Below are 57,240 nucleotides of genomic sequence, written 5' to 3'. Positions count from 1 at the left end.
GGCTTGCCCTCGGCGACGGCGGTGATGTTCTCGTTTTCCATGGTTACTCATCCTCTCCGATGAAGGCGTCTGCGGAAGCGTGGGCGGCGAGCTCGGTGTCCCTCTCGGCACGCTGGTAGAACGCAATCGCGAGGGCAACGCCGACGATGGCGGCGCCGATGATGGGCACGTTCAGGAAGGCCGAGAGGAAGAAGCCGGCGAGCAGGTACTGGAAGTACTTGGCGGTTGGCATGTAGCGGAGCAGCATGGCGATACCGACGGCCGGGAGCATCTTGCCGGCGAGGGTGAGGCCGGAGAGGAACCACTGGGGCATGACCTCGAGGAGCCAGTTGACGGCGGGCTGGCCGAGCGTCACGGAGACAAAGACGGGCAGGGCGGCGCACAGGCCGAAGAGCGCGGGGCAGACCCACAGGATGGCGTTCATCTGATTGAACTTACCCTCGTTGCAGAACTTCTGGGACTTCTCGACGACAAAGCCGTTGAGGATCTTGGCGACGACGTCGAGCTGGATGCCGAGCATGCCGACCGGCAGGCCGATGGCGAGGCCCGTGTCGGAGCCCAGGGTCACGCCGTAGGCGGTGGCGATGATGGCCATCGTGCCGTAGTCGGGAATGGAGGAGCCGCCGAAGCCCGCGACGCCGAGCTGCATGAGCTGAATGGTGCCGCCGATGACAAGGCCGGTCTTCCAGTCGCCCATGACGACTCCGGTGATGAGGCCCCAGAAAACGGCGTAATTGACGAAGATCATCGGGATGCCGTAGTAGTCCACGTGCTTGATGAAGGCCAGCAGGGTCAAAAGGACGACCTGCAGGATAGTGAAGTTGACCATATTTCCCCCTTAGATGAGGTCTGCGACGGAGACGGGCTTGTCGGCGGGCACGAACTGGGCCGTCACCTTGACGCCACGGGCGATGAGCGCCTTGTAGCTCTGGACGTTCTCGGCGGAGGCGTAGGCGCGCTGGGTGAGCTGGATGCCGTCCTCCTTGACGAGCGAGCCGCCGACGACCAGCGACGGGAGCTCGACGCCCGACTCGACCAGGCGAAGCATCGTCTCGGGCTCCTTGGCGATGACGAAGACCTTCTCGCGGTCGTACTTGCCCGCGGCGAAGTTCTTGAGCGCGGTCTGCTCGGAGATGATCGAAACGGCCATGCCCGCGGGGCGCGCCATCCTCATGGTGGACTTCAGGACCTCGTCGCCGGCGACCTTGTCGTCGATGACCATGACTCGGGTCGCGCCCGACACCGGGGCCCACTGCGTCACGATGATGCCGTGAAGCAGGCGATTGTCGATTCGTGCCATAACAACACTCATATTTGCTCCTATCAAATGAAGTTTTGCGTTCGGTACTGCCTCGGCGCTATCCGGATTCGCGCCGGGCAAGGGGTTATCGGATTATTGAGGACGCGCGGTCAGCTTGCGGCGGCGCGGGGAAGGTCACTCGTCGAGCAGGAGGTCCGAGGAGCCGAGGCGCTCTTCTCGCGCCGGGGCGGCGCTCGCGCTTATGTAGTCGAAGACATATGCGATCTCGCTTACGGGAACCTCTACGCGATAGCGCGTCGAGATGCTCGAGAAGCTCTGCCTGAAGGACTCGATGAAATCGGCGCGTTCCTCCTCGAAGCGGTCCTGGCCAACGTAGGTCTCAATGGGGTTTCTGGTAACAAGGCGCTCGACGAGACAGCAGAGGTGAACGTAGGGCCCAATGATGGCGTTGCTGCCGATCTTCTCGCATGTCCTACGCTGAAGCTCGTGCACGGCGCTCTCGATCTCATGGAATAGCCGCTCCGGGTCGAGGATGGTGATGGAGCGGATGACGTTCTGCAGCGTCATGTTCGAGAGCAGCTTCTCGTGGAAAGAAGAGAGCTCGGAAGCGTCAAGCCACCTGCCGAACACGGCATCAACCTTAGAGGCGGACGCCGTCGACATGATGTCCTCGAGGGCGACGAAGGGGACGGAGGCGACCCCGGGGTCTCCCGTGCCGATGACGGCGCAGACGCGGTGCTCGGAGAAAACGGCGTCGTTCGACCCGTTCGCGACGAGCTGCTTGAAGGGCCTCGTGAGCAGGCGCGCGCCTATGGTGCGCGGGAGGCTCTGCGAGACGAGCTGGCGTATCCTCTCCGCGGCGTCGACCCCGGACTCGGAGCAGAAGACGATGGCGTCCTCACGGTTGACGCGCTCGATCACCTTGCAGTGCGTCACGCACGCGGCGGTCGCATCGCCAAGAACCTCGGCGATGGACTTGCCGCCGAGCAGCCCGACCCCGATCTCGAGCGCAAGACCGGTAGAGACGTTGTTCACCACGCCGATAGTGGAGTCGGTAACGTTCTCGAGGGCCTTATAGGCCTCCTCCAAGGAGCCCATGTCGACGAGGAACACGACCCCGGTGCAGTAGGAATGGCGGTCGACGAGGCGCTGGAGCGGACCGACGATGTCCTTCAGCTGCTGGTCGTAGGGCATGTCGACAGCCTCGTACACATGCATGCCGAGCATACGGTTCGCCGCGTCGGCGATGCTCGTCGCCGTTGAGTAGCCGTGGGACAAGATGACGCAGAGCGTCCGAAGGGCCTTCGCATCGCGAGACTCCGATGCGACGCACAGCGTCAGAAGCGTCTTCGTGAAGTGATCGAGCGAGATTCCCAGCGCCCCTTCCACGTCTGCGGCGACCTGATCGGAGACACTCGAGGCAAACGGCAATTCGGAGGTCACGGCACCGAGGAGATGGGAGATTTGCTCCGCACAGGCAGACTTTCGCTTAGCCAGGCCGATACCCGGCCACAACTGCAGGCAAATCTCCTGGGCCAGTAGAAAAGCGACCTTCCTCGAAAGCTCGATGCCATAAGAAGAGCCTGCGTCGGCAAGGACCGCGCCCACGACGCGCTCGAAGGCGCGCGACCTCGAGGAGGCGACGCCGTGGTCGAAGATCAAGTGATCCTCAACGCCGCGCACAGCGGAGACAGCTTGCGAGACAAGCTCGGAGACAGAGAGCTCCCCGGCGCAGAATCGCTCATCGAGGGAGCACAGGGCATCGAGCGCCTGCTCGACCGGCCCTGTGCTCTCGGCGGCATCCAGAGACGCGTCGATCAGAACGCCATCGTCGGGCTGTTGATCGATCTGCGCGGAGGAGAGGAGCCCGCTGGGAAGAAGATACGGGCGAACGACGACGTAGTCGCCCTCGCGATTGAGGAACGCTTTGGCACAGCAGTTCGTCACGCAGGCGCGCAAGCCGGCGATGTTATCGGAAAAGTCCGCGTTCACGAGGCAACGGTATGCGCCGCGGCTGATCTTCACATCAGAACCGATTCGGCACCCCTCGCTGCGCAGGAAGCTCAAGATGAGATCCTCGCGCTCCTCGGGGGTCCGCTCCTTGAGTGAGGGGACGCGGGCACAGATGGGCATTTTGCTGTAGGCCGAGGAAACCTTCAGGTCATCGGCGGAAAGCGTCGTCGAAAGAACGAGGCGAGCGCGCGGCGCATCCTGGGAGGCATCGAGCCCGAGGGCCGTCGCAAGGCAGTGCTCCATCGCAGAGGGAGAGAGTGCCTCGATGCCGTTGACAAAGACCACACCCCCGCGCGCTTTCGCGATCGACTCGTTAAGAAGCCCGTTGAACGAGGCGGCGTCCGGGACCCCGGCGCAGTCGATGCGCACATAGGAGGAGTCGCGGGACAGCAAGCCCTGGTTCTTGCCGTACTCGTACACAAGGCGAGAAAGGAAAGACTTACCGACACCCACGCCGCCGCTCAAGAGGATGGGCAGGCCAAACGGAGGGTACTGAACCGCAGCCTTGCACTGCTCGACAACGGAGCTGAGGCTCATGTCGAAGCCCACGGCACGCGCGAAGTCGCGGTGATCGGCGATTCCCGTCGCCTGGATGAGGTCGGCGAGCGAGGCGTACTCGCTTGCAGAGAGCTTTACCTGAAAACGCTTCTGGAACGCGCGGCGATGAAAATAACGGACAGGCCTGCCCGCCACCTTAACCACAAGACCGGCGCGAACAAGGTCGTTGAGGTACTGGCTCGCCAGGCTCCTGGAGATGATGAGCGTCTCGGCGATGTCGGAGGTGGACAGACGGGCAAGGTCGTCGAGCGAGACGGCAGAGGTGAGGGCCTCGAGATGCTCGAGAATCCTGTCCCTCATGTCGACGGGTTTCTTTGCCAAGCTGTCCTGTGTGGTCTTGTCCATGACTTCTTACCTCCTCGTACAAGGAGTATAAGGGGAGAACAGAGAACGGAAGGGGGCGCGTGGGGGAATCAACAGCTCCGAGGAAAAGTCCACCACTTGAGGGGCAGAAAACAACGGCCATTGAACATTCAGGGCCGACGCTCAACACTTCGGCTCGACACTTCGCTTTGGAAAGGGCCCGGCGCGCCGGGGTCCCAACATAAAGAAGGGCCCCGGCGCGCAGGGCCTAAAGCTTAACCATGCGCGCGGCGATGCGGGCGCAGTCGCAGGCGGCCTTCTTCTCGAAGGTGTTGTAGTCGACGACCCGGCCCTCGGCGCAGGGCTTGTCGCTGATGGCGCGCACGACGACGAGGGGCACGCCGTTGAGATAAGCGGCCTGCGCGATGGTGCAGCCCTCCATCTCGCAGCACAGGTCGCCGAAGGTCGCGAGGATTCGCTCCTTCTGTTCCGCGGGCGAGACGAACTGGTCGCCGGAGACGACGCGGCCCTTGAGGACCTTAATGTCGGGGGCGACGGCGGCCGCGGCGGCGCACGCCGCCAGCAAGGGCCGGAACGGATCGCGCAAGATCAAGGCGTCGCCCGGGAGGTCGGGCGTTACCGTCAGCCGGCGCCGCGTCTGCCGCATCATGAGGGAGAACGGCCTGGCCGGCGCATACGGCAGGAAGAGGTTCAAGGTGCACCCCGGGGCGGTCAACGAGGCCGACGTGTCGAACGTCGTCGCGCGCGGCTTCGGCGGCAGGGCGCCGTGCACCCATATATGCAGCGACTTGGCCTGCGTGCGCGTCGGGGCGTCGTGGAACTACGTCTGCCTGCTCGTCGACCTCTGCAACGGGGAGATCGTCGGCCACTCCGAAGGACCGAGGAGGGACGCGCGAGCTCCGAGTCAAGCTCTTGGATTACGTGCACTGGTACAACAACTTCAGGATCCACTCGACGCTGGGCTACATGTCGCCGGTCGAGTTCAGGGAGGCGGGGCCGTCCCTCCCGGAATCGTCCAAATAAGTGTTGCCAATCCATAGCCAATCCAGCCATCATCTTCGCGAAGGCGGACGTCAGGAAAAGCTCGGCTTGAGCTCGGTCGGACGCGGTCTGTGGGGCATCATTCAGGCTCAGGGGGTCTCCTTGTCTTCTTCGGTCGCAACCTGAATGATAGGGACGGCCCCTTCTCTCTTTCCCCTTCGTTTTCGACGCGTCACCCTCTCGGCGGGCTTAAGGCCCGCGCTCGCGGGTGCAGGGGCTACGCCCAAACCCCAAAAACGTAACGCCGTGCTCGAAGCGTTTCCGGACGTCAGCGTAATCTCAAATCCCGTTCGTCAACTCATGGGCAAGCCACCTGAGACTACTCATTTCTCCTACTGGCAATGAAGACCTGCGACCTGCAGTTTTGCAAACTGCTTGAAAGCCACATGCGTTGATTCACTTCCTATTGCAGCTGGCGGCTTGCACGCGAAAAGGCATTTAAGTTTCAAAACGGGCGTTTTCGGCGCTATCGAGCCTCCAAAGGCATCCCGCCGCGCCCTTTGGGACAAAAACAAAAACTCAAAGCCCTGAGTTCGAAAATAGTTTTTGGAGTTGTCCCGACTTTTGTCCCCGAAGCCGACGAAACGCGACAGGGTATCACCTGGCGGCACTCGATTCGAGACGGCACCGAAAACTGGATGCAACCGGAATGACGGGACGGCAGAACCGAAGCCATCGAGTGGGGATAGAAAAAGGCCCGGGTGCCGTGGCATCCGGGCCTTTGCTAGCAACTTGATGTTGCGGGCAGCTTAGAACTTGTGGCCGCACTTCTTGCAGACGCGCAGCTTGTTCTTGCCGTCCTTCTCGTGACCGACGCGGGTAACCTTACCGCACTCGGGGCAGACGAGATTGACGTTGGAGGCGTCGATGGGAGCCTCCTGCGAAACGATGCCGCCCTGCTGGTTGGCAGCGTTGGGCTTGACGGCCTTCTTGACGACCGAAACGCCCTCGACAACGACCTTGTTCTCGGCGGGGAGAGCACGCAGGACAACGCCCTGCTTGCCGCGATCCTTACCAGAGAGAACCTGGACCTTATCGCCCTTCTTGATATACATATATCTCCCCTAACTACAGGGTCTCGGGAGCGAGCGAGACGATCTTCATGTACTTCTTGTCACGAAGCTCGCGAGCGACGGGCCCGAAGATACGGGTGCCGACGGGCGAACCATCGTTGTTGATGACAACACAGGCGTTCTCATCAAAGCGAATGTAGGAGCCATCCTTGCGGCGGATCTCCTTAACGGTGCGAACGACGACGCAACGGACAACGTCCTTCTTCTTGACGTTGGCGCCAGGGGTAGCCTCCTGGACAGCACCGATGAACACATCGCCGATGCCTGCATAACGACGCTTGGAACCGCCAAGCACCTTGATGCAGCGAATCTTGCGAGCGCCGGAGTTGTCGGCGACGTTCAGCATGGTTTGCATCTGAATCATGGTAGATGTTCCTCCGAACTAAGAACCGAAGAGAGGTGCGCAGCCTGTATACGGCCCGTGGTATGCAAGCCAGGCATACGCACATCTTCGGAAACGTACAAGTCGTAAGAGCGACTGCTTATTTAGCGCGCTCGACGACCTCGATGAGGCGCCAACGCTTCATCTTGGACATAGGACGGGTCTCCATAACGCGGACGGTGTCGCCCACGCCAGCCGTGCACTCCTCGTCGTGAGCGTGCAGCTTCTTGGAGCTGGTCATCATCTTGCCGTACTTGGGGTGACGCTTGCGCTCGGTGATGGTGACAACAATGGTCTTGGCACCGGAGACGGAGGTAACGACACCCGTACGGACCTTACGCGAGTTACGCGAATCAGTCATGTTCTCTCCTTAGGTCCTACTCGGCGACAGCGGACTTCTCCGCTGCGATCTCGCGGGCGCGCTGCTCCGTGAGGACGCGAGCGATGTCCTTCTTCACGGTGTTGACGCGAGCGGTGTTGTCCAGCTGGCTGGTGGCCATCTGGAAACGAAGGTTAAAGAGCTCGGCGCGCATTTCCTTCAGCTTCTCAACGAGCTGAGCGTCCGAGAGCTCACGAATCTCTGCGGGCTTCATTAGTTCTCCTCCTTGGCGGCGGCGGCGTCCTCAGCAGCCCACTTGGCCTCGAGAGCGGCCTCCTCAGCCATCTCCTTCTCGATGCGCTGCTCAGCGTTCTTGGCAGCAACAATCTTGGTCTTGATGGGAAGCTTGTGCTGTGCAAGACGCAGAGCCTCGCGAGCGACCTCCTCGGGCACGCCCTTGACCTCGAACATGATGCGGCCGGGCTTGACGACGGCCACCCACTCCTCGGGATTTCCCTTACCAGAACCCATGCGAGTCTCGGCAGGCTTCTTGGTGATGGGCTTATCGGGGAAGATCGTGATGTAGACACGACCGCCACGCTTCATGTAGCGGGTCATGGCAATACGAGCGGCCTCGATCTGACGGTTGGTGATCCAATGGGCCTCGAGAGCCTGGATACCAAACTCGCCGAAATGCAGCTCGGTATTACCCTTGGCCTGGCCCTTCATGGAGCCACGCTGCACCTTGCGGTGAAGAATACGCTTAGGGGCAAGCACTACTGACCCCTCCTCTCGGAGTTACGACGACGAGGACGGGAAGAGCCCTCGAGTGCAGGGTTGGGAACAGGCTGGCCCGGGAGCTTCTCGCCCAGGTAGATCCAGACCTTCACGCCGCAAGCGCCCATGGTGGTGCTGGCGACAGCCGTGCCGTAGTCGATCTTGGCACGGAGGGTGTGCAGAGGCACGCGACCCTCGCGGTACCACTCACGACGGCCCATCTCGGCACCGCCGAGACGACCGGAGCACTGGATACGGATGCCCTTAGCGCCGGCCTTGCGGGCAGACTGGACAGCCTTGCGCATAGCGCGACGGAAGGCAACGCGGCCCTCGAGCTGCTCGGCGATAGACTGAGCAACGAGGTTGGCGTCGAGCTCGGGGCGCTTGATCTCGACAACGTCGACGGAGAGCTGGCCCTTGGAGACGCCAGCGACCTTCTCGAGCTCGGTGCGGAGGGTATCGATCTCGGCACCCTTCTTACCGATGACAACGCCGGGGCGAGCGGTGAGGATGATGACCTTCACCTTGTCGCCAGCGCGCTCGATCTCGACGCGGGAGACAGCTGCGCGGGAAAGACGCTTCTCGAGGTACTTGCGGATCTCGAGATCGTTACCGAGGGTCTTAGCGTAATCCTTCTCTGCGAACCAGCGGGAGCGCCAGTTCTCGGTGATGCCAAGACGGAAGCCGGTGGGGTAGACTTTCTGACCCATACAGCTTTACGCCTCCTTTCGAGGAGCAACGACGACGGTGATGTGGGAAGTACGCTTCAGAATGCGAGAAGCGGAACCCTTGGCGCGGGGACGGATGCGCTTAAGCGTCGGACCCTCGTCAACATAGGCAGCGGCGACAACCAGGTTGTCGGCACGCAGACCGTTGTTGTTCTCGGCGTTCGCAACGGCGGAACGGAGAACCTTCTCGACATCCACGGCGACGGCGCGGTCGCAGAAGTGGAGGATGTCGAAGGCCTGAGCGACAGGCTTGCGGCGGATCAGATCGACCACCAGGCGGGCCTTGCTGGGGGAAACACGCACGTACTTAGCGACGGCGCGAACCTCGGTGGCCTCAGTTTCAATAGACTTAGTTGCCATTTACGGTTAACCCCCTATTTGGCCTTGTGGCCACGGAACGTACGAGTCGGCGCGAACTCGCCGAGCTTGTGACCAACCATGGACTCGGTAACATACACGGGCACATGCTTGCGGCCGTCGTGGACGGCGATGGTGTGACCAACCATCTCGGGGAAGATGGTGGACGCGCGGGACCAGGTCTTCACGACGTCCTTCTTGCCAGCCTCGTTCATCGCGGTGATACGCGAGAGAAGGCGAGTCTCCACGAACGGGCCCTTTTTGAGACTTCTGCTCATAAGTGCTTTCTCCTAAAACTCGGTATCCGAAATTACTTCTTACGGCGACGAATGATGTGCTGGTTCGAGACCTTCTTCTTCTTGCGCGTACGAAGGCCCTTCGTCGGCTTACCCCAGGGGGTAACAGAGGGACGACCAGAGGTGTGGTTCTTGCCCTCGCCACCGCCGTGCGGGTGGTCGACAGGGTTCATGACGGTACCGCGGACGGTCGGGCGCACGTTCATGTGACGCTTACGGCCGGCCTTGCCGATGACGATGTTGGCGTGATCGGCGTTGCCGACCTCACCGACGGTGGCGCGGCAGGTAACGAGGATGCGGCGCATCTCGGAGGAAGGCATACGGACGATAGCGTACTTGCCCTCCTTACCCATCAGCTGGCAGGAATTACCGGCGGAACGGGCGATAGCAGCGCCCTTGCCCGGCTGGAACTCGACGGCGTGGATGAGCGTACCGACGGGGATGTCGGCGAGGGGCAGAGCGTTGCCCGGCTTGATGTCGGCGTCAGAACCGGACATGATGGTCTGACCGACCTCGAGGCCCTTGGGGGCCAGGATGTAGCGCTTCTCACCGTCAGCGTAGTGCAGCAGAGCGATGCGAGCGGAACGGTTCGGATCGTACTCGATCGTGGCAACCTTGGCGGGCACGCCGTCCTTGTTGCGCTTGAAGTCGATCACGCGGTAACGACGCTTCACGCCGCCGCCCTGGTGGCGGGTGGTGATGCGGCCGTTGTTGTTACGACCGGCCTTCTTGGGCAGGGGCTCGAGAAGAGACTTCTCGGGCTTGGTGCAGGTGATCTCGGAGAAATCGGAGATCGTCTGCCAACGCCTACCAGCGGAGGTCGGCTTAAGGTGCTTTACAGCCATTACAATCCCTTTCAATAGGAATCCGTTAGCCATCGCAGACAGGGATTCGAGGTTCTGCCTCGGGTGCGATGACACCGGACGTATACACGGTTCCGGGCGTGTCCATTTTATACGCCCGAAACCTTGAGCTCTCGCCTCCCCTATTTGGGAGGCATGAGCTCACTCAACAGCAGCGAGTCTTAGGCCTGGTTGCCAAAGACCTCGATGGTGTCGCCCTCGGCCAGCGTGACGATGGCCTTCTTCCAAGAACGGGTCTTGCCGGCGACATAGCGCACGCGCTTGGTCTTGGGCTTGACCGTCAAGGTGTTCACGCGAACGACCTTGACGCTGAAGATCTCCTCGACAGCGTCCTTGATCTGATACTTGTTAGCATCCTTGGCGACCTCGAACGTGTACTTGTTCTGCTCCATGCCGGAGAAGGAACGCTCGGACACGATCGGACGGATGATGATCTCGTGGGCGGTCATTTATGCAAGCACCTCCCCGAAGTGAGCGGCGATGTCGGCGGGCATCAGCACAGCGTTGTTGTTGACGAGATCGTAGGTGTTGGCCTCGTCAGCGGTGATGATGAACGTCTTGGGAATATTGCGGAACGACAGGTAGGCGTTGACGTCCTCATCGCGAACGATGATGGTCAGACGCTTGCCCTCAAGGCCAAGAGCCTTGAGCATGGCAACGGCAGCCTTGGTGGAAGGCTTCTCGAAGCCGTAGTCGTCGACGAGCACGAGCTCGCCATCGGCCAGCTTGGCGGACAGCGCGGAGCGCATAGCCAGCTTGACCTCCTTGTTGTTCATACGCTTAGCGTAGGAACGGGGCTTGGGGGCGAAGACAACGCCACCGTGACGCCACTGGGCAGCACGGATGGAACCCTGGCGGGCACGGCCGGTGCCCTTCTGACGCCAAGGCTTCTTGCCGCCACCGGAAACCTCAGAGCGGCCCTTAGCGGACTGGGTGCCCTGACGCCAAGAGGCCATCTGGCACTTGACGATGTGGTGCATAACGTGGATGTTCGGCTCGATGCCGTACACCTCAGCGGCGAGCTCGGCCTCGGCGACCTTCTTGCCCTCGCTGTTCTTTACTTCAAACTTTGCCATTTAAGTGTTCTCCTTGGTATGACGCTGGGCTAAATGGGCTGGGCCCTTAGGCCATACGGATGGCGACGAGACCATTCTTGGCACCCGGGACAGCGCCCTTGACCAAGATGAGGTTCTGCTCGGCATCGATGCGGACAACGGAAAGGTTCTTGACGGTAACGCGCTCGTTACCCATGTGACCGGCCATCTTGACGCCCTTGAGGACGCGCGCAGGATAGGCGCACTGACCGATAGAACCGGGGTGACGCTGGAAGTGAGAACCATGCGTCATAGGACCGCGGCGCTGACCCCAGCGCTTGATGCGACCCTGGAAGCCCTTACCCTTGGAGGTACCGATGACGTCGACCTTCTCGACATCAGCGAAATCAGCGACGGTGACGACCTCGCCGACCTTGTGCTCCTCGCCGTTCTCGACGCGGACCTCACGAAGGAAGCGGACAGGCTCGACGCCAGCCTTGGCGAAGTGACCAGCCATGGGCTTGTTCACGTTCTTGGCCTTGATGTCGCCGAAACCGATCTGGACGGCGTCATAGCCGTCGGTTGCCTGAGTTTTAACCTGCGAGACAGCGCAGGGGCCAGCCTGGATGACCGTGACGGGAACGACGTTATCGTCCTCGTCCCAAACCTGGGTCATGCCAATCTTGCGGCCGAGAATCATGCTGATCAAGATATGATCCCAACTCTCGCGTGGTCTTGGGACAATGCGTACACCACCGAGCGTACGCCCCTAGAGGACCACTACTTACACGACGTGCTCCCCAGTCTTGTATTGCGCCCGGACTACCTGACAACCCTATTAAGCAGGCATTTTGTCCAGCCAGAATACTCCCCTGGTTTCACACAGCTGTTTAGTATACACGGCTGCGGGCGTATCCATCGAGATTCATATTTCACTCACATTGTTTACGCAGGTAAAGTGCGTGGATGGCTCCCGAGCACGGCGGAGGGCCGGAGAAATATATTAAGGTCCCTGCTCTACAGTCCTGCGCAAGACGGAGAGCACATTAAGTGCTCTCCTTTGCGTGCGGAACTCGCGATGACCTTAATATATTTCTCCGGCCCTCCGCCGTGCTCGGGAGACGACACGTTGATGTCTGCTTAACTCTGCTCGCTCAGGCTAATGACTTTGTTGGGGGTCCACTATTTGCTGGAGGGTGAACTTGCATTGCATTGGCTCGCCCTCTACTTGTGGCTCCGCCTCATCAAAATCGAAAATCATAATGGCGCAGTTGGGGAGTTTTGTTGGGAGCTCGAAGCCCTCTGGGGCTGCAGCCTTGATGAATTGGCGGCTGGCGCTGCCGTGGCTTACTGCTAGGAGGGTTTCGATGCCCTCGGCGCCCATGAGATTGGTGAGGGTGCCCACCATGCGCTCCTGCAGGGCATGGCTTCCTTCTCCGCCAAATGGGATCAGGTCCTCGCCGGGGTCCCAGACGTCGGTGGGTAGGGCGTCGTGGGGGCCTTCTTCGAAGGTGCCGTAGCTGCGCTCGATGATGCCTTCGCAGGGCTCGACTGCTGTGTCCGGGCCGAGGAGCTCGCATGCGACGAGCTGAGCCGTGTCCATGGCTCGGTCTAAGGGCGAAGAGACCACTTTGTCGGGGACGACGCCGTGGGCTTTGAGCCATGCGGCTGCCATTCCCGCTTGCTTGCGGCCCAGATCGGTCAACGGAGAATCGCAGCGGCCCTGGACGAGCTTTTTAACGTTGAATTCTGTCTGACCGTGGCGGAGTAGATATAGACGCTTCATGCTCTCCCCTTCTGTATAACTTGCTTTGCTGGCACAGCCCTACTCGTGGGTATGGCCTACGTAGTCTTCGTCGATCGTGATCTTGGCGACCGACTTGGGATATTCCGATTCGACCCGTTTCGCCAGCGCGCGCTTCAGGTCCTCGGCGCTCATCGCCAAATCCGAGGGACGTACGCAGTCAAAGATCACGTTGGTATGCGTGGGGCCCGGAACACAGCGTAGGTCGTGGATCGAGAGGCGGCTATCAATCTCTTGAGCCATAGCGTTGATGCGCAAGCGCATGCTCGCCACTTTGGGGTCGTCGGTCACGATGGGGTCGTAATGGAGCGTGACGATCATGCCGTCTTCGTTCCTAAACGACTGCTCGATGTTATCGAGCGTGTCGTGGCTTTCCAGCGGGCTTGCCTCGGCCGCCATCTCGGCGTGCGCGCTTGCAAACTTCCTGCCCGGACCGTAATCGTGAACCATTAGGTCATGAACACCCAAAACGCCGGGGTAGCTCATGATCTTGTCTCGAATGTGCTTGACCAGCTTTGGATCGGGTGCCTGGCCCAAAAGCGGGCTCACCGTATCCTGGATGAGCTCAAAGCCGCTCCAGCCAATATAGGCGCCAACGGCAAGGCCGACCCATGCGTCAAGATTGATGTGCGTCACCTGCGAAACAATTGCGCACGCCAGCACAGCACCCGTAGCTAGGACATCGTTCTTTGAGTCCCGAGCGGTCGCATGCAGCGTCTCGGACTCAATGCGATCGCCGAGCTTTTGGTTGAGGGCCGCCATCCAGAGCTTAACAATCATCGAAAGCACCAAGACTGCCACCAGGGCAAGCGAGAACTCGACAGGTTCGGGGTGGATGATGCGCTCAACCGAGGACTTCACCAGCTCAACGCCAATCAGCAGCACGAGCGCCGCCACGACCAGACCCGAGAGATACTCGTAGCGGCCATGTCCGTAAGGATGCTCGGGGTCGGCCGGCTTGCCCGCCAGCTTAAAGCCAAGCACGCTCACGATGTTCGAGCTGGCATCGGACAGGTTGTTCATGGCGTCCGCCACAATCGAAACCGATCCCGACAGCACGCCAATTGCACCCTTCGCAGCGCAAAGCGCAACATTGGCGAGAATACACACTATGCCCGTCAACGTTCCCACGCGCGCACGGTCGCCCTGCGCACGACGAACAATCCACTCGACCATCCTCATCAGTCCCCACGGTACTACCTATATATCTATTGCTCAAACGGATTGTAGTGTAGCCACTTTGTCCTCCAGATACAAAAAGGCCGCAGCCCACACGGGCCGCAGCCTTGGAATATGACAAAGGAATCGTCCTTTTGTCGCACAGATTTATGCGCTTGCTTCAGCAGCGCTCGCCACTGTTTCGAGCGAATCAGCTGCGTCTTCTGCCGCCTGCATCTTTGTCGGCACCACGCCAAAACAGCAGCTCAGCGCCGCAGACACCGCAAATGCTGCGCCGCCGGCAGCGCAGCACCACAGCAGATTCGAGATGCCGCCCGTGGCAAAGCCAATGACCATGAGGACATTCGTCATACCGATGGTATAAGCCGTAACGTGGCCCACGGCCGCAACAAGGCCTCCGACGGCGCCGCCAACGGCCATGCACGTCAGACACCTGCCATATTTAAAGCCGCATCCGTACAGCGCTGGCTCGCTTACGCCGCCAAGAATCCCCGAGATTGAATAGCCCAGCATGAGCGCCTTCTCGTCCTTATCCGCAACGCGGAGCGACGCGCCAAAGGGCATACCCCAAACGGCGAACGTTGCCATCGTCGCGGCGATCAGGATGCACGAATCCGTTCCCACACTCATAAACTGCGCATAGGCGAGCGATAGGACAACGTTGCTGACACCCGCGATCTTAAGAAACTCCCAGCCCGCGGCAAGCCCCATGAGCGTGAGCAGCGACACGATGCCACCGGAATTGCCAAGCATAAACATAAGCTGTCCCAACAGCATGCCCAGATAGCTGCCTGCCGGCGCCGTAACACACAGCGACACCGGAACCATGACAAGCATGGTTGCAAACGGTACAAAAGAAAACGCCACAGCCTGAGGGATAGTGCGCTTAAAGAAACGCTCCACCTGCCATAGCACGGGCACCGAGATGAGAACCGGAATAACAGTCGTCGTGTAATCGTTGACCGGCGCGGGAAGTAGATCATACACGAAAGTCATCGATGCCCCCGTCGTCGATGCGGCATCAACGAGCTTAAGCAGATCGGGCACAATCAATACGCCGCCCAGCATCATGCCCAGCTGCTCCGAGCAACCGAGCTGGCGGGCAGCGGCCCAACCAAGATAGATGGGCAAAAAGTAATAGCCGGCGTTATACAGCCAGCTGTAAAACAGGCGATAGATTTCGGAATCGGCAGGCCATAGACCAAGCATGCCTTCGCCCATAATGACGGCAACGGTGCGGAACAGCGCCGCGCAGACAATAAACGGCAACGCCGACATCATGCTTTTGGACAGATAGTCCACCACGGCCATGGCGTTTGATGAAACCGTCGTTGTAAACGAGGTGTTAGAAACTTGTGACATGGAACGCCTTTCCCAATGTGACATGTGGACTGTCCCTTTGTCACATCGTGCGGTACTGACCGATTGCGCGGTACTTTTCGTAGCGGAGGTTTGTGAGGGTCGCGTCGTCGAGCTGCCCAAGCGTATCGAAGGCATCAAATGCCGAGGACATGACGACACCGGCGATCTCCTCATGCGACAGGCCCCTATCGTCAACAATGCCGTCGATGATGCCGAGCGCCAACAGATCGGGGGCCGTGAGCTTAAGCGCCTCAGCGGCCTCATTCGCGCGCTCGGTATCCTTCCACAGGATCGACGCACAGGCCTCGGGGCTCACGACCGAATAGGCCGAGCTCGAGAGCATCAGGATGCGGTCGGCCACGGACAGCGCCAGCGCGCCACCAGAGCCGCCCTCGCCTGTCACCACCGAGACAATCGGCGTCTTAAGGCCGCTCATCTCCATGAGATTCTGGGCAATCGCCTCGCCCTGGCCGCGCTCCTCGGCACCGATGCCGCAAAACGCGCCCGAAGTATCAACCAGGCACAGAACCGGCCGACCAAATTTCTCGGCTTGGTGCATCAGGCGACGTGCCTTGCGGTAGCCCTCGGGATGTGCCATACCAAAGTTGCGACGCATGCGCTCTTTGGTCGTGGTACCGCGCTCGATGGCGATAACCGTCACGGGTCGCCCGTCTTTCCAGCCGATGCCGCCCACCACGGCAGCATCGTCGCCAAAGTAGCGGTCGCCGTGCAGCTCTACGAATCCGTCGAGACCCAACGAGATCATCTCGCCTGCCGTGGCGCGGTTCGCCGAGCGAGTCTGTTTGACGATTTCGAGCGCGCTTTTTGGTGCGGCCGAGCGCTTAAACAAGTGTCCCAGCTTTTTGTCGCGACGACCCGTATGCACGATCTCATGCGGTGCCCCCAGGCCGGGCGCGTGCCCTTCGTGCAGCGCCAGCAGCTCGCCTACCGTGAGCGCAATCTCACCACGCGGAACAACGGCATCGCAAAAGCCGTGCTCCAGCAAAAACTCGGAGCGCTGGAATCCCTTGGGCAGGCGCTTGTGCATGTTCTGCTCGATCACGCGCGGGCCAGCAAATGCCGTCAGGGCATCGGGCTCGGCCAGGATAATGTCGCCCTCCATGGCAAAGCTCGCGGTTACGCCTCCGGTCGTGGGGTCGGTGAGCACCGTGATATACAGGCCGCCCGCCTCGCTGTGGCGCCTAACCGCCGCAGAAATCTTGGCCATCTGCATAAGCGAGGTCACGCCCTCTTGCATGCGCGCACCGCCCGAAACGGTAAAGCCGACGACTGGCAATCCCAGCTCGGTCGCACGCTCAAATGTGCGACAGATCTTTTCGCCCACCACAGAACCCATCGAGCCCATCATAAAGTTGGCGTCCATAAAGAAGAGAGCTGTATCGCAACCGCAGATTTTGCCCCTGCCGCACACAACGGCATCGCGCTCGCCCGAACGCTCGCTCACGCTCTTGAGTTTGTCGGCATAACCGGGAAACGAGAGGAAGTCCTCCGACGCCAGATTGGCATCCCATTCCTCAAACGTGCCCTCGTCGACCGTCATGCGCATGCGCGCGCGACCGCTCACGCGAAAGTGTTTGCCGCAACGGGGGCAGACCTCGAGGTTGTCGTGCAGGCGTGCCTCATCGATCACACGGCGGCAATCCGGGCACTTGATAAACACGTGGCGCGCGGGAAACTCGGCGCACGACTCGGTTATCGGCCCCTCGAGGACGTTGACCGTCTTCGCTTTTCTATTCATCAGCATAGAGATGCCCCATCAGATCGGTGTGATACATGCCCAACAAGAACTCGTCGTTTGCCAGCACGTCGAGCTGAAGCTCGCTGTTTTCGCTCACGCCCTCAATCACGAGCTCGCCCAGGGCCGAACGCATCTTGCGAATGGCGCCGTCACGCGTGGGCGCACACACGATGAGCTTGCCAAGCATGGAGTCGTAGTACGGCGGAACGTTCGCACCGGTAAACATGGCGGAATCCCAGCGCACGCGCGGACCACCCGGCACACGCAACGCGGTGACCGTTCCGCATGACGGCAGAAAGTCCGGCGTTTCGGCATTGATGCGGCACTCCATGGCGTGGTTGCGAACCGGCATGTCCTCCTGCTCAAAGGGCAGAGGCTGGCCGGCTGCCACGCGCAGCTGCCACTTGACCAAGTCGGTATCAGTCACAAACTCCGTAACCGGATGCTCCACCTGCAAGCGCGTGTTCATTTCCATGAAGTAGAAACTGCCGTCGTCCGAATACAGGAACTCGATGGTACCGGCTCCTTCGTAGCCGACGGCACGAGCCAGGTCACGCGCTGCCTTGTGCATGCGAGCACGAATGTCGTCGCGTCCGTCGAGGCACGGCGCGGGGCTCTCCTCGATCAGCTTTTGGTTGCGACGCTGAACCGAGCACTCGCGCTCGCCGAGCGAAAACACATGGCCCTGCTTATCGGCCATAATCTGCACCTCGACATGGTGCGCCGGCGCGACGAACTTCTCCATGTAGCACTCGCCGTCGCCAAAGACGGCCTCGCCCTCGGCACGCGCCTCGATGAACGCCTTTGCCGCATCTTCCACGCGCTCGACCTTGCGAATACCGCGGCCGCCACCGCCTGCGCGCGCCTTGATGAGCACGGGACAGCCGATGCGCTCGGCCTCGGCTGTTGCCTCCTCGGGACTTTTGAGCAAATCGCAGCCCGGCACGATGGGCACGCCCGCCGCGGCAGCCGTTCGACGTGCGGCGTCCTTGTCGCCCATGCTGTCGATGACCTCGGCCGAAGGACCGACAAACGTCAGGCCATACTTGTCGCAGTCGCGCACGAAGCTCGCCTTCTCGGAGAAAAAGCCATAGCCGGGATGAATTGCCTTGGCGCCCGACTTTACGGCACAGGTGAGCACGGCATCGTCGTTGAGGTAGCTCTCGGCAAGACGCGGGCCACCGATGCAATACGCCTCGTCGGCAAGCTGCACGTGCAGCGCGTCCGCATCGGCCGTGGAATAAACGGCGACGGTCTTGATGCCCATATCGCGGCACGCACGGATAACACGGACCGCGACTTCGCCGCGGTTGGCGATGAGCACTTTGTCGAACATGAGCCTTCCTTAACTTTCGTGCATGAGTGCAAAAGACATATCGGCGCGGCAGCAAACCTCACCGTTGACGCTCGCAGTACCCGTCGCAAAGCGGAACGGCCCGCGCGCACGCGTGATGTTGCACACCAGATCAACCGTGTCGCCCGGGCGCACCGGACGCTTAAAGCGCACCTTATCGAGGCTCGTATAGAACGGCGTCGCGCCGCGCGCCTCCTCGTCGCCCATCAGCAGCACGCAACAGTTTTGGGCGAGCATCTCGCACTGAATCACGCCGGGGACTACCGGGTTTCCCGGAAAATGCCCCTGCAAAAAGTACTCGTCACCCGTAATCGTGATCTTGCCGTGGGCCTCGTCGCCCACCAGCTCGGCTTCGTCGAGCAAAAGCATCGGCTCGCGATGCGGCAACAGCTTCTTGAGCTCTTCTTTGTTCATGGACATCACCTATCCGATCCTCATAAGGCAACTGCCGAACTCCACGAGGTCGCCGTCGGCCACGCAGATCTCGAGCACCTCGCCGTCTGCCTCGGCCGTCACCTCGTTGAGAACCTTCATGGCCTCGATGATGCAGAGGGTCTCACCGGCCTTGACCTTGGAGCCCACGTGCACAAACGGCTCGTCGCCCGGCGCCGGGGCAGCATAGAAAACGCCGACCATGGGAGCGGTCACCTCGGTGCCCTTGGGCTCCGGTGCGGCGGCAGGCGCCTGCGCGGCGGGCTCCGGTGCGGCGGCAGGCATGGCGACAGGAGCCACCGCCGGAGCAGTCACGGCACCCGGCATAGGCATGGGCACGGCAACCGGCTGCGCGGCGCTCGCGCGCTCGAGTTCGACCGCGGTGCCATCGGGCTCCTCAACGCGTACGCGCGTGAGGCCGCGGTCCTCCATAACATCGGCTATCTCGGCAAGTCTTTTGGAATCCATGCTCTAGCTCCTCGTATATCTACGCAGCGCGATGGCGGCATTGTGCCCGCCAAAGCCCAGGTTGGTCGAAAGCGCCCAGGTAAGGTCGACGCGAACCGCGCGATTAGGCGTGTAGTCAAGATCGCAGGCGGGATCGGGCGTGTGGTAGTTAATGGTCGGCGGCACCACGCCCTGCTCGAGCGCCATGGCGCAGGCCATGACCTCGATGGCACCCGTGGCGCCGATCATGTGGCCGGTCATCGACTTAGTCGACGAGACGTGCGCGGCGCGCGCCGCGTCCTCGCCGAGCGCACGCTTAATGCCCGCCGTCTCGGACGAATCGTTGAGCTTGGTCGATGTGCCGTGGGCATTGATGTAGAGGCCCTCGGAAGGCTTAACGTCGCCCTCGGCCACCGCCAGCGATATCGCACGGGCAATGCCGGCAGCCTCGGGATCGGGGCTCGTGATGTGATAGGCATCATCGGTGTTGCCGTAGCCCACGACCTCGGCGTAAATGTGCGCACCGCGCGCCTGCGCATGTTCTATGCTCTCGAGCACGAGCACGCAGGCGCCCTCGCCCATCACAAAGCCGTCGCGGTCTGCATCGAACGGACGGCAGGCCGTCGCGGGATCGGGGTTGGTGGTCAATGCGCGGCAGGACGTAAAGCCCGCAACGGCATCGGGGATAATTGCGGCCTCGGCGCCGCCCGCGAGGATCGCGTCGGCATAGCCGTGCTTGATGGCGCGGAACGCCTCACCCACCGCATGGGCAGAAGTCGCGCAGGCAGTCACGACGGGTAGGGTCGGGCCCTTTGCCTTATGGCGAATCGCGATGTTGCCCGAAGCCATGTTGGGGATCATCATCGCAATCATATAGGGTGATGCACGGCGAGGCCCTCGATCGGCAATCGTGTGGACGTTGTCGACGAGTGTCTGCATGCCGCCCACGCCTGAACCCACGTAGACGCCCAGGCGCTCGCGATCGATGGCGCCTTCGACATCAAGGCCCGCATCGTGCATGGCCTCGTCCGAAGCCGCCATCGCAAACTGAACGCAGGGGTCGAGGTGCTTGGCATCGTGCTTACCAAAGTACTCGTTGCCGTCAAAGCCCTTGACCTCGGCCGCCACCTTGACAGCAAACGCATCCGTATCGAAGTGCGTAATCGGGCCGATACCGCACGTGCCGGCGCACATAGCCGCCCAAGTGGCAAGCGCCGTGTTGCCGAGCGGCGATACGGCACCTATGCCGGTGATTGCAACTCTCTGTTCCATCATGGTCTCCTCATCCAAGCCGTTCTTCGGCCCTGGTTTCTACATCGCCATTCCGCCGTCGACGCGTACAACCTCGCCCGTAATGTAGGAAGCCGCATCGCTCGCCAGAAAGCGCACCACGCCGGCCACTTCCTCGGGACGTGCCATGCGCTTAAGGGGAATCTGTTCCTCGGTTGCCGTACGCACCTTCTCCGAGAGCTTTGCCGTCATATCTGTCTCGACAAACCCGGGAGCGACCGCGTTCGCTCGTACGCCACGAGGCGTAAGCTCGCGCGCCACCGCCTTGGTAAGCCCTATCACGCCCGCCTTGGAAGCAGCGTAGTTGGCTTGTCCGGCATTGCCCATCAGGCCCACGACCGAGCTCATGTTGACGACGCAACCGCCGCGCTGGCGCATAAAGGTCTTGGTGAGCGCGCGCGTCATATTGAATGTTCCCTTGAGATTGACATCGAGCACGCGATCGAATGCGTCATCGCCCATGCGCATGAGCAGGCCATCGCGGGTGATGCCGGCGTTGTTGACGAGCGCCCAAATGGAACCAAAGTCGTTGAGGACCGCTTCCACGCACGCGTTGACAGCAGCGGGATCGGCCACGTCGCATTGATATGCGCGTGCCGTGGCGCCAACCGCCTCACAGGCTTCGCACGTCTTGCGCGCCGCATCGACGCTGCCGGCATAGACGACGGCGATATCAAAGCCGTCCTCCGCCAGACCGACAGCGCAGGCGCGGCCGATACCCCGCGAGCCGCCCGTGACCAGTGCCACACGACGTGAGTCGTTGCGCTCGAGCGCGCCGTTGTTCAAGTTGCCCATGTCATTCCTTTCGGGTTACAGCCCTGTGGACTATGCGAGCTCGTCGGCAATAGCTGCGACCTGCTCGGCCGTTTCGCACGAATACACGCGAACGTCGCTCAGCGTACGCTTGGCCAGGCCCGACAGCGTTTTGCCAGGGCCGACCTCAATAAACGTGTCGATGCCTTGATCCTGCAGAGCATGCAGCGTGTCGACCCAGCGCACGGCATGACTCACCTGGTTGGCCAGCATCTCCGCTGCCGCCTGCGGGTCGGCCGGATAGGGCGCCGCTGTCATATTTGCCATAACAGGAATCAGCAGCGGGGACGGCGCGTGACCGGCCTCGATATATGCAGCAAGGCCACAGGTCGCCTCGGCCATATAGGGGCTATGGAATGCACCCGACACCGCGACCTTCATGGCGCGACCGCCAGCCTCTTTCACTAGAACGTCGAGCTCCTGCAGCGCCTCGGGCGCTCCGGCCACAACCGTCTGCTGGGGGCTGTTGTAGTTGACCGGCCAGCAGTCCTCGCCGGCCTGTTTTGCCAAGCCCTCGACCTGCGCCGCATCGAGTTTGATGACGGCGCGCATGCCGCCGGGGTGACGCTCGGCCGCCGTGGCCATCAATGCCGCACGCTCACATACGAGCTCAAAACCCGCTCGCGTATCGAACGCCCCCGCAAAGGTGAGCGCGGCGACCTCGCCAAGCGAAAAACCCGCACAGGCGGTAGGTACCACGCCGCGCTCACGCAGGGCGGCAGCCGCTGCCAAATCGTGAACGAACACGCACGGCTGCGTGTTCTCGGTCTGCGAGAGTTCCTCCTTGGAGGCGCTTCGGCACTGCTCACTGGTCCCCGGGCGCACCTCGTCGGCAATGGCGAACACCTCGGCGGCCGCCGGCGATGCCTCGATCAGGTCGACGCCCATCGCGGGGTGCTGGGCGCCCTGGCCGGCAAACAGAAACGCTACGCCACCCATGCGCACGCACCCTTCAGGACGTGCTCGGCGCCATCGACCAGGTCGTCAACGATTTCACGTGCGCTTTGGCGCTCGTTGACCATGCCGGCAATCTGTCCACACAAAAACGAGCCCTCTTCGTAATTGCCGTCCTTGGCGGCCTTGCGAAGGGCGCCCGTGCCCATGGCCCCGAGCTCCTCGACGCTTACGCCCGCCGCCTCGCTCTTGGCGTAGGCGTTAGTGAAGGGGCTCTTGAGGGCACGCACCGGGTGTCCCGTCGAGCGGCCGGTCGCACGCGTCGAGGTGTCGTTGGCCTTCAGGACCATCTCCTTGTACTGCTCCGATACGGTGCACTCATCTGCGATCAGAAAGCGCGTACCCACCTGCACGCCGGCGGCGCCCAGCATAAAGGCGGCCGCCACGCCGCGGCCATCGGCGATACCGCCAGCCGCAACCACGGGAATATCGACCGCATCGACAACCTGTGGCACCAGTGCCATCGTCGAGGTCTCGCCAATATGGCCGCCTGATTCGGTACCCTCGGCAACCACGGCAGTGGCTCCACGACGCGCCACGAGACGCGCCAGCGCCACCGAGGCAACGACCGGGATGACCTTGATGCCCGCCTCGTTCCACGCCTTCATGTACTTGGTGGGATTGCCGGCACCCGTCACGACGACCGGCACCCGCTCGTCAATCACGACCCGCGCGACCTCGTCGGCAAACGGGCTCATGAGCATGACGTTGACGCCAAAGGGCTTATCCGTCCTGGCGCGCAGCTCATGAATCTGGTCGCGCAGCCAGTTGGCGTCGGCGTTCATGGCCGCGATAATCCCTAAGCCGCCCGCCTCGGACACTGCGGACGCCAGCGAGGCGTCGGCGATCCAGGCCATACCGCCCTGGAACACGGGCTTTTCGATGCCGAGCAGATCGCAGAGAGGAGTCTTGAGCATCTCTACTTCTCCAATGCCGCCTCGACCGTATCGGCGAACTCGCCGACCGTCTTGGGGTTCTCCTCGGTATCGAGCTGGATGCCAAACTCGTCCTCAACGGCGACGAGGATCTCGACGGTGCCCAGACTGTCGAGACCAATCTCCTCGAGCGTGGACTCGGGCTTCATCTCGACGTCGTCAAGACCGGCGGTCTCGCGGATAACATCGCAAACGCGCTCGAAGGTCTTCTGATCTGCCATGGTAGTTCTCCTTTGTTTGTGCCCTAGGGGCGTTTTTATTTCCTATGTGCGACTACTTCCAACGAAGTAGATAGCCACCTATATCCAGACCGGCGCCAAATCCAACGAGGGCGATGGTGTCGCCCGTGTGAAGTGCACCGGCGTTTGCCAGCCGGTCGAGGGCAAGCGGAATGCATGCGCTCGAAATGTTGCCGGTCTCGCGCAGCGTTCGAACCACGCGCTTGTCTGGCACACCGAGGCGCTTGACCGCCTGACTCAGGATTCGTTCGTTAGCCTGATGGAATACAAAATGGTCGATGTCCTCGACCGAAATGCCCGCATCGCTCGCAAGCTTATGGACCGTGTCGCAAATCGCGTTGACGCCGAACTTGAACACGCGGCGGCCATTCATGGACAGCACGCTCTCGCTATCTGCGGAGGCCTTAAACGGCGAGGTGCCGACCAGACCGGGAACGCACAACGTCTCGACGTCGGGCGCCGTCGAAAGCTCAACGGCAAGGGGGCTGTCTCCCCCAGCCTCAATCACCGCGGCGCCTGCCCCATCGCCAAAGAGCACACAGGTGGCGCGGTCGGTCCAGTCGAGCGCGCGCGTCATCTGCTCGGCGGCAACGACAAGCACATGCTTGGCTCGTCCTCGGGCGATATAGCCCTCGGCAACATCGAGCGCAAATACGAAGCCGGCGCAGGCAGCCGAGACATCGAAGGCAGGGCACGTCGCGCCCAGTCGCTCAGCAACGGCACACGCCTCGGCGGGAACAAGGTGGTCACCCGTCGTCGTCGAGCAGACGATCAAATCCAGCTGGCTCGCGTCGATTCCGGACACCTGGAGTGCCCGCTCGCTCGCCGCTACGGCAAGGTCGTCAAGTGACTCGGTGGTGCATACATGGCGGCTCTTGATACCTGTGCGGGTAAAAATCCACTCATCCGAGGTATCGAGGAACTCGGACAGCTCGTCATTGGAAACACTGCGCTTAGGAAGCGCCGAGCCTGTTCCAAGAATCGTGAAACCCATCACTAACCTCCTTTGAGTTGTTGACGTGTTTACATCGACCAAGAGAGGATAGCGCATTTCAGTCGTTGTTAACGTGTTAACATTAAATTGTCCAAATGCGACAAAGGCTTCACATTGTGTCTCTCTCGACACCATTGCGTTATTCACTTATTCATTAAGGAGGTAGCAGCCGTTATGGATGCCAAATTAACGATAGTCGACGTAACCGGATCGACCAACGATGACCTGCTCGAAGCAGGAAAACAGGGAGCGCCGCACGGCACAGGACTTGCCGCCCGGGCTCAGACAGCAGGACGCGGCCGGCGCGGCCACAAGTGGGATTCAACCGCCGGCAATCTGTTACTCTCGATTGTCCTACGTCCTCGTGTTGATCCCGCCAAGTACTCTGGCCTTGCCGCCGTCAGCGGCCTAGCGGTGCTCGAGGCGCTCGAAAAACAGGGTCTTGCAAACGAGATTGGCCTCAAATGGCCCAACGACCTGGTCGCGCGTGGACGCAAACTCGGCGGCATTCTGGTCGAAGCCGCACGCGATAACGAAGGCAACCCCTTTGCGGTCTGTGGCATCGGCGTCAACGTGAACTATGTGCCCGCGGAGGTGCCCGATGGTGGCCTGCCGGCAATCGGTCTCTCGGACCTCAACGAGAACGTTCCCGCCGTCGATATGCTCCTCGATGAGGTCTATCACACCGTCGTAAACGCTGTAGACGCGTGGGCAGATCTGCTCAACGCCATGGAAGAAAACGCCGGACCGCTCGCGCCCGTCCACGGCGAATATGTCGCTCACCTCAATTGGATTGGAAAGCACGTTATCGCCCGCTCCCCTGCCGGTGACGAGCTGGCGCGAGGCATCTTTAAAACCGTCGATACCTTTGGACGCGCGTGTGTCGAAACGGAAGACGGCTTGCGATCCTTCCATTTTGAGGAGGCGTCGCTGCGCCCCTTGGGCGAATAGGGCGCCGCAGCCACCTACTCAGCAGCATTACCAGGCGGTCAAAACCCATCATGCAAAACAAAAGAGCCCCGCTACCGTAATGGCAGCGGGGCTCTGTAAGCTATGAGCGATATCGCTTAGAGCTTGATGTCGATGTCGACGCCAGCGGGGAGGTCGAGACGCATGAGCGAATCAACGGTGCCCGAGGTGGGGTCGAGGATGTCGATGAGGCGCTTGTGGGTGCGCATCTCGAACTGCTCACGGGAGTCCTTGTTCACGTGCGGCGAGCGGATAACCGTGTACAGGTTGCGCTCGGTGGGCAGGGGGACAGGACCGGAAACGCGAGCACCGGTCTTCTGAGCGGTCTCGACGATGAGCTTCGCGGACTGATCGACGACCTCGTGATCATAGCCCTTGAGGCGAATGCGGATCTTCTGGGTAGCCAACTTAAACCTCCAAAGAGTGCGAGAGATGTTCTCGCGGATTACGTAACAGGGAGCTCGAACTTAGGCGTTCTTGCTCATGACCTCGTCCACGATGGACTTGGGCGCGGGCTCATAAGAGTCGAACTGCATCGTGTAGGATGCACGGCCCTGGGTCTGGGAGCGAAGGTCGGTAGCGTAACCGAACATCTCGCCCAGCGGCACCTTGGCACGGATGAGCTTGCTGTTCTTGCGATCCTCCATGCCCTCGATCTTGCCGCGGCGACCGGAGAGGTTGCCCATAACGTCGCCCATGTACTGCTCGGGGGTCTCGACCTCGACAGCCATGATCGGCTCGAGCAGCTGCGGATCGGACTTCTTGAGAGCGTCCTTGATAGCCATGGAACCGGCGATCTTGAAGGCGGCCTCGGAGGAGTCGACCTCGTGGTAAGAACCGTCGAACAGGGTGACCTTAACGTCGAGGACCGGGAAGCCGGCGATAACACCGGTGTTCAGGGCCTCCTGGATGCCCTTGTCGATGGACGGGATGTACTCCTTGGGCACGACGCCGCCGACGATAGCGTTGACGAACTCGTAGCCGAAGCCCTCCTCCATCTTCTCGAGCTTGATGACGGCGTGGCCGTACTGACCGCGACCGCCGGACTGACGGACGAACTTGCCCTCAGCCTTCTCGACGTCGTGACCGGCGGTCTCGCGGTAGGCAACCTGGGGCTTACCGACGTTAGCGTCAACCTTGAACTCGCGGAGCAGACGGTCGACGATGATCTCGAGGTGCAGCTCGCCCATGCCGGCGATGATGGTCTGGCCGGTCTCGTGGTTGGTGGACACCTGGAAGGTCGGGTCCTCCTCGGCGAGCTTGGTCAGAGCCAGGGACATCTTGTCCTGCTCGGCCTTGGTCTTGGGCTCGATGGCAACGTCAATAACGGGCTTAGCGAACTCGATCTTCTCGAGGACGATCTCCTTGCCCTCGGCGCACAGGGTGTCACCGGTGGTGGAGTTCTTGAAGCCGACGCAAGCGACGATGTCGCCGGCGGCAGCGTCGTCACGGTCGATACGCTCGGCGGCGTTCATCTCGAGGATGCGGCCGAGGCGCTCGCGCTGACCGTTGGAAGCGTTGACAACGTAGGAGCCGGACTCGGCGCGGCCGGAGTAAACGCGGACGTAGGTGAGCTTACCGACGAACGGGTCGGTCATGATCTTGAAGACCAGGCCGGAGAAGGGCTCGTCGAAGGAAGGATGACGCTGGATCTCCTCGCCGGTGTCCGGATCGGTACCGGTGACGGCCTCGACGTCAAGCGGGCTGGGCAGGTAGTCGACGACAGCGTCGAGCAGCTCCTGAACGCCCTTGTTCTTGTAGGCGGAACCCACGAAGACGAGGTTGAGCTCGTTGGCCAGAACGCCCTTGCGCAGAGCAGCCTTGAGCTCCTCGACGGTGAAGTCCTCCTCCATGAGGATCTTCTCCATGAGCTCGTCGTCAAAGCTGGCAGCAGCGTCGAGGAGCTCCTCGCGCTTGGTGGCAGCGATGTCGGCGAACTCAGCCGGGATCTCGTCCATCGGCTCGGGGTAGGTCATACCCTTCTCGTCGGCCTTGAAGTCCCATGCAGTCATGGTGACCAGGTCGATGACGCCCCAGAAGTTGTCCTCGGCGCCCATCGGGACCTGAGCGGCCACGGCGTTGGCGTCGAGACGATCCTTCATGGTCTCGATAGCGTTGAAGAAGTCAGCGCCCACGCGGTCATACTTGTTGATGAAGGCGATGCGGGGGACGTTGAAGGTAGAAGCCTGACGCCAAACGGTCTCAGACTGGGGCTGAACGCCGGCAACGGCGTCGAAGACGGCGACAGCGCCATCGAGGACGCGCAGGCAGCGCTCGACCTCGGCGGTGAAGTCAACGTGGCCCGGGGTGTCGATGATCTGGATGCGGTAGTCCTTGCCGTCCTTGTTCCAGAAGCACGTGGTAGCAGCGGAGGTAATGGTTACGCCGCGCTCCTGCTCCTGAACCATCCAGTCCATGGTGGCAGCGCCCTCATGGACCTCACCGATCTTGTGGGTCTTACCGGTGTAGTAAAGAATACGCTCGGTCGTGGTGGTCTTACCGGCATCGATGTGGGCCATGATGCCGATGTTACGGGTATCGGAAAGCTTGTACTTAGGCTTAGCCATGTTAGTTCCTTACCTTAACTTACCAACGATAGTGAGAGAACGCGCGGTTGGCCTCGGCCATCTTGAAGACGTCCTCACGCTTCTTGACGGAAGCGCCCAGGCCGTTGGAAGCGTCGAGGATCTCGTTGGCGAGACGCTCGGCCATGGTCTTCTCCTTGCGAGCGCGGGAGAAGTTGACGATCCAGCGGATACCCAGAGCGGTGGAACGACGGGAGTTGACCTCCATCGGGACCTGATAGGTAGCGCCACCGACACGCTTGGGCTTAACCTCGAGCGTGGGCTTGACGTTGTCCATAGCCTTCTTGAAGGTAGCGAGAGCGTCGCCACCCTCGGACTTCTCGGCAACGATCTCGAAAGCGGTGTAAACGATGCGCTCAGCGGTGGCCTTCTTGCCGTCAAGAAGGACCTTGTTGATGAGCTGAGTCACCAGGCGGTTGTTGTAAACGGCGTCAGGCTGAACCTCACGACGATTAGCTGCTGCACGACGCGGCATGTGAAATCTCCTTAAGTGTCTACCGTGCGGCCCTTAGGCGGCACACGGCGAAAGTATCAAAACGTTATCTGGCTTATTTGGCCTTGGGGCGCTTAGCACCGTACTTGGAACGGGCCTGCATACGGTTCTGGACCGGAGCAGCGTCGTAGGCGCCACGGATGACGTGATAACGGACACCAGGGAGGTCACGGACACGACCGCCGCGGACGAGCACGATGGAGTGCTCCTGCAGGTTGTGGCCCTCACCCGGGATGTAAGCAGTAACTTCGATGCCGTTGACAAGGCGAACACGGGCAACCTTACGAAGAGCCGAGTTCGGCTTCTTGGGGCTCGTGGTGAAGACGCGGGTGCACACGCCGCGCTTCTGGGAGTTGTGCTGCAGAGCAGCGTTCTTGGACTTCTTGGGCACGGAACGACGGCCCTGGCGAACCAGCTGGTTAATAGTAGGCAAAGCGTACTCCTTCTCGAATGATTCCAGCTTTCTGTAAAGTGCAACGGCTTGAATCGAGGGGTCAGCATCCCCCTACGAAACACGCAGTTCGATAGGATACGTGCCGTTAGCTGTGCCGTCAACAGACCACGCCGCCGGGCGTATCCCAAAATAGCCATATTTCCGCAAAGCCTCCATAAAAGGAATCCCCGCCTGTGCGCAAGTGCCCATTCCAGCCCTCCATGTAACGCAAAAATGGCCGCTTCCTCTAGCAGGAAGCGGCCTAGACCTTACGAATAGACGATGGTAAAGGGTACTTCTGTTTCGGTCTCTCCTGTTGATGTGCATCTCGTGCCCTCGAGGGTCACCGAGACCACTTGATCGACATTGATCAGTTTTGTCGGAACCCAGATGTTCTCTCCGCTATTGCGCGCCATCGAAACATAGAAATTGTACGCCCCTGCGTCGTCATCTTCGATAATCTGCTCCGATCCATCCTTGTAGCTGACGGTCAGTTTATGATCAACTGCTTCATAGCCCAGATCATCGATGTGCGTCTGGATGGAAAACGGGCTGATCTCGAGAGGCGAGTCGTCGGAGCGGAGCTCCTTTGTATCGACGTGCGCTCCGACGTTAAACTCTGGCGTCGATACCTCGATCACCTTCGCATCCTCACCTTTGCCCTCCGTCCAACTGATATTCCAGGTGACCGCATGTCGTAAATCTCGATCGCGATTCCAAGATGCAAAGTACATCGTGCCGTTAATGACCGTGTCGCTTGATGTGTCTTTATCAATGGTGCAGCGTGTATCAGCCCATTCCTCGCCGAAGTTCATGCTGGGTGTACTGACGCCCCCTTCTTCTTCACCATAGAGAACAAGTTCGCCAAGCTCTGCCGCCGGCTTGTAGTAGCTAACGCCATTCGGATTGGACAATGTAAACGTCACAGCACCGCAACCGTTCTCGTCGATTGCCATCTCATGAATGTCGAGCGTATAGCCGTTGCCCTCGACGGACAGATTGACCTTCTGGACTGCACCCTCCAGGCTTTGGGGCGCGATACCATCACCAAACTCTCTGGTGTAGGTATATTTCGTCCCCGACGAGCCGCCATTTGTCCAGGTAACGGACTCTCCGTTGCCATGGTTTCCCCAGGCAGAGGCAAAATAACTGGAATTGACAACAGCGTAGGCGACCCCTCCGGTCGCCAGCACTCCGGCAAGACATCCGATTACGGCAACATACAGAGGCTTCGCGTGACCCTTTCGGCGAAGCGGCTCGCCAGCAGCGGCATAAAGAACACGGTCAGCAAGATCGCTATCGGCTTGGACGGACTCGAAGGCCTGCTTGATCTGGTTGGATTTCACGGTCGCCCTCCTCTAGGATGAACTTGAGCTTCGATCTGCCGCGAGCTAAACGCGTTCGAACGGTCGCGGCTGGCACATGCAGTAACTCGGCAATTTCTGAAGTCGAGAAGCCCAGATAGTAATAGAGCACGATGGAGATACGGAATCGTTCCGGAAGCCGCATGACGTCTAATAGGACGGCCTTGGTCTCGTCCTGCGCCGTCAAGAGCGAATCGGTCAGACTTTCAATATCCTCCACGCGCCTCCACGGCTTTCGAAAGAGAGATTTGCATTCATTGATCGTGACCCGGATGAGCCATCGACGAAGATGCTCCCAGCTTTCAAAATGCGTATCGCTTTTGAGTAACTTTAGAAAGACGTCTTGAGCGACATCGTCGGCGTCAGCGCGATCACGCAGATACGTCAAGGCGATTCGGAACACGACATCTCGGTGATCCTCGACCGCCTGTCTAAAAGCTTGTTCTTCCATAATCACCTCCCGGTGACACTGATGGTTCTTGATGGGGCCCTCACCATAGATACGCTTTGACCAAACGGAATGTTTCAAATTCAAGCAGGAAAAACTACCAAAATAAACCTGTCCTTTTTTGCAAGTGATCAACGGAACGCAACAAGTTGAGCATACGCAAGCGAGCGGCCCCCAGAGCGTACAAGGTGGCATGAAAAAGGCAGGGCATTGACCTTTTGGTCATGCCCTGCCTTTTGAATGACAGATTGTAGCTCTGGGGGCCGCGCAGCGACGGAGGTCGCCGCCGTTCGTTAGAACGGCGGAACTAATTACTCCTCGTCGTTGTCCTTGGCCTCTTCGGCGTCGTCGGTGTCCACGAGCTGGTTGAGCAGCTCGTCGAGGGAAGCCATGTCCTCGTTGATCGCGCCGTTGGCGGGAGCCTTCTTGTCGTCGATCGGGGCGCCCAGGAGCTCCTCGTCGGCGTCGGCGTGATGCGTCGGAGCGGAGGTACCCAGCAGGATATCGTCCGGACCGTCGGGGCTAAAGACCATCTGCAGCAGCTGCGAGAGGTCTTCCTCGTCGGCAACGTCGTCGTTGTTCTCGAGGATGTAGAGCAGATCGTGGGCCTCCAGGCCGTCACGGAGCTCCTCGATCGCCTTGGCGCCGATGCCATCGATGCGCAGCAGATCCTCCTCGGACTTGCCAACCAGGTCGCCGACCGTCTCGATGCCAACCTCGCTGAACTTGTTGGTCCAGCGCTGCGACACGCCCAGATCGTCGAACAGGTACAGACGAGCCTTCTCGGCGGAGATGGTGTGGCCGTTGCGGGTGAACGAACCGTCAGCACCACCGAACTCGTCGTAGCCGGCCCAGTCGAGCTGCTGCGGGAGCTGCTCGTCCAGGTCCTTGAGCTCCACAGGAGCCCACTCGGGCAGCGACTTGGCGTTGGGCGAAGCCGGGCCGTCGATGTCCACGTAGCCGTCGGCCGTGCGATACGTCAGCTTGGCGTTGGCGTACGGCTTGAGGCCGGTACCAGCCGGGATCTTCTTACCGACGATGACGTTGGACTTAAGGTCGAGCAGGTGGTCGACCTTGCCCTCGATGGCAGCCTCGGTAAGGACGCCAGCGGTACGAATGAACGAAGCGCTCGACAGCCAGGAGTCGATGTTGGACGCGACCTTGAGCGTACCCAGGATGACGGGCTCGGCCACAGGAGCCTGACCGCCCAGACGGGCAACGCGCTCGACCTCGTCGGCAAACTCGTAGCGGTCGACGTACTGACCAAGCAGGTACTTGGAGTCGCCGGGGTTGGTGATCTGAACGCGACGCAGCATCTGGCGTGCGAGCACCTCGATGTGCTTGTCGTTCAGGTCGACGCCCTGGCTGGTGTAGACGTCCTTGACGCTCTCGACGAAGGTGTGCATCGTCGACTCGATGTCGGTCAGCTTGCGCAGGTTGCGGAAGTTGACGAAGCCCTTGGTGATCTGGTCGCCGGCGCGCACCTCGCAGCCGTCCTCGATCTCGGGCATAAAGCGCACCGATGCGGGGACGCGACGCTCGTCGAGGACACGGGTGTGGTCCTCGGAGTCGGTGAGCGTCAGCACGTACTCGGACTTCTCGGGCTTAATCGAGAGGTGGCCGGAGTACGGAGCCAGCTCGGCCTCGCGACCCAGGATCTTCTCGTTGACGTTGCCGACGATATCGAACATACGGCTGACCGTAGGCAGACCCTGCGTAATATCGTCGACGCCAGCGACGCCGCCGGAGTGAATGGTACGCATCGTAAGCTGCGTGCCGGGCTCGCCGATGGACTGGGCGGCAATAATGCCGACCGCGGTACCGATGGCGACCGGACGACGGGTGGAAAGATCCCAGCCGTAGCACTTCTGGCATACGCCGTACTTGGAGCGGCAGGTGAGCAGTGCGCGAAGCTTGACCTTCTTAAGGCCGGCATCGACCATCTTCTGGATGTCGGCGACCTTCTCGATGTAGCCGTCCTGCTCAAAGAGCACGGTGCCATCGGGAGCCACGACGTCCTCAATGAAGCAACGGCCGACGAGGTCGGTATTGAGGTCGGTGGTGCCGGGGATGATGAGGTTGTAGGTGACGCCCTCGTGCGTACCGCAGTCCTCCTCGCGGACGATGACGTCCTGGGCCACGTCGACCAGACGACGGGTCAGGTAACCAGAGTCCGAGGTGTGGGATGCGGTATCGACCAGGCCCTTACGGGCGCCGTAGGTCGAAATGAAGTACTCGAGCGGCAACAGGCCCTCGCGGAAGTTCGCCTTAATGGGAAGGTCGATCGTCTCGCCGGACATGTCTGCCATCAGGCCACGCATGCCGCCGAGCTGACGCAGCTGGGTCTTAGAACCACGGGCGCCGGAGTCGGCCATCATGTAGAGCGGGTTCTCCTCGTCGAACAAGTCGAGCATGAGCGCTGCAACCTTATCGGTACAAGCGGTCCACTCGTTAACGACTTCGATGTGGCGCTCCGTCTCGTTGATGAAGCCCTCCTCGAAGTACTCGTTGATCTGGTCGACGTTGGCCTGGGCGCGATCGAGCAGCTCCTGCTTCTCGGCAGGGATGAGAGCGTCCCATACCGAGATGGTGAGGCCGGCGCGGGTAGCGTAGTGGAAGCCGGAGTACTTGATGGCGTCGAGGATCGGGCCGACCTTGGCCTCGGGGTAACGATCGCAGCAGTCGGCAACCAGCTTGGCCACATCGCCCTTGACCATCTTGTAGTTCATGAACTCATAGTCTTCGGGCAGGCACTGGCGGTTGAAGATGATGCGGCCGATAGAGGTCTCGAAGCGCGCGGTCTTGTTGCCGGTGACGTCGTAGTCGACGAACTCGTTCTTGCCGTTCTTGACGCGGAAGATACGGGTGCCGTCCTCGTTGATGACGTTGGCATCGGCAGCGGACACGCGAACCTGGATCTTGGCCTGCATGTCGACCTCGGAACGGCAGTCATAGGCGTGCAGCGCGTCGTCGAAGCTGGCGAACACGTGGTTCTCGCCCGGCAGACCCTCGCGGACCTGGGTGAGGTAGTACACACCAATGATCATGTCCTGCGAAGGGATGTTAACCGGCTTGCCGGATGCCGGCGAGCGCAGGTTGTTCGCAGAGAGCATGAGCACGCGAGCCTCGGCCTGAGCCTGGCTGGACAGCGGCACGTGGACAGACATCTGGTCGCCGTCGAAGTCGGCATTGAAGGGCGAGCAGACCAGCGGGTGCAGGTGGATAGCCTTGCCCTCGACCAGCACCGGCTCAAAGGCCTGGATGGACAGACGGTGCAGGGTCGGTGCACGGTTGAGCAGCACGACGCGACCGTCGATGACCTCTTCGAGGATATCCCACACAAAGGTGGCACCGCGGTCGATAGCGCGCTTGGCGCCCTTGATGTTCTCGACCTTGCCGAGCTCGACCAGGCGCTTCATGACGAAGGGCTTGAAGAGCTCCAGCGCCATGGTCTTGGGCAGACCGCACTGGTGCAGCAGCAGCTTGGGGTCGGTAACGATTACCGAACGGCCGGAGTAGTCGACACGCTTGCCCAGCAGGTTCTGACGGAAACGACCCTGCTTGCCCTTGAGGGCCTCGGCGAGCGACTTGAGCGGGCGACCGCCACGGCCAGAGACCGGGCGACCACGACGGCCGTTGTCGAACAGGGCATCCACGGACTCCTGGAGCATGCGCTTCTCGTTGTTCACGATGATCGCAGGGGCGTCCAGGTCGAGCAGGCGCTTGAGTCGGTTGTTACGGTTGATCACGCGACGATACAGGTCGTTGAGGTCGGACGCGGCGAAGCGGCCGCCGTCGAGCTGGACCATCGGGCGCAGATCGGGCGGAATGACCGGGATGACATCCAGGATCATGTTCGCGGGGCTGTTGCCGCCCTTCAGGAAGGCGTCAACGACCTCGAGGCGCTTAACGGCCTTCTCGCGCTTCTGCTTCTGGGAATCCTCGTCGGCGATGATGGCCTTGAGCTTCTCGGCCTCGGAGGGGAGGTCGATGGCAGCGAGCAGGTCGCGGACGGCCTCGGCACCCATACCACCCTTGAAGTACATGGAGTAGTAACGGGTCATCTCGCGGAACAGCGGCTCATCGGAGATGAGGTCGCGCTCGGTGAGCTTCATGAAGGCGTTGAAGGCGTCCGTGCGGAGCTGCTTCTCGTCCTTGCACTCTTCCTCGATGTCGACGATGCCAGAGGCGATCTCCTCGGGGGTCAGCGGCTCCTCGTCGGAGAACTCGTCAAAGTTCTCGGGGTTGCCCTGCTCCTTGAGGGACTCGATCTGGCGGGCGCACTCGGCATCGATCTCTTCCAGATCGGCGGCGAGCTCCTCGCGCAGGTCGTCAGCGTCGGCCTCGCGAGCCTCGTAGTCGACCTCGGTGATGATGTAGCTGGCAAAGTACAGAACCTTCTCGAGGTCCTTGGACTTGATGTCGAGCATACGGCTCATCGGGAAGCTCGTGGGGCTCTTGAAGTACCAGATGTGGGACACGGGAGCGGCGAGCTCGATGTGACCCATGCGCTCGCGACGAACCTTGGCCGAGGTGACCTCGACGCCGCAGCGCTCGCAGACGATGCCCTTAAAGCGGATGCCCTTGTACTTGCCGCAGGAGCACTCCCAGTCCTTGGCGGGACCGAAGATCTTCTCGCAGAACAGGCCGTCCTTCTCGGGCTTGAGGGTACGGTAATTGATGGTCTCCGGCTTCTTGACCTCACCGTGCGACCAGGAACGGATCTGGTCGGCGGAGGCAAGGGAGATCTTTACCGAGTCAAAATCAGTAGCTTCGAAATCTGCCACAGTCAACTACTCCTTATCAGTGGTCGTGGCGGCGACAGCCTCGGGTGCCTCGGCGGTCTCGGCATCCTGGGCCTCGACGTCGGTGTCAACGCCGGCGAGCGCAGCCAGGTCGTCGAGAGCAGAGGTCTCCTCGGCGGTCACAGGGGCGGAGGCGTCCTCGTCGGCATCGTGCATGGGCTCGATGTCCAGTGCGAGGGAACGGATCTCCTTGACGAGAACCTTGAAGGACTCGGGGATACCCGGAACCGGGACGTTCTCGCCCTTGACGATGGACTCGTAGGTCTTGACGCGGCCCACGGTATCGTCGGACTTGACGGTCAGGATCTCCTGCAGGACGTTGGCAGCACCGTATGCGTACAGTGCCCAAACTTCCATCTCGCCGAAGCGCTGGCCGCCGAACTGAGCCTTGCCGCCCAGCGGTTGCTGGGTAACCAGGCTGTAAGGGCCGGTCGAACGGGCGTGGATCTTGTCGTCGACCATGTGGCCGAGCTTGAGGATGTAGGACGTACCCACGGTAATGGGCTCGCGGAACTCCTCGCCGGTGCGGCCGTCGAACAGGCGGGTCTTGCCGCGCTCGTCAAGCTGGGTGACAAACTCGGGGCGCATGTGATCGCCAAAGGCAGCGGTGGCCTTGTTGAGCATGTTCTTGTTGGCGCGACGGATGACCTCGGCGATCTCGTCCTCCTTGGCGCCGTCGAAGACGGGCGTCGAGACGAAGAACGGACCGGGGACATACTTGTCGGAGTCGGCATCCTCGGTATCCCAACCGCAGGCAGCAGCCCAGCCAAGGTGGCACTCGAGCAGCTGACCGACGTTCATACGCGAAGGAACGCCCAGCGGGTTGAGGATAACGTCGATCGGGGTACCGTCAGCCATGTAGGGCATGTCCTCGACCGGCAGAACGTTACAGATAACGCCCTTGTTGCCGTGGCGACCGGCGATCTTATCGCCCTGCTGGATCTTACGACGCTGGGCGACGTAGACGCGCACCTGCTCGTTGACGCCGGGGGCCAGGTCGTCGCCGTTCTCGCGGCTAAAGCGGACGACGTCGATGACGCGGCCATAAGCGCCGTGAGGCATCTTAAGGGAGGTGTCGCGAACATCGTGAGCCTTGGCACCGAAGATGGCGCGCAGCAGGCGCTCCTCGGCGGTCAGAGCGCTCTCGCCCTTAGGCGTGACCTTGCCGACCAGGATGTCGCCAGGGCCGACCTCGGCGCCGATGCGGATGATGCCGTCCTCGTCGAGGTTGGCAAGCATGTCCTCGGAGAGGTTCGGGATCTCGCGAGTGATCTCCTCGGGGCCGAGCTTGGTATCGCGGGCGTCGATCTCGTGACGGGTGATATTGATGGTCGTCAGCAGGTCCTCGGCCACCAGGCGCTCGGACACGACGATACCGTCCTCGTAGTTGAAGCCTTCCCACGGCATGTATGCCACGGTGAGGTTCTGGCCCAGTGCGAGCTCGCCATGATCGGTCGAAGGACCGTCGGCCAGAGGCTCGCCCTGCTCAACGGTGTCACCGACGCGCACGAGCGGACGGTGGTTGATGCAGGTGGACTGGTTGGAGCGCTGGTACTTGGCCAGGTGATACTCGTCCATGCCGCCGGCGTGCTTGACGATAATCTTGGAGGCGTCGGCATAGATGACTTCGCCGGCGTTCTTGGCCAGGGTAACCTCGCCAGAGTCCAGGGCGGCGCGACGCTCCATGCCGGTACCGACATAGGGAGCGGCGGGGTGAACCAGCGGCACGGCCTGACGCTGCATGTTGGCGCCCATGAGCGTACGCTTGGCGTCGTCGTGCTCGAGGAACGGAATCAGCGTGGCTGCGACGGAGAGCATCTGACGCGGCGAGACGTCCATGTAGTCGACGTCCTCGACAGGCACGTCGGCGGGAGCGCCGAAGGAGCCGTCGAAGTCGCGGGTACGGGCGATCACGGTATGCGGACGGACGATCTTGCCCTCGGCATCGGTCGTGATGAACTCGTTGGTCTTGGGATCGAGCGGCGTGTTGGCCGGCGCGATGACGTGCTTCTCTTCCTCGTCAGCGGTCATCCAGTCGATCTGATCGGTGGCAACGCCGTTCTCGACACGACGGAACGGGGCCTCGATGAAGCCATACTCGTTGACGCGGGCGTAGAGGGCGAGCGAGCCGATCAGGCCGATGTTGGGGCCTTCGGGGGTCTCGATCGGGCACATGCGGCTGTAGTGCGAGTTGTGAACGTCGCGGACGGCCGTCGGCACGTTGGTGCGGCGGCTGGAGCCGGACTTGTGGCCGGCAAGACCACCAGGGCCGAGTGCGGACAGACGGCGCTTGTGGGTCAGACCGGTCAGGGGGTTCGCCTGGTCCATGAACTGCGAGAGCTGCGAGGAACCGAAGAACTCCTTGATGGAGGCCACGATCGGGCGGATGTTGATGAGCGACTGCGGGGTGATCTCGTCGATGTCCTGGGAGCTCATGCGCTCACGGACGACGCGCTCCATACGGCTCATGCCGATACGGAACTGGTTGGCGACGAGCTCGCCGACGGTGCGGATGCGGCGGTTGCCGAAGTGGTCGATGTCGTCGACCTTGAAGCCCTGCTCGCCGGCAGCGAGGGACAGGAGGTAGCGCAGCGTCGCGACGATATCCTCGTCGGTGAGCACCGTGACCTCTTCCTCGGTGGTGAGGTTGAGCTTCTTGTTGACCTTGTAACGACCGACGCGGGCCAAATCGTAGCGCTGCGGGTTAAAGAGCAGGCCCTCGAGCAGGCTGCGGGAAGCGTCCACGGTGGGAGGCTCGCCCGGGCGCAGGCGACGGTAGATCTCGATGAGGGCGTCCTCGCGAGTGAGGGCGGTGTCGCGCTCCAGGGTGCGCTTGATCACATCGGAGTTGCCGAGCAGCTCGATGATGTCGTCGTTGGTGACGGCGATGCCAAGGGCGCGCAGGAACATCGTGGCGCTCTGCTTGCGCTTACGGTCGATGGAGACCATGAGCTGGTCGCGCTTGTCGACCTCAAACTCAAGCCAGGCACCGCGGGACGGGATGATCTGGGCCTTGTAGATCTGCTTGCCCGAATCCATCTCGGAGCTGTAGTACACGCCCGGGGAGCGGACGAGCTGCGAGACGACGATACGCTCGGTACCGTTGATGATGAAGGTGCCCTGATCGGTCATCATGGGGAAGTCGCCCATGAAGACGAGCTGCTCCTTGATCTCGCCGGTCTCCTTGTTGGTGAGACGGACGTCGGTCAGAAGCGGAGCCTGATAGGTCATATCCTTCTCGCGGCACTCCTCGACGGTGTGCGCGGGGTCGCCGAACTGATGCTCGCCGAAGGTAACCTCGAGAACATGGTTCTGACTCTGGATGGGGCTGGATTCCTTGAACGCCTCACGAAGGCCCTCATCCTTAAAACGCTCAAAGGATTCCCTTTGAACAGAGATAAGGTTGGGGAGCTCCATGGCCTCCGGGATTTTCCCGAAGCTGACGCGCTTGCGCTCAGTGGCAGTGTATGCGTAGGTCACCAGGTTTTTCCTCCTTCACGGAAATGCTCGGTGGGTTGGCGAGGCATAGCTTCGCCAGTTATCGCAACCTAATAGTTTATCAGGTACCGACCGTTGGGCAAGAAAAGCCTTGACGCGATTGAGTTTTTGGAGTAGCAAAGTTTTTCGACAGAAAACACGCAGGTAGATGTATGTGTATCGAACATCTGTTCATATATTTTATGTGAACAGAGAGCTAGCAATCGCAGCTCTTATAAAAAACGGGCGCGAACCGAGGTCCACGCCCGTAAATGTCGGTGCCCGAAGGCTTACTTGCGCATCAATCCGCCGCGCTCGTCGATGGCGTCCCAGAAGGCATCGGCAAAGCGGGGGTCGCTTGCAGCCATGAGGGCGTTGGTGGCCATCCAGCCAGAGGGAGTGCCGGTGTCGTAGCCCGACAGCGGGTCGATGACGACTGCGTACATGGCTTCGCGGTCGAGCGAACGGGCCATGGCGTCGGTGAGCTGGATCTCGCCGCCCTTGCCGGCCTGCTGATCTGCCAGCAAGTCCATGACCAGCGGGCTCAGCAGGTAGCGACCGACGATGTACAGGTTGGACGGAGCCGCCTCGGGAGCGGGCTTCTCGACCAGACCGCCGATACGCCAGACAGCGCCCGGCTCGACATCGGCAACGCCCTCGGCGCCCTCGAGCGAACCGACGCGCTCGCCGGCGATAACGCCGTAGCGGCTGACTTCCTCGGGCGAGCAAGCAGCGACGGCGATAACCGAAGCGCCACCGTGCTCCTTGGAAACGGCAAGCATCTTGTCGCAGATATCGCGGTTAGGCACAACGTAGTCGCCCAGAAGAACCAGGAAGTTCTCCCCTGCCACGGCGTCGGCAGCAGAGCGAATAGCATGGCCGAGGCCCTTGGGCTCGTACTGATAACGGAAGTCGACCGGCATACCGCCAGCGTGGGCGACGGCATCGGCATAGGCGTTCTTACCGCGCTCGCGCAACAGGTTCTCGAGCGAACGGTCGGGCTGGAAGTAGTTCAGTAGCTCGGGCTTACCGGGAGAAGTAACGATGATGGCATCGTCGACCTCCTCGGGGTCGAGTGCCTCCTCGACGACATACTGGATGACCGGCTTGTCGAGCACCGGCAGCATCTCTTTGGGCGTGCACTTGGTGCCAGGCAGAAAACGCGTGCCAAGACCGGCGGCGGGGATGATTGCCTTCATGTTATTCAAAGATCCTTTCGCAGGCGCAAAAGCGCCCCGTGCGTGCGGCGCACAGCCGCAGACCAAATTGCGATACCCAAGCATCTTACCGCTGGAACTATATGTCGCTACAAGGCAGAGACAATTCTTCAGCAGGTCAACGCAAATTATTGCTCGAATGGTGCAATTTTATTGCCCAACGGCAGGGCACGCGATACGACGCAAATCACAGAACATGGCAGTTTGAGCAACCGATGTCGAGGAACCGAAAAACAAAAAAGACGGGGCTCGCAATGCGAACCCCGTCTGCAAAGAAATCTGGCGAGAAAGCCTGATTACTTGAGGGTGACAGCAGCGCCAGCAGCCTCGAGCTTCTCCTTGGCAGCCTCGGCGTCCTCCTTCTTGGCACCCTCGAGAACAGCCTTGGGAGCGCCCTCGACGACCTCCTTGGCCTCCTTCAGGCCAAGGTTGGTGAGCTCACGGACGGCCTTGATGACCTGGATCTTGTTGTCGCCGAAGCCCTCGAGCACGACGTCAAACTCGGTCTTCTCCTCGGCCTCAGCAGCGCCAGCAGCGGGAGCGGCGACAACAGCGGCAGGAGCAGCGGCGGAAACGCCGAAGGTGTCCTCGATAGCCTTAACGAGCTCGGAAGCCTCGAGAAGGGTCATTTCCTTAAGAGCATCGATGATCTCATCGGTGGTAAGCTTAGCCATTTCTAAGTCCTTTCGGTTTCCGTGTCTGTGCACGGAGATCAGTTAAAACACGGCGCGAATGCGCCAGGGGTGCGGCGTTGCCGCCGCGGGTGAAAACAGCGACTAGGCTGCCTTCTGCTCGGAGACCTGCTGGATCGAACGAGCGAGACCAGAGGAAACGCCGTTGACGCAGACAGCGATGTCGCGAGCGAAACCGGAGATGAGACCGGCGATCTGGCCGAGAAGCTGATCCTTGGTGGGCAGCTCGGCGATAGCCTTAACATCATCAGCGGAAACGGCCTTGCCGTCGGAGATACCGCCCTTGATCTCAAGGACGCCCTTGGACTTAGCAGAGAAGTCCTTAAGGGCCTTAGCGGCCTCGACCGGCTCGGACTCGTAGAACACATAAGCGACGGGGCCGGCGAGGATCTCGTCGAGCTCGGGCTGCTCCTGGTTCTTGAGAGCGATCTTGACCAGGTTGTTCTTGTAGACCTTCATCTCGGCGCCGCACTCGCGAAGCTGATGACGCAGCTCCTGAGCCTGCTTAACCGTCAGACCGTTGTAGTTGACGACAAACAGACCGGCGTTCTCGGCGATACGGGACTCGATCTCTGCAACCTTGTCGATTTTGTACTGCTGGGGCATAAATTACACCTCCTCGAATTCTTTCCGGGCACGGTCCGCCACAAGGACGTGACGGGGGCATGTCCAAAAAGAAAGCCCCCGCGCTGCATGAGCGACGGGGGCGAGAAGACATATCTACTCGACCACCTCGGCTGGCGGGATATCCCATTAAGCTCGCGGGCGATGCCCGTTTGCACCGGCTGTCTCTGGCAGCGGATTCGTGCGTGAACCGAAAGTATTATGGCGGGGACCCCGGCGTCGGTCAACGGGCACGAGGATTCGCACACAAACCCTGCATACGCTCCGGTCGGGAGGGGCAGGGCGAGTTTTCCGCTCGGTCAAGTCCTGGGCTCGCACGAAGGCCACATTAAGTGGCCTTCGGCTCGTGCGGAATCTACGGAAAACTCGCCCTGCCCCTCCCGACCGGAGCTACGTTGCCTTTGTTGCGAATCCTCGTGCCCGTTGGCCGGCGCGCCCCACGCATAACCCTTAGGTCGGTGGGCTGATGGGTTGGGTCCCGTTGGGCTACAGGGTTGAAAGGAAGGTGGACAGGCGGCGGAGGCCTTCGTCTAGGTCTTTGTCGGAGACGCAGTAGCTTAGGCGGATGTGGCCTTCGGTGCCGAAGCAGTCGCCCGGGACTAGGGCTACGTTTGCCTCTTCGATGGCTTTGATGCAGAAGTCTTCGCTGGTTAGGCCGAACTTTTTGATGCTCGGGAAAGTGTAGAAGGCTCCTGCGGGCTCTACTACGTCGAGGCCCATGGCGTTTAAGGCTGCGAGTACGCGTTCGCGGCGGGCTCGGTAGACTTTGAGCATGGGGGTTGGGTCGACGGTCAGGGCTCGGGCTGCGGCGTCCATTTCGAAGGAGACAGCACTCGATACTAAGTATTGGTGAGCCTTTGCGATCTCGGCGATGACGGGGGCTGCCGCTGCGAGCCAGCCCAAGCGCCAGCCGGTCATGGCCCAGGGCTTGGAGAAGCTCTCGATGACCACCGTCTGGTCGCGCAGCTCCGGATGGCGCTGGGCAAAGCGCTCGTAGCCATCCACATAGACCAGACGGTTGTATACGTCGTCGCAGACTACGTAGATGCCCGCCTGCTCTGCCACGCGCGCCACGACGTCGAGCGATGCCGCGTTGAGAATGCAGCCCGTGGGATTGTTGGGCGAGCAGATAACGACGGCCTTGGTCGCCGGGGTCACACAGGCGCGAAGCGCATCCTCGTCAATCTGGAATTGCGCAGGCTCCGTATCCAAGAAGACCGCCTTGGCGTGGTTGGCCACGACGATGCTCTCGTACAGGCCAAAGGCGGGCGTGGGGATAATGACCTCGTCGCCGGGGTTGAGCATAGCCATAAATGTTGCCGACAGGGCCTCGGTCGCGCCGTCGGTCAGGATGACCTCATCGGCGGAAAACGCCAGACCCGCGTCACCCATATATTCGGACAGTGCCTCGCGCAGGGCGGGGCGGCCGTTGTTGGGCGGATAGTGCGTGTCGCCGCGGTCCAACGAAGCAGTCACCTCGGCGCTAACCACATCGGGCGTGGGAAAATCGGGCTCACCGAGCGCAAGCGCAATGCATCCCGGATGCTGCGCGGCGAGTGCGTTAATCCGACGGATGCCGGAGGGCTTGAGCGTGGCAAGCGAGGTATTCATGGGCAGACGCATGGCATTCCTTTCGTGAGGGTTGCACTAGGATAGCGCGGCGGAGCGCCGTCATACGGTGTAACCTAAACGGAAACCGACCGGAAAGGAGGCGGCATGGAGACGACCGCACGCGGCGATGTACCAAAAACACTGCATAACATCGCGTTTGTCAGTATTTCCGAGAGCGCCGATCTTGAGTTTTTGCTCTGGGACCTGCAGGATGCCATCGCCGCCTATGCACAGCTTTCCGGCACTGTGCTCCCCCACCCGGTCGTTTTGGAGGCGGATGATTCCGGCAGCGTTGCCGGTGCCGCCGATGGCATTGTGTTCGCCATTGAAGATGCACCCAATGATGAAGCGATGGCGCCCATTAAGCAGATGCTCGACCGCTTTGGCGGCGCAGGGACGCGTGCCTATGTTGTTGTCCAGGCCGACGTCGGCGGCCTCGAGCGAGCACACGGGCTCGTCGTGCGTCTGCGAGCGACGTGCGACCTTCGTGGGCTGTCATGGTGCGGCGGCGTTGTCGTCTGTACCGGCAGCGGCTTCGCGGCGCTTCGTCACTCACCGCGCATGGGACTCTTGCGGCGACCGTTTTCGGAAGCGATGGACAAGCTCGTAGGCGCCGTTCGTATGGGCTGTTCGGTTGAGCATGCGCAGCGACTTGGTGGTGGTAATGCCGAGGACGTCGACGCCGACGGCATGATTTGCACCGAGCCAGCCGTGCCCGCGCCGATCTGGCGAGGCGTTCTGAAACGTCTGGGCGCCCACGCTCAAACAAAAATCTAAATTAAATAACAGCCCAGTCAACGGCTTCACTCCAACGCTCGACAAGCCGCTCCAAACGCCACGCCGCGTTGGCAGGACTCGTCGACGGCAGCACGATGGCGGGTAGCCCCGTCCGCTCTTGTAGATAGCGTTTGTAGAGCCGCCCGGCCGCGCCGCCGTTGCAGATAACGACCTCAATCGGCGTGACATCGGTAATGCGCTCGACATGCGCCGGAACGACGTTTTTGATGCTCGCGTCGCTTGAGCCCTTGATGTCACAGCTCTCGATCACGTCCCACAGGGCCACGCCGCCGTTGAGCAGCATAGCCCGCTTGGCAGCAACCGAGGCGTCGAGCGTCGCGGGCTCGCCGCTCGCCAAAGAGTCTCCCTCGTTGGGCGGCACGGGCACACCGAGGCACGCGGCCATCACACGCCAAAAGCGATTCTGAGGGTTGCCGTAATAAAAGGCGTTGGCGCGCGAAAGCACCGAGGGAAACGATCCGAGCACCAAAACGCGCGAGTGCTGGTCGAACACGGGCTCAAACCCATGCTCAATATGTTGATAGCCCTCATCGGACGCAGCCATGGCCTAGGCCCTCAACAGATAGCGCACCTCGTAGGGTGCAAGCTCAAGGGCACCCGTTAGCTCGACTGTGGGCGCGCCGTCGGCAAGTAGGTCGGCAAAGGAGCCGTTGAGCTCGCCGGCTCCAAAGGTATAGGGCTCGTTCACGGCATTGACCGCCACGAGCACCGTCGCGTCGTCGCAGGCGCGCTCGAACAGTAGCTGCTTGTTCTGGATCACCACGTTGCGATAGGCACCATAGTTGAGGGCACGGGCCGCCGCGTCGTCTGCCGAGCGCAGGTGCGCGAGCTGCTTGATGAAGGCCGTCAGCTCGTTGGGCGCAGGCTCATCGAGCGCAGGTCGCAGCGCCCAGTCACCATCGGGGCCGCCCTTTTCGCCAGGAATCCCCCACTCGCTGCCATAGTAGACGCACGGAATGCCCGGCATGCCAAAGAGCATGCCATAAGCGGGACGCAGGCACGACTTGTCGGTGAGGATGCTCGCCAGGCGCGGCACGTCGTGGTTGTCGACAAACGACAGCAGGTGTTTGCCGCGGTAGATGCACCACGGATCGCCGCCAAACTGGCGATGCAGCGAATGGGCAATCTCGAACATGTTGACCGAGTTAAAGCTGGAGTACAGGCCCTTGTAGCACTCGTAGTTGGTGCAGGAGTCAAGCATCTCGTCGTTGACGATCTGGTTGTAGTCGCCGTGGAGCGTCTCGCCGATCAGCACAAAATCGGGCTTGAGCTCGCGGGTAAAGGTATGCAGACGACGCATGAAGTCGCGGTCGAGCATATAGGCAACGTCCAGGCGCAGGCCGTCGACGCCAAACACGTCAGCCCAACGGCGCACGGACTCGAGCAGGTAATCGACCACAGCGGGATTTTGCAGGTTGAGCTTCACAAGTTCAAAATGGCCTTCCCAACCCTCGTACCAAAAGCCGTCGCCATAGCAGGAGTCGCCGTCAAAGCTAATGTGGAACCAGTCCTTGTACGGCGAGTCCCACTTACGCTCCTGCACATCACGGAAGGCCCAGAAGCCGCGGCCGACGTGGTTGAAGACCGCATCGAGCACCACACGGATGCCATGGGCGTGCAGCGTCTCGCATACGGCGGCAAAATCGGCATCCCCGCCCAGGCGGCGGTCGACATGGCGCAGGCTGCGCGTATCGTAGCCGTGGCTGTCGGATTCGAGCGGCGGGTTGATGAGCACAGCGCCAACGCCGAGTTCTTGCAGGTAGTCAGCCCATTGGGCGATCTTCATGATGGGTGCATCGGGGTTGGGCGCGGCGTTGGCAGCCTGAGCGAGCTCATCCTCGGCAACGGGCGCGGCGTTTTCGCGCAGAGCCCCGCAAAAGCCCAGCGGATAGATCTGATAGAACGTCGTCTCGTATGCCCACATAGCAACCTCCCGGTAAGCTCAACACAACGACATCCATTGTATGCCCAGCTTGTATCCTCTCCCCCAAAATAAGTTGCGGTGGAATAGTTCCTGCTTGGGCCTTCAGGGGCCTTAAACAGGAACTATTTCACCGCAACTGATGAGGGAACGTGATTAGGCAACGAGCTTGGCGCGGCGAATGGCTGGGAACAGTACGGTGATGGCAAGGATGACGCCCACGACGGTAATCGCCCCGCCCGCGAAGCCAATCCAAGCGATACCGGGGCCCGACACCACGGCGCCGCCGATCGCCGTACCGGTGCCGATACCCAGATTGAACAGGCCCGAGAAGATCGACATGGCGACAGCCGACGAATCCGCCGGCGTGTACTTGATGAGCTCGGCTTGGAACGCCACGTTAAAGGCCGTGGCGCAGCAGCCCCACAGTGCGCAAACGGCAAGCACTGCCGCGAGCGATGACGCGGCCGGACCCATGAGCAGCAGAGCCACCGGCACGCCGGAGAGTGTGATAGCCAAGAACGGAAAGCGATGCCCATCGAACAGTCGGCCGAACAGCCAGCTTCCGAGCAGACCGGAGCAGCCAAACGCCGTCAGCGTCATGGTAATAGCGCTTGCGTCGACGTGCGCGACCTGTGCCAGGAACGGCTCGATATAGCTGTAACCCGCGTAATAGCCGGTCGCCATAAAGACCGTGACCGCGTAGAGCGCGAGCAGGAACGGGTTCTTGAGCAGCTCGGGCAGCTGTTTGACGGTAAAGCGCTCGCCCGCCGGCATGGCCGGGAACACCGCTGCCTGGTACACCACCGCGGCGGCAGAGAAGGCACCGACCACGGCGAATGTCATGCGCCAGCCCACGGCCAGTCCGATGGCGCGACCGATCGGCAGGCCAAAGATCTGCGCGATGGACGAGCCTGTGGCGATTATGCTGATCGCGAGCGCCCCGTGGCGGGTGTCGACTAGGCGCGAGGCCATGATCGAGGCGACCGACCAGAACACGGCGTGCGCGCAGGCAACCACCAGGCGCGCACAGACCAGGATGGGATATGTCGGTGCCACAGCGGACAGGAACTGACCCAGAGAAAACACGGCGAGCACGCCGAGCAGCATCCGCTTGAACTCAAAGCGCGAGGCAAACACCATAAGCGGCAGCGACAGCAGCATGACGCCCCAGGCATAGACCGAGATCATGATGCCTGCCTGGGCCTCGGTGAGCGAGAACGACGCGGCGATATCAGTCAGAAGGCCGATGGGCATGAACTCCGACGTGTTGAATACGAACGCGCAGCAGGCGAGCCCGATAAGCGGGAGCCACTGCTTGAGTGAGATGCCATCTTGTCTTGCCTGAGCCATGTAGAAACCTCTCCGATTGTCTTGAGCGGTGGGCGATTATATAGCAACGGCCCCGCATCCGTCAGTACAGATGCAGGGCCGCAATCAACTCAATACACAGAGGTTGCGCCGTCAATTAATAACTAAGCCAGCCCCAGCAATATGCCCGCCGAATGCACGACAAACGCCACGATCCAGGCGACCGTCACCTGAAACGCGAACACGGCAACGGCATAGCGCGCGCCCAACTCGCTCTTGACGGCGCCGATGGACGCCACGCAGGGCGGGTACAGCAGCGTAAAGACCAGGAACACGTAGGCGGTAAACGGCGAAAACATGGCTGACAGTGCCGCGGGCGACGTCGCGCCCAAAAGCACCGTGAGGGTCGAGATGACGCTCTCCTTGGCAATAAGTCCCGTGACGAGTGCCGTCGAGGCGCGCCAGTCGCCAAAGCCGAGCGGCGCCAGCAGCGGCGCGATGATGCTACCAAGGCCCGCAAGGAGGCTTTGCGACTGATCGGCGACCACGTTAAAGCGGATATCGAACGTCTGCAGGAACCAGATGACCACGGTAGCGGCAAAGATAATGGTAAAGGCCTTGGTAATAAAGTCTTTGGCCTTATCCCATGCCAGCATCACCGTCGTCTTGACGCTCGGCAGGCGGTAATTGGGAAGCTCCATGATAAACGGCACCGGGTCGCCCTTAAATGCCGTGCGGTTGAGTACCAGGGCCGCGACGCAGCCGACCGCGATGCCGATCAGATAGAGCGAGACCATGGCGGGTACCGTCGCCTGCGGGAAAAACGCCCCGCACAGCAGACCGTAGACCGGCAACTTGGCCGAGCAGCTCATGAACGGCGTGAGCATAACCGTCATCTTGCGGTCGTGCTCGGACGGCAGCGTGCGGGTCGACATGATTGCCGGCACGGTGCAGCCAAAACCAACGAGCATGGGCACGAAGCTGCGGCCCGACAGGCCAAAGCGGCGCAGCACCTTATCCATGACAAAGGCCACACGCGCCATGTAGCCCGAGTCTTCCAGAATGGAGAGGAACAAGAAGAGCACGACGATAATCGGCAGGAAGGTCAGTACGCTGCCCACGCCCGTAAGCACGCCGTCGACAGCCAGTGAGCGCACCACGTCGTTGGTGCCGAACGCCTTGAGGCCCGCATCGGCCGAGGCGATGATGGCAGCGATGCCGTCCTCCATGAGTCCCTGCAACGCCGCGCCGATCACGCCAAACGTCAGCCAAAAAACGAGACCCATGATCACCAGGAACGCCGGGATGGCCGTATAGCGACCCGTCAGGATGCGGTCGATCTTGACGGAGCGCACGTGCTCGCGGCTCTCGTGCGGCTTGACGACGCAACGCCCGCACACGTCGCCGATAAAGCCAAAGCGCATATCGGCCAGCGCGGACAGGCGGTCGGTGCCGGCCTCGCCCTCCATCTGGGTAATGATGTGCTCGATAGCGTCGAGCTCGTTGCGATCCAGGTGAAGCGCCTCGGTCACCAGCTCGTCGCCCTCAACCAGCTTGGTCGCTGCAAAGCGCACCGGGATGTGCGCCGTCACGGCATGGTCCTCGATAAGGTTGGCAATACCGTGGATGCAGCGATGCAGTGCACCACCGTCCGAGCCATCGGGCGCGCAGAAGTCCAGGCGACCGGGGCGCTCGCGGAACCGCGCCACGTGCAAGGCATGATCCACCAGCTCGCCGATACCCTCGTTGCGGGCAGCGCTAATGGGGACAACAGGCACGCCCAACAGGCTCTCGAGCAGGTTGACGTCGATGGCGCCGCCGTTAGCCGTCACCTCGTCCATCATGTTGAGCGCGATGACCATGGGGCAGTCGAGCTCCATAAGCTGCAGCGTCAGGTACAGGTTGCGCTCGATATTGGTGGCGTCGATGATATCGATGATGGCATCGGGATGCTCGTCAAGGATAAACTGGCGGCTCACAATCTCCTCGCCCGTGTACGGCGACAGGGAGTAAATGCCGGGCAGGTCGGTAACGCTCGCCTCGGGGTGGTTACGGATAGTGCCGTCCTTGCGGTCGACCGTCACGCCGGGAAAGTTACCGACGTGCTGGTTGGAGCCCGTAAGCTGGTTGAACAGCGTGGTCTTACCGCAGTTTTGGTTGCCGGCGAGGGCAAAGTGCAGCGGTACGCCCTCGGGTACGGCCGTTTTTGCCGCACGGGGCGAATACGTCCCCTCGCCGAGTGCCGGATGCTCCGTCGTGCCGATTGCAGCGTTAGCGCGCGGACCCATATCGGTATCGTGAATGCCCACGAGCTCAATGCGGGCGGCATCGTCCTTGCGCAGTGTCAACTCGTAGCCACGCAGACGGATCTCGAGCGGGTCGCCCATGGGAGCGTACTTCATCATGGTGACTTCGGTGCCCGGCGTGAGTCCCATGTCCAAAATATGCTGTCGGAGCGCCTGATCGTCGGATGTCACCGATGCGACAACGGCGTCCTTTCCAATCTCGAGTGTATCGAGCTTCACGCGCTCATCCTTTCGTTAGACGCGGTTAACCGTTTACCGGGGCTAACCAACTCGTAACGACAAATGATAGCGCTCTGAACTATTTTATAAAGTCAAATACCGATGTTTACCTGAGCAAACTTTATGCGATGCGCCCCGAAAGCTCTTTGCGCATACCGCTCAGCGAGATCGAAACGGAACCCGACCGCGCGGTAGCAGTGAGTCGATCACCCTCGACTGACCCCGTGCATGTAAAGGGTGCCTTGCCCATCAAGACGTGGGAGATAGTACCCGAGAGTTCAAAGAAATCGCCCTCAGCGCGGGCACTCGAGAGAGCGATATTGAGACCCCTGACGTTTAGTACTGCCCTGAGCACGCCGTTCACCCCATGTGAAAACGTCACCTCGCCGCGTTTACTCCCCACCGGCGTCTGGGCCGAAACCACATACGTACCCTCAAGCATGGCTCCTCCTCTGAGTAGGCTTTTTGAAATGGCCATCTAGTCTACTTTGCTGCGAGACGGCTTGCCCAGAAACCGCGAGCACACAATGACGTTCAATCAACAGATTGCTGCAAGGGAAGCAAGCGTGCAAGGGGGACAGATTACTTTTGACACCATTTGCGCCAACGGACGGGATGCGGAGCGACGACCGTGCAGGTGGATTCCGGATCGTCGCTTCCTCCGTCCCCCAGCGAATCAAAACGAAGTTGCGGTGGAATAGTTCCTGTTTGAAGCTTTAACCAGTAAAACAGGAACTATTCCACCGCAACTGCAAAAGCCCGCGCTGGCAACAAATGTCACCTGCGCAGGCTTGGTGGGCGCTCACAAAGGCACGTAATAGAGACCCACATCAGTTATGGAATGCCAAGCAGCATCGATACGCGATGCCCGCCGGCCTACCAAGCAACGAAGCTCGCCGTAGCCTTAGACGATCGGCGCGATGCCGGCAAAGTGCAGATACAGCGAGATAACTGCCACGACAATGACCACTGCTGCGATCAGCTTGTCGTGCAGATGCGGAAGCACCTGCTTGCCGCGGCCGCGCTCGCCCAGAATATAGACGGGGATGGCTGGGGCAAAAAGGATCGTCGTGATCATGACGCCCTGGAGGCCCGTCGACCACACCAGGAACAGCGTGTAGATAAAGCCGAGCGTACCAAAGAAGCGTGCTTTGCCGACACTCGGCGCGTGCGGCCCGTCCAAATGCTCGTTCTTCCAGCCGATCACCATGTAATAGGCAGCCGAGCAGACATACGGAACCAGAATCGTGTTGACCGCGCAGCTATAGAAGAACTGGTAGGTGCTCGCCGCCACATACGACACAATTAAGAAGAGTTGCGTGATGCCGGAGCTCACGAGAACCGTTACCACCGGGGCGTCGTGCTTGTTCGTCTTGGCAAACGCCAGCGGGAAGGATCCCTGGCGCGCCGCCTCGAACGGCGTCTCGGACGCAATGATGACGTAGCCCAGCAGCGCGCCGACCAGCGAGAGGATAACGCCAAGGTTTACGATGGCAGCACCAACCGGACCGATTGCGCACTCGAGAATTCCCGCCATGGAGGGCGTTGCGAGCTGTGCCATCTCCTCGCGCGGCATAATGCCGAGCGACAGCATCGAGATGATCAGATACAGCGTGAATACAGCCGCAAATCCGAGCGCCGTCGAGCGGCCGACGTCACGCACGTACTTAGCACGGCCCGAGATAACGACAGCGCCCTCGATGCCCGTGAAAACCCAGACAAGGGCGATCATGGTCGAGACAACCTGCTCGCCAAAGCCAGGACCAGCCGGCTCTCCCCAGAAGTTGTCCATAAAGATATCGACGTTGAACTTACCCAGGAGCACGATACTCAGCACAAAGAGACCCAGCGGCACCAGCTTCGCCAACGTGACGATCGTGTTAATGCCCGCAGCCTCCTTAACACCACGAAGCACAAGGGCGGTAAGGAACCACAAAAACACGCTGGCGCAGACGATGGAAAGCAGGTTGTTACCCGCGCCAAACGCTGGGAAGAAATAGCCCAGCGCGCTAAACAGCAAGAGCGCAAAGCTCACGTTGGAAAGACATGCGCTGATCCAGTAGCCCCAGGCGGAGTTGAATCCAATGTAATCGCCAAAACCGGCCGCAGCGTATGCATAGATGCCGCCGGTCAGGTCGGGACGGGCCTGAGACAAACCGTTGAACACCATCATCAGCGCAAAGACGCCAATGAAGCAAATTCCCCACGAGACGATAACCGCACCGGTATTTGCCCCGCCTGCTGCCATATCGCCGGCAAGCGAAAAGATGCCGCCACAAATACTGGCGGTAATGACCATCATGGTCAGACGAAAGAGATCGAGGCCATTAGGGTCGATAATCTCGTCGTTTTGAGCTTTAGAGGCCATTGTATGTGCACCCCCTTCATCATGTGATCGAACGAAAGAGCCCGGACGTCCCGAATCGGGTGCCGGGCCATCGGTCAAGCGATCATCAGACTGTTACAGCTATCGCGTTAGAAGCGCAGCGACAGGCAAGAAAGGCCGCCGTCGACCTTGCGATACTCGGAGGTGTCGACGACGAGCGTCTTGTAGCCCAGATCCTGCACGGCCTTGAGCACGGTCGGATAGCCCTCGGCAACGATGACCGTACCGTTGACCCAGATGCAGTTGGCGCCGTAAGCCTCGTCCTCGGGCACGACGATCTTGTTGTACTGGGCAAAGTCGGGCTTATCGATGAACTCACCGGAGACGAGCATGTTGTTGTCCTCGATGTAGTTGACGCCCGTCTTGAGGTGCAGGACCTCCTCCAGCGGAACCTCGGAACCCTCGAGGCCCCAGCCCTCGAGAATCTCGCAGAACTGGCGGATGCCCTCTTCGTTGGTACGAGCGGAGCGACCGACGTAGAAGTGGTCGCCGACCATCATGACGTCGCCGCCGTCGAGCGTGCCGGGGGAAACGATGTGCTTCACATGCTCGTCGTCAAAGAAGCGACGGACGGCCGGCTCGATCTCGTCCTTCTCGCCATTACGGCTGTCGGCGCCGGGGTTGGTAATGATGGCGCCGCAGCGAGTGATAACGGCCGGATCCTCGACGAAGCAGCTGTCGGGATACTGCTCGAGGGCGGGCAGCACCGAGACATCCACGCCGCACTGCTCGAGCGCATGCTCGTAATCGTAGTGCTCCTCGATGGCGCGCTCGTAGATGGGCTGGCCAAGCTCGGGGGCGCTCGTGATGCCATTGCTCAGGGACTTGCCGGGACGACGGATGATGACGTGGCTGAACTTGGTCATGATGATCCTCCTTGGATCTCATAGTACTGAGCGGACTTCCTTGCGTCCGCCTTCCTTCCGATGGCTTTATCTTAGGGTGTCTTTGCTGTTTTGTATATTGTATACAATCCTGAACGGTAGATAATTCTCGGTAAGCGTATTTTCGCTTCTCCTGATTGAGTAGCACGATTTAGCTGGTCGTTCTATAATTCGACTGAGCTATTCAAGCGAAACGTATTTAATTTTAAAAATATACCGTTAAGGAACATAAGCTCATGGAAACGCTCAGAAGGCCCCTGAAGGACCACGTATACGACTATATTTCGAGCCGTATTGACGCCGGCGAGTTGTCCGCCGGCGACCGGCTGAGCGAGCAAGCGATCTGCGATGCCATGGGCGTGTCGCGCACGCCGGTTCGCGAGGCGCTCATCCAGCTCGCAAGCGACGGCTATCTGGACAATCTCCCCCGCCGCGGATTCCGCGTCCGTGGGTTCGATCAGCAAAACGCCGTTGAAGTCTTTGAGATCATGGGGCCGCTCGACGGGCAGGCCGCATATCTCGCCTGTCCGAACCTAACCGACGATGACATTACGCAGCTTAAATTTCTCGTCGGCTCCATGGACCTCGCGATCCAAGGCGGCCTCATCCGTAAGTACGACGATATTCAGCGAGACTTTCACCTTACGTACTTCAACCGCTGCGGCAACGACCGTCTGCGCGATATGATCTCGCAGCTCGAGCGTTGCTTTATCAAGCGCGATTACGAGACTGTCGACCAGGAGACGGCGTGCGAACTGCTCAATAAAGCCAACAACGAACATGCTCATATTCTTGAGTTGTTCGAAGCACGAGATGCGACGGGCGTGCGCGACTACGTTCGCGATGTCCATTGGAACACAGAAAACGCCCAGTTCACTGTTTGGTAGGAAAGCAACAAGGGACGCCGTCGGTCTTAGACCTTAGCGCCAGCACCGCCCAAACTGATCCGCTTTCCTCCGTCCCCGAGGGATCATTCTTTTGGCAGCCAAGACAACGCCGATGTTTTGGCGCAGACAGCGAAAGCCCGCCAAAGCGAGCAAGGTGCCTTGAAACGAGGCGGCATTGACCTTCTGGTCATGCCGCCGAAGTTGAAAGGCAGATTGCCGCTCTGGCGGGCTTGCAGCGTCGAGCTGTTACGCGGTTTGGTAAAACCGCGTAACTAGAAGCCGTGGCGCTCCAAAAAGCGGAAGGCCAGGCGGATCCAGGGACGGACTGCCACTTGCTTGTCCTCATTGTCGACCGCAGTGTTGGCGTTGCCGAGCGAAAGGCCGTGACCGCCCTGGTCAAAGACGTGCATCTCGCATGCAACGCCCTCCTCGGCCATGCGCTGCGCAAACGGGTAGACCTGCGCGACCGGCGCCGTCTTGTCGTCGGACACGCCCCACACAAAGGTCGGGGGCATCTGACGCGAAACATGCGTGGTGGGGCAGATGTCGGCCAGGTGCTCGTCGGTCGCCTCGCCGCCCGTCACCATCGACAGATAGTCGTTGAGCAAATCGCGCCCCGTCTTGCCACCCGTCTTGGGCACGCGCAGGTCGATGCGCGGGTCGCGCGTCTGCATATCACGCACATAGGCAAGGTCGAGCAACGGATAGCCCAGCACCACGGCGTCGGGACGAATATCCTCCGGACGAGCCCCTGCCAGGCCCGCGAAGGGACCAGTCTTCCACTGCGTTGCCAGCGAAGCGCAAATCATGCCGCCCGCCGAGAAGCCCACGATGCACACGCGCTTGGGATCGACATGCCACTCGTCGGCGTTGGCGCGCACGGTAGCGACCATCTTGGCAAGGTCTGCCTGCGGGTGCGGAAAACTCACGTCGCCCGTGCCACTCGTCACATAGTTGAGCACAAAGGCCTGGTAACCGTGATCCAAAAACGCAAACGCCACGGGATCCTGCTCGTGCGGAGCGATATGCGTAAACCCGCCTCCGCCGCAGATGATCACCGCGGGGCGGCGGCCATTGGGCTTGTCGGGCAGCGGCTCGGCACCCAAATACGTAAACGTCGCCGGATAATCCTCGGTCGGCTCCTCGCCCCACAGCGCGTGATTCTCGACAATCATATGTGCTCCCTTCGCGCAGATTATGCGCACTATTTTTCGTCCTCAAGCGTACCCCAGTTGGACCCATGGCGCAGAAACACTCACGCAATAAGTTCCCTTTCAACTGATATATCACATAATCGCAGCTCAGCGCTATCGTTTCACAGCGTAAAATAGGGACGCTGACTGTGCCGGGAAACACGTACGAAACGTTTCCGGCAAACCACACGCGTGCAACATGCGCGCTTGATACGTTGGAGGCAACTATGGGTCTGCTCGATTCGCTTAAGTCCACCTTCACCTCGACGGGCGAGGCGTCCGTTCCGCCCGCAGCAAGCTTCGCCACCCGCGAAGGCGTCATCTATGCCCCCGTCAACGGCGTGCTCGTCAACCTGGACGAGGTCCCCGACGAGACCATCGCCTCGGGCATGCTCGGTCAGGGCTACGGCATCGAGCCCATCACCGGCACCATCTATGCGCCCGCCAACGGCCGCATCGGCGCCACCACCGTCACCAACCACTCCATCGGCATGATCACCGAGGACGGTCTTCGCGTGTTCATCCATGTTGGCCTTGGCACCGTGGAAATGAACGGCAAGGGTTTTGCCCGCTTTGTCGAGATGGGCGATGAGGTCAAGGCGGGCCAGCCGCTCATCAGCTTCGACCGCGACGCCATTAAGGCCGCTGGCCACGAGGACATCGTGACCGTCATCATCTCTGAGCTCGACCGCCTCAAGAGCATCGACCACGTCGGCGAGTCTGGCACGCTTATCGGCGGCAATCCGCTCGTCAAGCTCGGCGATCCGCTGCTGGTTGCCAAGACCAAGTAGCAAGGCCCCGCGCCACACAGCCAAAAGGCACCTCGTCAAGCGCCCGCGACCATTTGGCCGCGGGCGCTTTTCGTTTGAAAAAGGTTGATTTCCGATCTCAGCCGAACACATTGAGCAAATAGGCCATTCCCGCAGTTAGCCGAACGCCCCCGCGGCCCCTCCCGGGGTCCGGGGGCGGCATTTTCCCAGTTGAAGGAACGGTGGAGATGTGTTTCGATGGGTCCGGTGGCCATGCTCCGCCCGCCGCCCGGCGCCTCTTCCCAGACTCAGCCGGACGGTCGGTCCGCCTATTCCGTTTTTCCCTTTCAGGCTAGGCCAGCGGGGCATCGCCCCTTTCCGCGCGCGCCCGCGCGATGAGCCCCGGCGTCAGGTCGAGCTCGCCGACGGGCACGTCCTCCACGCCGTACGCATCCAGCAGCGCCGCCGCGTCGGCGCCGAGCATCGCCCGGAAGGCGCGGGCGGGCGTCGCGAAGCCGAGCGCGCCGCGCGGCTCGGAGTTCACGTGCGACATCGCCAGCGACAGGTCGGCCGGGGCCAGCCGGTCGAACCTGAGGCCGCGGCCCTTGGGCAGCAGCTTCCTGATCTCGACGTGGTTGCGCTCGCAGGCGCCCTTCTGGTCGCTGCGCCCGGAGTCGCAGTAGAACAGCCTCGTCTCGCCTGCGCCCTTCTGGTCGCTGCGCCCGGGGTCGCAGTAGAACAGCCTCGTCTCGCCCCGCCCCTCGCCGAGCAGCGCCGCGATCGCGCCCTCGTCGGAGAACTCGGGGCCGTTGTCGGTGAGCACGGCGCGGAACACGCGGCGCGTCCCGTCGGCGCCGAGGACCGCCCGGACGCCCTCCAGGGCGCCCGCGACGCACCCGGCGGTCTTCTCCTCCAGCGGCAGCGCGAGCTGGAGCCTGCTGGGGCGGTGCAGCAGCGTGAGCAGGCAGGCGCCGTCCTCCCGGGCCCCCTCGACGGTGTCCATCTCCCAGGCCGCGGCGCACGCGTCCTCCCCGAGGGCGAGGAACGCGGCATGCGCCCTGCGGGCGGAGTGGCGGGTCGCCGCCCGGCACGCGGCGCGCTTCCTCGGCCTGTAGCCGACCTTGCGCCTGAGCTCCATGTTGGTCATGCCGTCGTAGCCCGCCGAGACCCAGCGGTAGATGGTCGACGGCGACAGGTCCACCGGGCCGCCGTTGCGCGCCGCCATCTGCTCGGGCGACAGCCCCCGGCGCAGGCAGTCCCTTATCGCCTCCAGCCTGGCC

At 61.1% G+C, this 57,240-nt stretch carries 55 protein-coding genes and 2 pseudogenes (1 of these 57 only partly in view); 6 read left to right on the top strand and 51 right to left on the bottom strand.

What is annotated here, in order from left to right; all coding sequences use genetic code 11:
• From DWV43_RS04275 to DWV43_RS04255, 5 genes are all read right to left on the bottom strand, one after another.
• Positions 1-41, bottom strand: the start of a protein-coding gene (locus tag DWV43_RS04275; RefSeq protein WP_089572476.1) for a PTS system mannose/fructose/sorbose family transporter subunit IID. 793 nt of this gene lie to the left of the window's left edge; the window shows 41 of its 834 coding nt (coding positions 1-41); it begins with the start codon at positions 39-41; its stop codon lies beyond the left edge, outside the window.
• 2 nt (positions 42-43) lie between these two features.
• Complete coding sequence (locus DWV43_RS04270) at positions 44-829, bottom strand: PTS sugar transporter subunit IIC (protein ID WP_089572477.1); 786 nt, start codon at positions 827-829, stop codon at positions 44-46.
• Between the two features lie 9 nt (positions 830-838).
• A complete protein-coding gene (locus DWV43_RS04265) occupies positions 839-1,312 on the bottom strand; it encodes a PTS sugar transporter subunit IIB (RefSeq protein ID WP_089572478.1) in 474 nt (157 codons plus the stop codon).
• A gap of 123 nt (positions 1,313-1,435) precedes the next feature.
• The gene (locus DWV43_RS04260) at positions 1,436-4,177 is read right to left on the bottom strand and encodes a sigma 54-interacting transcriptional regulator (RefSeq protein ID WP_117817122.1); all 2,742 of its coding nucleotides are present in this window, start codon (positions 4,175-4,177) and stop codon (positions 1,436-1,438) included.
• 226 nt (positions 4,178-4,403) lie between these two features.
• Positions 4,404-4,721 (bottom strand): 5'-methylthioadenosine/S-adenosylhomocysteine nucleosidase, encoded by a 318-nt coding sequence (locus DWV43_RS04255; protein WP_229026325.1) that lies wholly within the window; start codon positions 4,719-4,721, stop codon positions 4,404-4,406.
• Here DWV43_RS04255 and DWV43_RS10330 point away from each other — a divergent pair.
• Together DWV43_RS10330 and DWV43_RS10325 are read left to right on the top strand one after the other, a co-directional pair.
• A pseudogene (locus DWV43_RS10330) lies at positions 4,678-4,785 on the top strand (hypothetical protein); the annotation flags it as partial. The gene DWV43_RS04255 and the pseudogene DWV43_RS10330 overlap by 44 nt on opposite strands.
• A 292-nt stretch (positions 4,786-5,077) precedes the next feature.
• Positions 5,078-5,179, top strand: coding sequence for an IS3 family transposase (locus tag DWV43_RS10325; RefSeq protein ID WP_231501554.1), 102 nt, complete (start codon positions 5,078-5,080; stop codon positions 5,177-5,179).
• 767 nt (positions 5,180-5,946) lie between these two features.
• Here DWV43_RS10325 and rplX read toward each other — a convergent pair.
• From rplX to DWV43_RS04125, 25 genes and pseudogenes are all read right to left on the bottom strand, one after another.
• Positions 5,947-6,252 carry a 50S ribosomal protein L24 gene (rplX, locus tag DWV43_RS04245; protein ID WP_006235043.1) on the bottom strand — a complete coding sequence of 102 codons (306 nt, stop codon included), beginning with the start codon at positions 6,250-6,252 and terminating at the stop codon, positions 5,947-5,949.
• A 13-nt stretch (positions 6,253-6,265) separates the two neighbouring features.
• Positions 6,266-6,634: a 50S ribosomal protein L14 gene (gene rplN, locus DWV43_RS04240; protein WP_006235041.1), complete on the bottom strand. Its 369-nt coding sequence runs from the start codon at positions 6,632-6,634 to the stop codon at positions 6,266-6,268.
• Between the two features lie 118 nt (positions 6,635-6,752).
• The gene (gene rpsQ, locus DWV43_RS04235) at positions 6,753-7,013 is read right to left on the bottom strand and encodes a 30S ribosomal protein S17 (protein WP_006235040.1); all 261 of its coding nucleotides are present in this window, start codon (positions 7,011-7,013) and stop codon (positions 6,753-6,755) included.
• 16 nt (positions 7,014-7,029) lie between these two features.
• On the bottom strand, positions 7,030-7,245 hold the full coding sequence (rpmC, locus tag DWV43_RS04230) for a 50S ribosomal protein L29 (RefSeq protein WP_006235039.1): 216 nt from the start codon (positions 7,243-7,245) through the stop codon (positions 7,030-7,032).
• A gap of 107 nt (positions 7,246-7,352) precedes the next feature.
• Positions 7,353-7,748, bottom strand: a pseudogene (gene rplP, locus DWV43_RS04225) (50S ribosomal protein L16); the annotation flags it as partial.
• Complete coding sequence (rpsC, locus tag DWV43_RS04220; protein ID WP_006235037.1) at positions 7,748-8,458, bottom strand: 30S ribosomal protein S3; 711 nt, start codon at positions 8,456-8,458, stop codon at positions 7,748-7,750. The gene rpsC and the pseudogene rplP, both read right to left, overlap by 1 nt.
• Before the next feature lie 6 nt (positions 8,459-8,464).
• Positions 8,465-8,836 (bottom strand): 50S ribosomal protein L22, encoded by a 372-nt coding sequence (gene rplV / locus DWV43_RS04215; RefSeq protein WP_006235036.1) that lies wholly within the window; start codon positions 8,834-8,836, stop codon positions 8,465-8,467.
• A gap of 14 nt (positions 8,837-8,850) precedes the next feature.
• Complete coding sequence (gene rpsS / locus DWV43_RS04210) at positions 8,851-9,111, bottom strand: 30S ribosomal protein S19 (RefSeq protein ID WP_006235035.1); 261 nt, start codon at positions 9,109-9,111, stop codon at positions 8,851-8,853.
• A 32-nt stretch (positions 9,112-9,143) separates the two neighbouring features.
• The gene (rplB, locus tag DWV43_RS04205; RefSeq protein ID WP_055250219.1) at positions 9,144-9,974 is read right to left on the bottom strand and encodes a 50S ribosomal protein L2; all 831 of its coding nucleotides are present in this window, start codon (positions 9,972-9,974) and stop codon (positions 9,144-9,146) included.
• A 179-nt stretch (positions 9,975-10,153) separates the two neighbouring features.
• Entirely contained in the window at positions 10,154-10,441 is a 288-nt protein-coding gene (rplW, locus tag DWV43_RS04200) for a 50S ribosomal protein L23 (protein ID WP_117817121.1), read from the bottom strand.
• A complete protein-coding gene (gene rplD / locus DWV43_RS04195; protein ID WP_006235032.1) occupies positions 10,442-11,068 on the bottom strand; it encodes a 50S ribosomal protein L4 in 627 nt (208 codons plus the stop codon).
• 46 nt (positions 11,069-11,114) lie between these two features.
• Complete coding sequence (gene rplC, locus DWV43_RS04190) at positions 11,115-11,735, bottom strand: 50S ribosomal protein L3 (protein ID WP_035137484.1); 621 nt, start codon at positions 11,733-11,735, stop codon at positions 11,115-11,117.
• A 450-nt stretch (positions 11,736-12,185) separates the two neighbouring features.
• A complete protein-coding gene (locus DWV43_RS04185; RefSeq protein WP_117817120.1) occupies positions 12,186-12,812 on the bottom strand; it encodes a histidine phosphatase family protein in 627 nt (208 codons plus the stop codon).
• 39 nt (positions 12,813-12,851) lie between these two features.
• Positions 12,852-14,006 (bottom strand): cation diffusion facilitator family transporter, encoded by a 1,155-nt coding sequence (locus DWV43_RS04180; protein WP_233539194.1) that lies wholly within the window; start codon positions 14,004-14,006, stop codon positions 12,852-12,854.
• Positions 14,007-14,156: 150 nt separating this feature from the next.
• A complete protein-coding gene (locus DWV43_RS04175) occupies positions 14,157-15,371 on the bottom strand; it encodes a PTS fructose transporter subunit IIB (RefSeq protein ID WP_147346261.1) in 1,215 nt (404 codons plus the stop codon).
• A gap of 40 nt (positions 15,372-15,411) precedes the next feature.
• Positions 15,412-17,136 carry an acetyl-CoA carboxylase, carboxyltransferase subunit beta gene (accD, locus tag DWV43_RS04170; RefSeq protein ID WP_117817117.1) on the bottom strand — a complete coding sequence of 575 codons (1,725 nt, stop codon included), beginning with the start codon at positions 17,134-17,136 and terminating at the stop codon, positions 15,412-15,414.
• Positions 17,123-18,466, bottom strand: a complete 1,344-nt coding sequence (locus DWV43_RS04165) for an acetyl/propionyl/methylcrotonyl-CoA carboxylase subunit alpha (RefSeq protein WP_117716433.1) — start codon at positions 18,464-18,466, stop codon at positions 17,123-17,125. Before DWV43_RS04165 ends, accD begins: the two co-directional genes overlap by 14 nt.
• 9 nt (positions 18,467-18,475) lie before the next feature.
• Positions 18,476-18,898, bottom strand: a complete 423-nt coding sequence (fabZ, locus tag DWV43_RS04160) for a 3-hydroxyacyl-ACP dehydratase FabZ (RefSeq protein ID WP_117716456.1) — start codon at positions 18,896-18,898, stop codon at positions 18,476-18,478.
• Positions 18,899-18,907: 9 nt separating this feature from the next.
• On the bottom strand, positions 18,908-19,384 hold the full coding sequence (gene accB, locus DWV43_RS04155; RefSeq protein WP_117765060.1) for an acetyl-CoA carboxylase biotin carboxyl carrier protein: 477 nt from the start codon (positions 19,382-19,384) through the stop codon (positions 18,908-18,910).
• 3 nt (positions 19,385-19,387) lie between these two features.
• Positions 19,388-20,635, bottom strand: coding sequence for a beta-ketoacyl-ACP synthase II (gene fabF, locus DWV43_RS04150; RefSeq protein ID WP_117817116.1), 1,248 nt, complete (start codon positions 20,633-20,635; stop codon positions 19,388-19,390).
• A gap of 39 nt (positions 20,636-20,674) precedes the next feature.
• Complete coding sequence (fabG, locus tag DWV43_RS04145) at positions 20,675-21,448, bottom strand: 3-oxoacyl-[acyl-carrier-protein] reductase (protein WP_117817115.1); 774 nt, start codon at positions 21,446-21,448, stop codon at positions 20,675-20,677.
• Between the two features lie 30 nt (positions 21,449-21,478).
• Positions 21,479-22,405, bottom strand: coding sequence for an ACP S-malonyltransferase (locus DWV43_RS04140; RefSeq protein WP_117817114.1), 927 nt, complete (start codon positions 22,403-22,405; stop codon positions 21,479-21,481).
• On the bottom strand, positions 22,393-23,337 hold the full coding sequence (gene fabK, locus DWV43_RS04135) for an enoyl-[acyl-carrier-protein] reductase FabK (RefSeq protein ID WP_117563768.1): 945 nt from the start codon (positions 23,335-23,337) through the stop codon (positions 22,393-22,395). The genes DWV43_RS04140 and fabK overlap by 13 nt, the downstream gene beginning before the upstream one ends.
• A gap of 2 nt (positions 23,338-23,339) precedes the next feature.
• Positions 23,340-23,576, bottom strand: coding sequence for an acyl carrier protein (locus tag DWV43_RS04130; RefSeq protein WP_006235019.1), 237 nt, complete (start codon positions 23,574-23,576; stop codon positions 23,340-23,342).
• Between the two features lie 52 nt (positions 23,577-23,628).
• Positions 23,629-24,588 (bottom strand): 3-oxoacyl-ACP synthase III family protein, encoded by a 960-nt coding sequence (locus DWV43_RS04125; protein ID WP_117646091.1) that lies wholly within the window; start codon positions 24,586-24,588, stop codon positions 23,629-23,631.
• A 174-nt stretch (positions 24,589-24,762) separates the two neighbouring features.
• Here DWV43_RS04125 and DWV43_RS04120 point away from each other — a divergent pair, with 174 nt between their 5' ends.
• A complete protein-coding gene (locus tag DWV43_RS04120) occupies positions 24,763-25,539 on the top strand; it encodes a biotin--[acetyl-CoA-carboxylase] ligase (protein WP_117817113.1) in 777 nt (258 codons plus the stop codon).
• 116 nt (positions 25,540-25,655) lie between these two features.
• Here the strand turns inward: DWV43_RS04120 and rpsJ are convergent, their stop codons facing one another.
• The 12 genes from rpsJ to DWV43_RS04060 all read right to left on the bottom strand — a co-directional run bounded on the left by rpsJ (position 25,656) and on the right by DWV43_RS04060 (position 43,318).
• Positions 25,656-25,964, bottom strand: coding sequence for a 30S ribosomal protein S10 (gene rpsJ, locus DWV43_RS04115; RefSeq protein ID WP_022094184.1), 309 nt, complete (start codon positions 25,962-25,964; stop codon positions 25,656-25,658).
• A gap of 60 nt (positions 25,965-26,024) precedes the next feature.
• A complete protein-coding gene (fusA, locus tag DWV43_RS04110; RefSeq protein ID WP_022094183.1) occupies positions 26,025-28,124 on the bottom strand; it encodes an elongation factor G in 2,100 nt (699 codons plus the stop codon).
• Between the two features lie 19 nt (positions 28,125-28,143).
• Positions 28,144-28,617 (bottom strand): 30S ribosomal protein S7, encoded by a 474-nt coding sequence (gene rpsG / locus DWV43_RS04105; RefSeq protein WP_006235013.1) that lies wholly within the window; start codon positions 28,615-28,617, stop codon positions 28,144-28,146.
• Positions 28,618-28,690: 73 nt separating this feature from the next.
• Positions 28,691-29,068, bottom strand: coding sequence for a 30S ribosomal protein S12 (gene rpsL / locus DWV43_RS04100; protein ID WP_006235012.1), 378 nt, complete (start codon positions 29,066-29,068; stop codon positions 28,691-28,693).
• 269 nt (positions 29,069-29,337) lie between these two features.
• A complete protein-coding gene (locus DWV43_RS04095) occupies positions 29,338-30,414 on the bottom strand; it encodes a DUF4179 domain-containing protein (RefSeq protein WP_117817112.1) in 1,077 nt (358 codons plus the stop codon).
• A complete protein-coding gene (locus DWV43_RS04090) occupies positions 30,365-30,883 on the bottom strand; it encodes an RNA polymerase sigma factor (RefSeq protein WP_187361806.1) in 519 nt (172 codons plus the stop codon). Before DWV43_RS04090 ends, DWV43_RS04095 begins: the two co-directional genes overlap by 50 nt.
• Positions 30,884-31,191: 308 nt before the next feature.
• Positions 31,192-35,667: a DNA-directed RNA polymerase subunit beta' gene (locus DWV43_RS04085; RefSeq protein ID WP_199410946.1), complete on the bottom strand. Its 4,476-nt coding sequence runs from the start codon at positions 35,665-35,667 to the stop codon at positions 31,192-31,194.
• A gap of 6 nt (positions 35,668-35,673) precedes the next feature.
• Positions 35,674-39,102, bottom strand: coding sequence for a DNA-directed RNA polymerase subunit beta (locus tag DWV43_RS04080; protein ID WP_231500742.1), 3,429 nt, complete (start codon positions 39,100-39,102; stop codon positions 35,674-35,676).
• A gap of 350 nt (positions 39,103-39,452) precedes the next feature.
• Complete coding sequence (locus tag DWV43_RS04075; protein WP_117817109.1) at positions 39,453-40,361, bottom strand: UTP--glucose-1-phosphate uridylyltransferase; 909 nt, start codon at positions 40,359-40,361, stop codon at positions 39,453-39,455.
• Positions 40,362-40,675: 314 nt separating this feature from the next.
• On the bottom strand, positions 40,676-41,053 hold the full coding sequence (rplL, locus tag DWV43_RS04070) for a 50S ribosomal protein L7/L12 (protein ID WP_006235005.1): 378 nt from the start codon (positions 41,051-41,053) through the stop codon (positions 40,676-40,678).
• A gap of 102 nt (positions 41,054-41,155) precedes the next feature.
• Positions 41,156-41,677, bottom strand: coding sequence for a 50S ribosomal protein L10 (gene rplJ, locus DWV43_RS04065; RefSeq protein ID WP_006235004.1), 522 nt, complete (start codon positions 41,675-41,677; stop codon positions 41,156-41,158).
• Between the two features lie 504 nt (positions 41,678-42,181).
• Positions 42,182-43,318, bottom strand: coding sequence for a pyridoxal phosphate-dependent aminotransferase (locus tag DWV43_RS04060; RefSeq protein ID WP_117817108.1), 1,137 nt, complete (start codon positions 43,316-43,318; stop codon positions 42,182-42,184).
• A 93-nt stretch (positions 43,319-43,411) separates the two neighbouring features.
• Here DWV43_RS04060 and DWV43_RS04055 point away from each other — a divergent pair, with 93 nt between their 5' ends.
• The gene (locus tag DWV43_RS04055; protein ID WP_117639555.1) at positions 43,412-44,083 is read left to right on the top strand and encodes a hypothetical protein; all 672 of its coding nucleotides are present in this window, start codon (positions 43,412-43,414) and stop codon (positions 44,081-44,083) included.
• Position 44,084: 1 nt separating this feature from the next.
• On the opposite strand, the gene DWV43_RS04050 is transcribed toward DWV43_RS04055, so the two are convergent.
• From DWV43_RS04050 to DWV43_RS04020, 7 genes are all read right to left on the bottom strand, one after another.
• Positions 44,085-44,648, bottom strand: a complete 564-nt coding sequence (locus DWV43_RS04050; protein WP_117639553.1) for a DNA-deoxyinosine glycosylase — start codon at positions 44,646-44,648, stop codon at positions 44,085-44,087.
• Positions 44,649-44,651: 3 nt separating this feature from the next.
• The gene (locus DWV43_RS04045; RefSeq protein WP_117817107.1) at positions 44,652-46,028 is read right to left on the bottom strand and encodes an alpha-amylase family glycosyl hydrolase; all 1,377 of its coding nucleotides are present in this window, start codon (positions 46,026-46,028) and stop codon (positions 44,652-44,654) included.
• 153 nt (positions 46,029-46,181) lie between these two features.
• Positions 46,182-47,378, bottom strand: coding sequence for an MFS transporter (locus DWV43_RS04040; protein ID WP_117817106.1), 1,197 nt, complete (start codon positions 47,376-47,378; stop codon positions 46,182-46,184).
• 122 nt (positions 47,379-47,500) lie between these two features.
• On the bottom strand, positions 47,501-49,861 hold the full coding sequence (feoB, locus tag DWV43_RS04035) for a ferrous iron transport protein B (protein WP_117817105.1): 2,361 nt from the start codon (positions 49,859-49,861) through the stop codon (positions 47,501-47,503).
• Between the two features lie 121 nt (positions 49,862-49,982).
• Positions 49,983-50,303, bottom strand: coding sequence for a hypothetical protein (locus DWV43_RS04030; RefSeq protein WP_117765086.1), 321 nt, complete (start codon positions 50,301-50,303; stop codon positions 49,983-49,985).
• A gap of 462 nt (positions 50,304-50,765) precedes the next feature.
• Complete coding sequence (locus DWV43_RS04025) at positions 50,766-52,229, bottom strand: basic amino acid/polyamine antiporter (RefSeq protein ID WP_117817104.1); 1,464 nt, start codon at positions 52,227-52,229, stop codon at positions 50,766-50,768.
• Positions 52,230-52,336: 107 nt separating this feature from the next.
• Positions 52,337-53,113, bottom strand: a complete 777-nt coding sequence (locus DWV43_RS04020; RefSeq protein ID WP_117583089.1) for a dimethylarginine dimethylaminohydrolase family protein — start codon at positions 53,111-53,113, stop codon at positions 52,337-52,339.
• A gap of 254 nt (positions 53,114-53,367) precedes the next feature.
• On the opposite strand from DWV43_RS04020, the gene DWV43_RS04015 reads away from it, so the two are divergent.
• Positions 53,368-54,018, top strand: coding sequence for a GntR family transcriptional regulator (locus tag DWV43_RS04015; protein WP_117817103.1), 651 nt, complete (start codon positions 53,368-53,370; stop codon positions 54,016-54,018).
• 272 nt (positions 54,019-54,290) lie between these two features.
• On the opposite strand, the gene DWV43_RS04010 is transcribed toward DWV43_RS04015, so the two are convergent.
• Positions 54,291-55,193, bottom strand: coding sequence for an alpha/beta hydrolase (locus DWV43_RS04010; RefSeq protein ID WP_117817102.1), 903 nt, complete (start codon positions 55,191-55,193; stop codon positions 54,291-54,293).
• Positions 55,194-55,438: 245 nt separating this feature from the next.
• On the opposite strand from DWV43_RS04010, the gene DWV43_RS04005 reads away from it, so the two are divergent.
• Positions 55,439-56,002: a PTS glucose transporter subunit IIA gene (locus tag DWV43_RS04005; RefSeq protein WP_117817101.1), complete on the top strand. Its 564-nt coding sequence runs from the start codon at positions 55,439-55,441 to the stop codon at positions 56,000-56,002.
• Positions 56,003-56,312: 310 nt separating this feature from the next.
• On the opposite strand, the gene DWV43_RS04000 is transcribed toward DWV43_RS04005, so the two are convergent.
• Positions 56,313-57,240: IS30 family transposase (locus DWV43_RS04000; protein WP_233542716.1), on the bottom strand; the 928-nt coding region annotated here is incomplete at its 5' end.

This window comes from Collinsella sp. AF05-9, from assembly GCF_003465595.1.
Taxonomy (GTDB): domain Bacteria; phylum Actinomycetota; class Coriobacteriia; order Coriobacteriales; family Coriobacteriaceae; genus Collinsella.
This window is presented reverse-complemented; position numbering and strand designations above follow the sequence as displayed.

Excerpts from the sequence above, each read along its gene's own strand:
- rplV (WP_006235036.1), bottom strand. The coding sequence starts at position 8,836 with ATGGCAACTAAGTCTATTGAAACTGAGGCCACCGAGGTTCGCGCCGTC.
- DWV43_RS04040 (WP_117817106.1), bottom strand. The coding sequence starts at position 47,378 with ATGGCTCAGGCAAGACAAGATGGCATCTCACTCAAGCAGTGGCTCCCG.
- rplN (WP_006235041.1), bottom strand. The coding sequence starts at position 6,634 with ATGATTCAGATGCAAACCATGCTGAACGTCGCCGACAACTCCGGCGCT.
- DWV43_RS04175 (WP_147346261.1), bottom strand. The coding sequence starts at position 15,371 with ATGTCACAAGTTTCTAACACCTCGTTTACAACGACGGTTTCATCAAAC.
- rpsG (WP_006235013.1), bottom strand. The coding sequence starts at position 28,617 with ATGCCGCGTCGTGCAGCAGCTAATCGTCGTGAGGTTCAGCCTGACGCC.
- DWV43_RS04260 (WP_117817122.1), bottom strand. The coding sequence starts at position 4,177 with ATGGACAAGACCACACAGGACAGCTTGGCAAAGAAACCCGTCGACATG.
- DWV43_RS04025 (WP_117817104.1), bottom strand. The coding sequence starts at position 52,229 with ATGGCCTCTAAAGCTCAAAACGACGAGATTATCGACCCTAATGGCCTC.
- rplJ (WP_006235004.1), bottom strand. The coding sequence starts at position 41,677 with ATGCCCCAGCAGTACAAAATCGACAAGGTTGCAGAGATCGAGTCCCGT.
- DWV43_RS04030 (WP_117765086.1), bottom strand. The coding sequence starts at position 50,303 with ATGCTTGAGGGTACGTATGTGGTTTCGGCCCAGACGCCGGTGGGGAGT.
- rplL (WP_006235005.1), bottom strand. The coding sequence starts at position 41,053 with ATGGCTAAGCTTACCACCGATGAGATCATCGATGCTCTTAAGGAAATG.
- DWV43_RS04125 (WP_117646091.1), bottom strand. The coding sequence starts at position 24,588 with ATGGGTTTCACGATTCTTGGAACAGGCTCGGCGCTTCCTAAGCGCAGT.
- DWV43_RS04050 (WP_117639553.1), bottom strand. The coding sequence starts at position 44,648 with ATGGCTGCGTCCGATGAGGGCTATCAACATATTGAGCATGGGTTTGAG.
- DWV43_RS04075 (WP_117817109.1), bottom strand. The coding sequence starts at position 40,361 with ATGAAGGCAATCATCCCCGCCGCCGGTCTTGGCACGCGTTTTCTGCCT.
- DWV43_RS04140 (WP_117817114.1), bottom strand. The coding sequence starts at position 22,405 with ATGGGTGGCGTAGCGTTTCTGTTTGCCGGCCAGGGCGCCCAGCACCCC.
- DWV43_RS04120 (WP_117817113.1), top strand. The coding sequence starts at position 24,763 with ATGGATGCCAAATTAACGATAGTCGACGTAACCGGATCGACCAACGAT.
- DWV43_RS04265 (WP_089572478.1), bottom strand. The coding sequence starts at position 1,312 with ATGAGTGTTGTTATGGCACGAATCGACAATCGCCTGCTTCACGGCATC.
- fabZ (WP_117716456.1), bottom strand. The coding sequence starts at position 18,898 with ATGAACAAAGAAGAGCTCAAGAAGCTGTTGCCGCATCGCGAGCCGATG.
- fabG (WP_117817115.1), bottom strand. The coding sequence starts at position 21,448 with ATGGGCAACTTGAACAACGGCGCGCTCGAGCGCAACGACTCACGTCGT.
- DWV43_RS04270 (WP_089572477.1), bottom strand. The coding sequence starts at position 829 with ATGGTCAACTTCACTATCCTGCAGGTCGTCCTTTTGACCCTGCTGGCC.
- fusA (WP_022094183.1), bottom strand. The coding sequence starts at position 28,124 with ATGGCTAAGCCTAAGTACAAGCTTTCCGATACCCGTAACATCGGCATC.
- DWV43_RS04020 (WP_117583089.1), bottom strand. The coding sequence starts at position 53,113 with ATGACCAAGTTCAGCCACGTCATCATCCGTCGTCCCGGCAAGTCCCTG.
- DWV43_RS04010 (WP_117817102.1), bottom strand. The coding sequence starts at position 55,193 with ATGATTGTCGAGAATCACGCGCTGTGGGGCGAGGAGCCGACCGAGGAT.
- rplD (WP_006235032.1), bottom strand. The coding sequence starts at position 11,068 with ATGGCAAAGTTTGAAGTAAAGAACAGCGAGGGCAAGAAGGTCGCCGAG.
- DWV43_RS04090 (WP_187361806.1), bottom strand. The coding sequence starts at position 30,883 with ATGGAAGAACAAGCTTTTAGACAGGCGGTCGAGGATCACCGAGATGTC.
- rplX (WP_006235043.1), bottom strand. The coding sequence starts at position 6,252 with ATGTATATCAAGAAGGGCGATAAGGTCCAGGTTCTCTCTGGTAAGGAT.
- DWV43_RS04180 (WP_233539194.1), bottom strand. The coding sequence starts at position 14,006 with ATGGTCGAGTGGATTGTTCGTCGTGCGCAGGGCGACCGTGCGCGCGTG.
- fabF (WP_117817116.1), bottom strand. The coding sequence starts at position 20,635 with ATGGAACAGAGAGTTGCAATCACCGGCATAGGTGCCGTATCGCCGCTC.
- rpsS (WP_006235035.1), bottom strand. The coding sequence starts at position 9,111 with ATGAGCAGAAGTCTCAAAAAGGGCCCGTTCGTGGAGACTCGCCTTCTC.
- rplW (WP_117817121.1), bottom strand. The coding sequence starts at position 10,441 with ATGACCGCCCACGAGATCATCATCCGTCCGATCGTGTCCGAGCGTTCC.
- DWV43_RS04005 (WP_117817101.1), top strand. The coding sequence starts at position 55,439 with ATGGGTCTGCTCGATTCGCTTAAGTCCACCTTCACCTCGACGGGCGAG.
- rpsQ (WP_006235040.1), bottom strand. The coding sequence starts at position 7,013 with ATGACTGATTCGCGTAACTCGCGTAAGGTCCGTACGGGTGTCGTTACC.
- DWV43_RS04060 (WP_117817108.1), bottom strand. The coding sequence starts at position 43,318 with ATGCGTCTGCCCATGAATACCTCGCTTGCCACGCTCAAGCCCTCCGGC.
- DWV43_RS04080 (WP_231500742.1), bottom strand. The coding sequence starts at position 39,102 with ATGGAGCTCCCCAACCTTATCTCTGTTCAAAGGGAATCCTTTGAGCGT.
- DWV43_RS04185 (WP_117817120.1), bottom strand. The coding sequence starts at position 12,812 with ATGAAGCGTCTATATCTACTCCGCCACGGTCAGACAGAATTCAACGTT.
- DWV43_RS04015 (WP_117817103.1), top strand. The coding sequence starts at position 53,368 with ATGGAAACGCTCAGAAGGCCCCTGAAGGACCACGTATACGACTATATT.
- DWV43_RS04130 (WP_006235019.1), bottom strand. The coding sequence starts at position 23,576 with ATGGCAGATCAGAAGACCTTCGAGCGCGTTTGCGATGTTATCCGCGAG.
- rplB (WP_055250219.1), bottom strand. The coding sequence starts at position 9,974 with ATGGCTGTAAAGCACCTTAAGCCGACCTCCGCTGGTAGGCGTTGGCAG.
- fabK (WP_117563768.1), bottom strand. The coding sequence starts at position 23,337 with ATGCTCAAGACTCCTCTCTGCGATCTGCTCGGCATCGAAAAGCCCGTG.
- rpsC (WP_006235037.1), bottom strand. The coding sequence starts at position 8,458 with ATGGGTCAGAAAGTCTACCCCACCGGCTTCCGTCTTGGCATCACCGAG.
- DWV43_RS04165 (WP_117716433.1), bottom strand. The coding sequence starts at position 18,466 with ATGTTCGACAAAGTGCTCATCGCCAACCGCGGCGAAGTCGCGGTCCGT.
- accD (WP_117817117.1), bottom strand. The coding sequence starts at position 17,136 with ATGCTGATGAATAGAAAAGCGAAGACGGTCAACGTCCTCGAGGGGCCG.
- DWV43_RS04045 (WP_117817107.1), bottom strand. The coding sequence starts at position 46,028 with ATGTGGGCATACGAGACGACGTTCTATCAGATCTATCCGCTGGGCTTT.
- DWV43_RS04055 (WP_117639555.1), top strand. The coding sequence starts at position 43,412 with ATGGAGACGACCGCACGCGGCGATGTACCAAAAACACTGCATAACATC.
- accB (WP_117765060.1), bottom strand. The coding sequence starts at position 19,384 with ATGGATTCCAAAAGACTTGCCGAGATAGCCGATGTTATGGAGGACCGC.
- rpmC (WP_006235039.1), bottom strand. The coding sequence starts at position 7,245 with ATGAAGCCCGCAGAGATTCGTGAGCTCTCGGACGCTCAGCTCGTTGAG.